Annotated in this window: 47 protein-coding genes, 5 pseudogenes and 1 other annotated feature; of the genes and pseudogenes, 25 read left to right on the top strand and 27 right to left on the bottom strand. The window is 52.6% G+C overall.

All coding sequences use genetic code 11. The features are described 5' to 3' along the window. Positions 1 to 212: 212 nt before the first annotated feature. The 4 genes from HA48_RS12460 to HA48_RS22055 form a co-directional block, all read right to left on the bottom strand. Positions 213 to 1,544 carry an MFS transporter gene (locus HA48_RS12460; RefSeq protein ID WP_128601595.1) on the bottom strand — a complete coding sequence of 444 codons (1,332 nt, stop codon included), beginning with the start codon at positions 1,542 to 1,544 and terminating at the stop codon, positions 213 to 215. Positions 1,545 to 2,494: 950 nt separating this feature from the next. After that, positions 2,495 to 3,151: a methionine ABC transporter permease gene (locus HA48_RS12455; protein WP_128601594.1), complete on the bottom strand. Its 657-nt coding sequence runs from the start codon at positions 3,149 to 3,151 to the stop codon at positions 2,495 to 2,497. Further along, complete coding sequence (locus HA48_RS12450) at positions 3,132 to 4,259, bottom strand: methionine ABC transporter ATP-binding protein (protein WP_128601593.1); 1,128 nt, start codon at positions 4,257 to 4,259, stop codon at positions 3,132 to 3,134. The genes HA48_RS12455 and HA48_RS12450 overlap by 20 nt, the downstream gene beginning before the upstream one ends. Positions 4,260 to 4,273: 14 nt before the next feature. Continuing rightward, on the bottom strand, positions 4,274 to 4,444 hold the full coding sequence (locus tag HA48_RS22055; RefSeq protein ID WP_158086967.1) for a hypothetical protein: 171 nt from the start codon (positions 4,442 to 4,444) through the stop codon (positions 4,274 to 4,276). Positions 4,445 to 4,655: 211 nt separating this feature from the next. Between HA48_RS22055 and HA48_RS12445 the strand changes: the two genes are divergently transcribed. The 3 genes from HA48_RS12445 to HA48_RS12435 all read left to right on the top strand — a co-directional run bounded on the left by HA48_RS12445 (position 4,656) and on the right by HA48_RS12435 (position 7,603). Then, positions 4,656 to 5,297, top strand: coding sequence for a TetR/AcrR family transcriptional regulator (locus HA48_RS12445; protein ID WP_128601592.1), 642 nt, complete (start codon positions 4,656 to 4,658; stop codon positions 5,295 to 5,297). A gap of 77 nt (positions 5,298 to 5,374) precedes the next feature. Beyond that, on the top strand, positions 5,375 to 6,757 hold the full coding sequence (locus HA48_RS12440) for a D-arabinono-1,4-lactone oxidase (protein WP_128601591.1): 1,383 nt from the start codon (positions 5,375 to 5,377) through the stop codon (positions 6,755 to 6,757). An 18-nt stretch (positions 6,758 to 6,775) separates the two neighbouring features. Then, positions 6,776 to 7,603 (top strand): glycosyltransferase family 8 protein, encoded by an 828-nt coding sequence (locus HA48_RS12435; RefSeq protein WP_128601590.1) that lies wholly within the window; start codon positions 6,776 to 6,778, stop codon positions 7,601 to 7,603. A 199-nt stretch (positions 7,604 to 7,802) separates the two neighbouring features. On the opposite strand, the gene HA48_RS12430 is transcribed toward HA48_RS12435, so the two are convergent. Continuing rightward, the gene (locus HA48_RS12430) at positions 7,803 to 8,825 is read right to left on the bottom strand and encodes an LLM class flavin-dependent oxidoreductase (RefSeq protein ID WP_128601589.1); all 1,023 of its coding nucleotides are present in this window, start codon (positions 8,823 to 8,825) and stop codon (positions 7,803 to 7,805) included. Positions 8,826 to 9,041: 216 nt separating this feature from the next. Here HA48_RS12430 and HA48_RS12425 point away from each other — a divergent pair, with 216 nt between their 5' ends. Both HA48_RS12425 and HA48_RS12420 read left to right on the top strand, forming a co-directional pair. Beyond that, complete coding sequence (locus HA48_RS12425; RefSeq protein ID WP_128601588.1) at positions 9,042 to 10,109, top strand: fatty acid desaturase; 1,068 nt, start codon at positions 9,042 to 9,044, stop codon at positions 10,107 to 10,109. Next, a complete protein-coding gene (locus tag HA48_RS12420; RefSeq protein WP_128601587.1) occupies positions 10,006 to 10,791 on the top strand; it encodes a phosphate/phosphite/phosphonate ABC transporter substrate-binding protein in 786 nt (261 codons plus the stop codon). Before HA48_RS12425 ends, HA48_RS12420 begins: the two co-directional genes overlap by 104 nt. Positions 10,792 to 10,850: 59 nt before the next feature. Here HA48_RS12420 and fusA read toward each other — a convergent pair. After that, positions 10,851 to 12,949, bottom strand: a pseudogene (fusA, locus tag HA48_RS12415) (elongation factor G). Positions 12,950 to 13,161: 212 nt separating this feature from the next. Here fusA and HA48_RS12410 point away from each other — a divergent pair. Next, a complete protein-coding gene (locus HA48_RS12410; RefSeq protein ID WP_128601586.1) occupies positions 13,162 to 14,073 on the top strand; it encodes a ketopantoate reductase family protein in 912 nt (303 codons plus the stop codon). 126 nt (positions 14,074 to 14,199) lie between these two features. On the opposite strand, the gene HA48_RS12405 is transcribed toward HA48_RS12410, so the two are convergent. Continuing rightward, positions 14,200 to 14,970, bottom strand: coding sequence for a YdcF family protein (locus tag HA48_RS12405; protein ID WP_128601585.1), 771 nt, complete (start codon positions 14,968 to 14,970; stop codon positions 14,200 to 14,202). A gap of 99 nt (positions 14,971 to 15,069) precedes the next feature. Between HA48_RS12405 and HA48_RS12400 the strand changes: the two are divergent. Continuing rightward, a pseudogene (locus tag HA48_RS12400) lies at positions 15,070 to 16,136 on the top strand (LacI family DNA-binding transcriptional regulator). A 112-nt stretch (positions 16,137 to 16,248) separates the two neighbouring features. On the opposite strand, the gene tmaR reads toward HA48_RS12400, so the two are convergent. The 3 genes and pseudogenes from tmaR to dacD form a co-directional block, all read right to left on the bottom strand. Continuing rightward, positions 16,249 to 16,569, bottom strand: a complete 321-nt coding sequence (tmaR, locus tag HA48_RS12395; RefSeq protein ID WP_128601584.1) for a PTS system regulator TmaR — start codon at positions 16,567 to 16,569, stop codon at positions 16,249 to 16,251. A 171-nt stretch (positions 16,570 to 16,740) separates the two neighbouring features. Then, positions 16,741 to 17,799, bottom strand: a complete 1,059-nt coding sequence (locus HA48_RS12390; protein ID WP_128601583.1) for an FUSC family protein — start codon at positions 17,797 to 17,799, stop codon at positions 16,741 to 16,743. A 172-nt stretch (positions 17,800 to 17,971) separates the two neighbouring features. Next, a pseudogene (dacD, locus tag HA48_RS12385) lies at positions 17,972 to 19,137 on the bottom strand (serine-type D-Ala-D-Ala carboxypeptidase DacD). A gap of 199 nt (positions 19,138 to 19,336) precedes the next feature. Between dacD and sbcB the strand changes: the two are divergent. Then, positions 19,337 to 20,758, top strand: coding sequence for an exodeoxyribonuclease I (sbcB, locus tag HA48_RS12380; protein ID WP_128601581.1), 1,422 nt, complete (start codon positions 19,337 to 19,339; stop codon positions 20,756 to 20,758). Between the two features lie 93 nt (positions 20,759 to 20,851). Here the strand turns inward: sbcB and HA48_RS12375 are convergent, their stop codons facing one another. Both HA48_RS12375 and HA48_RS12370 read right to left on the bottom strand, forming a co-directional pair. Next, positions 20,852 to 22,210: an APC family permease gene (locus tag HA48_RS12375; RefSeq protein WP_128601580.1), complete on the bottom strand. Its 1,359-nt coding sequence runs from the start codon at positions 22,208 to 22,210 to the stop codon at positions 20,852 to 20,854. Positions 22,211 to 22,575: 365 nt separating this feature from the next. Next, the gene (locus HA48_RS12370; RefSeq protein WP_128601579.1) at positions 22,576 to 23,991 is read right to left on the bottom strand and encodes a glutamine synthetase family protein; all 1,416 of its coding nucleotides are present in this window, start codon (positions 23,989 to 23,991) and stop codon (positions 22,576 to 22,578) included. 212 nt (positions 23,992 to 24,203) lie between these two features. Between HA48_RS12370 and puuD the strand changes: the two genes are divergently transcribed. The 3 genes from puuD to HA48_RS12355 are packed head-to-tail and all read left to right on the top strand — an operon-like array spanning position 24,204 to position 26,822. Beyond that, positions 24,204 to 24,971 (top strand): gamma-glutamyl-gamma-aminobutyrate hydrolase, encoded by a 768-nt coding sequence (gene puuD / locus HA48_RS12365; protein ID WP_128601578.1) that lies wholly within the window; start codon positions 24,204 to 24,206, stop codon positions 24,969 to 24,971. Beyond that, positions 24,964 to 25,521 carry an HTH-type transcriptional regulator PuuR gene (gene puuR, locus HA48_RS12360; RefSeq protein ID WP_128601577.1) on the top strand — a complete coding sequence of 186 codons (558 nt, stop codon included), beginning with the start codon at positions 24,964 to 24,966 and terminating at the stop codon, positions 25,519 to 25,521. Before puuD ends, puuR begins: the two co-directional genes overlap by 8 nt. Before the next feature lie 23 nt (positions 25,522 to 25,544). Continuing rightward, on the top strand, positions 25,545 to 26,822 hold the full coding sequence (locus HA48_RS12355; protein WP_128601576.1) for an NAD(P)/FAD-dependent oxidoreductase: 1,278 nt from the start codon (positions 25,545 to 25,547) through the stop codon (positions 26,820 to 26,822). Between the two features lie 92 nt (positions 26,823 to 26,914). On the opposite strand, the gene HA48_RS12350 is transcribed toward HA48_RS12355, so the two are convergent. Next, the gene (locus HA48_RS12350; RefSeq protein ID WP_128601575.1) at positions 26,915 to 27,742 is read right to left on the bottom strand and encodes an SDR family oxidoreductase; all 828 of its coding nucleotides are present in this window, start codon (positions 27,740 to 27,742) and stop codon (positions 26,915 to 26,917) included. A 180-nt stretch (positions 27,743 to 27,922) separates the two neighbouring features. On the opposite strand from HA48_RS12350, the gene hisL reads away from it, so the two are divergent. The 14 genes and pseudogenes from hisL (at position 27,923) to HA48_RS12280 (ending at position 39,468) form a co-directional block, all read left to right on the top strand. Beyond that, positions 27,923 to 27,970, top strand: a complete 48-nt coding sequence (hisL, locus tag HA48_RS12345; protein WP_100396937.1) for a his operon leader peptide — start codon at positions 27,923 to 27,925, stop codon at positions 27,968 to 27,970. Then, positions 27,946 to 28,067 (top strand) — a sequence feature (His leader region). (Overlaps the previous gene by 25 nt.) A 53-nt stretch (positions 28,068 to 28,120) precedes the next feature. Beyond that, complete coding sequence (gene hisG / locus HA48_RS12340; protein ID WP_128601574.1) at positions 28,121 to 29,020, top strand: ATP phosphoribosyltransferase; 900 nt, start codon at positions 28,121 to 28,123, stop codon at positions 29,018 to 29,020. Between the two features lie 4 nt (positions 29,021 to 29,024). Next, positions 29,025 to 30,332, top strand: a complete 1,308-nt coding sequence (hisD, locus tag HA48_RS12335) for a histidinol dehydrogenase (protein WP_128601573.1) — start codon at positions 29,025 to 29,027, stop codon at positions 30,330 to 30,332. Beyond that, entirely contained in the window at positions 30,329 to 31,399 is a 1,071-nt protein-coding gene (hisC, locus tag HA48_RS12330; protein ID WP_128601572.1) for a histidinol-phosphate transaminase, read from the top strand. Before hisD ends, hisC begins: the two co-directional genes overlap by 4 nt. After that, positions 31,396 to 32,463 carry a bifunctional histidinol-phosphatase/imidazoleglycerol-phosphate dehydratase HisB gene (gene hisB, locus HA48_RS12325; RefSeq protein ID WP_128601571.1) on the top strand — a complete coding sequence of 356 codons (1,068 nt, stop codon included), beginning with the start codon at positions 31,396 to 31,398 and terminating at the stop codon, positions 32,461 to 32,463. The genes hisC and hisB overlap by 4 nt, the downstream gene beginning before the upstream one ends. Beyond that, positions 32,463 to 33,052, top strand: a pseudogene (gene hisH / locus HA48_RS12320) (imidazole glycerol phosphate synthase subunit HisH). Before hisB ends, hisH begins: the two are co-directional and overlap by 1 nt. Then, on the top strand, positions 33,052 to 33,789 hold the full coding sequence (gene hisA, locus HA48_RS12315) for a 1-(5-phosphoribosyl)-5-[(5-phosphoribosylamino)methylideneamino]imidazole-4-carboxamide isomerase (protein ID WP_128601570.1): 738 nt from the start codon (positions 33,052 to 33,054) through the stop codon (positions 33,787 to 33,789). The pseudogene hisH and the gene hisA overlap by 1 nt, the downstream one beginning before the upstream one ends. Beyond that, a complete protein-coding gene (gene hisF, locus HA48_RS12310; RefSeq protein WP_128601569.1) occupies positions 33,771 to 34,547 on the top strand; it encodes an imidazole glycerol phosphate synthase subunit HisF in 777 nt (258 codons plus the stop codon). The genes hisA and hisF overlap by 19 nt, the downstream gene beginning before the upstream one ends. Then, on the top strand, positions 34,541 to 35,152 hold the full coding sequence (gene hisIE, locus HA48_RS12305) for a bifunctional phosphoribosyl-AMP cyclohydrolase/phosphoribosyl-ATP diphosphatase HisIE (RefSeq protein ID WP_128601568.1): 612 nt from the start codon (positions 34,541 to 34,543) through the stop codon (positions 35,150 to 35,152). The genes hisF and hisIE overlap by 7 nt, the downstream gene beginning before the upstream one ends. A gap of 118 nt (positions 35,153 to 35,270) precedes the next feature. Next, a complete protein-coding gene (locus HA48_RS12300; RefSeq protein ID WP_128601567.1) occupies positions 35,271 to 36,587 on the top strand; it encodes a type II toxin-antitoxin system HipA family toxin in 1,317 nt (438 codons plus the stop codon). After that, positions 36,584 to 36,919 carry a helix-turn-helix domain-containing protein gene (locus HA48_RS12295; protein WP_128601566.1) on the top strand — a complete coding sequence of 112 codons (336 nt, stop codon included), beginning with the start codon at positions 36,584 to 36,586 and terminating at the stop codon, positions 36,917 to 36,919. Before HA48_RS12300 ends, HA48_RS12295 begins: the two co-directional genes overlap by 4 nt. Further along, positions 36,906 to 37,382: a YbaK/prolyl-tRNA synthetase associated domain-containing protein gene (locus HA48_RS12290; protein ID WP_128601565.1), complete on the top strand. Its 477-nt coding sequence runs from the start codon at positions 36,906 to 36,908 to the stop codon at positions 37,380 to 37,382. The genes HA48_RS12295 and HA48_RS12290 overlap by 14 nt, the downstream gene beginning before the upstream one ends. Positions 37,383 to 37,446: 64 nt before the next feature. Beyond that, complete coding sequence (locus HA48_RS12285) at positions 37,447 to 38,244, top strand: ABC transporter substrate-binding protein (protein ID WP_128601564.1); 798 nt, start codon at positions 37,447 to 37,449, stop codon at positions 38,242 to 38,244. A gap of 108 nt (positions 38,245 to 38,352) precedes the next feature. Further along, positions 38,353 to 39,468: a succinylglutamate desuccinylase/aspartoacylase family protein gene (locus HA48_RS12280; protein WP_128601563.1), complete on the top strand. Its 1,116-nt coding sequence runs from the start codon at positions 38,353 to 38,355 to the stop codon at positions 39,466 to 39,468. Positions 39,469 to 39,510: 42 nt separating this feature from the next. On the opposite strand, the gene wzzB is transcribed toward HA48_RS12280, so the two are convergent. The 14 genes and pseudogenes from wzzB to galF all read right to left on the bottom strand — a co-directional run bounded on the left by wzzB (position 39,511) and on the right by galF (position 53,599). Next, positions 39,511 to 40,473, bottom strand: coding sequence for an LPS O-antigen chain length determinant protein WzzB (wzzB, locus tag HA48_RS12275; RefSeq protein ID WP_244182839.1), 963 nt, complete (start codon positions 40,471 to 40,473; stop codon positions 39,511 to 39,513). A 95-nt stretch (positions 40,474 to 40,568) separates the two neighbouring features. Next, on the bottom strand, positions 40,569 to 41,978 hold the full coding sequence (gndA, locus tag HA48_RS12270; protein ID WP_128601562.1) for an NADP-dependent phosphogluconate dehydrogenase: 1,410 nt from the start codon (positions 41,976 to 41,978) through the stop codon (positions 40,569 to 40,571). A gap of 129 nt (positions 41,979 to 42,107) precedes the next feature. Continuing rightward, positions 42,108 to 42,965: a glycosyltransferase family A protein gene (locus tag HA48_RS12265; RefSeq protein ID WP_128601561.1), complete on the bottom strand. Its 858-nt coding sequence runs from the start codon at positions 42,963 to 42,965 to the stop codon at positions 42,108 to 42,110. Next, positions 42,955 to 44,229: a DUF6337 family protein gene (locus HA48_RS12260; protein ID WP_128601560.1), complete on the bottom strand. Its 1,275-nt coding sequence runs from the start codon at positions 44,227 to 44,229 to the stop codon at positions 42,955 to 42,957. Before HA48_RS12260 ends, HA48_RS12265 begins: the two co-directional genes overlap by 11 nt. An 11-nt stretch (positions 44,230 to 44,240) precedes the next feature. Further along, on the bottom strand, positions 44,241 to 45,167 hold the full coding sequence (locus HA48_RS12255) for a glycosyltransferase (protein WP_244182838.1): 927 nt from the start codon (positions 45,165 to 45,167) through the stop codon (positions 44,241 to 44,243). Positions 45,168 to 45,180: 13 nt separating this feature from the next. After that, entirely contained in the window at positions 45,181 to 46,443 is a 1,263-nt protein-coding gene (locus tag HA48_RS12250; RefSeq protein ID WP_128601558.1) for an O-antigen translocase, read from the bottom strand. Continuing rightward, a pseudogene (locus tag HA48_RS12245) lies at positions 46,440 to 47,542 on the bottom strand (DegT/DnrJ/EryC1/StrS family aminotransferase). Before HA48_RS12245 ends, HA48_RS12250 begins: the two are co-directional and overlap by 4 nt. Next, a complete protein-coding gene (locus HA48_RS12240) occupies positions 47,539 to 48,075 on the bottom strand; it encodes a GNAT family N-acetyltransferase (RefSeq protein WP_128601557.1) in 537 nt (178 codons plus the stop codon). The pseudogene HA48_RS12245 and the gene HA48_RS12240 overlap by 4 nt, the downstream one beginning before the upstream one ends. Then, positions 48,066 to 48,473 (bottom strand): sugar 3,4-ketoisomerase, encoded by a 408-nt coding sequence (locus HA48_RS12235; protein ID WP_128601556.1) that lies wholly within the window; start codon positions 48,471 to 48,473, stop codon positions 48,066 to 48,068. Before HA48_RS12235 ends, HA48_RS12240 begins: the two co-directional genes overlap by 10 nt. Before the next feature lie 4 nt (positions 48,474 to 48,477). After that, the gene (locus HA48_RS12230; RefSeq protein WP_128601555.1) at positions 48,478 to 49,251 is read right to left on the bottom strand and encodes a glycosyltransferase family 2 protein; all 774 of its coding nucleotides are present in this window, start codon (positions 49,249 to 49,251) and stop codon (positions 48,478 to 48,480) included. Positions 49,252 to 49,270: 19 nt separating this feature from the next. After that, positions 49,271 to 50,143 (bottom strand): glucose-1-phosphate thymidylyltransferase RfbA, encoded by an 873-nt coding sequence (gene rfbA, locus HA48_RS12225; RefSeq protein ID WP_128601554.1) that lies wholly within the window; start codon positions 50,141 to 50,143, stop codon positions 49,271 to 49,273. Then, a complete protein-coding gene (gene rfbB / locus HA48_RS12220; RefSeq protein WP_128601553.1) occupies positions 50,140 to 51,216 on the bottom strand; it encodes a dTDP-glucose 4,6-dehydratase in 1,077 nt (358 codons plus the stop codon). The genes rfbA and rfbB overlap by 4 nt, the downstream gene beginning before the upstream one ends. 431 nt (positions 51,217 to 51,647) lie before the next feature. Then, the gene (gene galE / locus HA48_RS12215) at positions 51,648 to 52,661 is read right to left on the bottom strand and encodes a UDP-glucose 4-epimerase GalE (RefSeq protein WP_128601552.1); all 1,014 of its coding nucleotides are present in this window, start codon (positions 52,659 to 52,661) and stop codon (positions 51,648 to 51,650) included. Between the two features lie 44 nt (positions 52,662 to 52,705). Then, positions 52,706 to 53,599, bottom strand: coding sequence for a UTP--glucose-1-phosphate uridylyltransferase GalF (gene galF / locus HA48_RS12210; RefSeq protein WP_128601551.1), 894 nt, complete (start codon positions 53,597 to 53,599; stop codon positions 52,706 to 52,708). Between the last annotated feature and the right edge of the window lie 315 nt (positions 53,600 to 53,914).

Here is a 53,914-nt window from a genome sequence, read left to right as displayed (position 1 = left end):
TGTGCAGCGTAGGGCGTCGCGGTTGAGGGGTGTGGTGCACATGCATGCACGCTCTGTAGTGACGAATGTTGTGACGGATGTAGTGACGGGCGAATCGCGGGTATTCAGGTTCGCCATTCATGGCGCCCCTGGCAGACCAGATAACCGGCCCCGTCCCTGCTAAAAAAGCCCACCCGGTCTCCCGGGCAGGCTTGCCTGTATTGCTCAACCCTTTATCGCGCGAGTGAAGCGGCCTGGTTAAGGGTCATATTGCGCGTTTCCGGCGCCAGCCACACGGAGACCAGCAGACCAATAAAGGAGACGATCGCTGCGGCATACATGGTGTTAGCAATGCCCAGGCTCTGCAGGGAGATCGGTACCAGCCAGGTGCCGGCCGCAGAACCAATCCGCGACATTGATGAACCCATGCCGACCGCAAATGCGCGCACTTCCGTCGGGAACAACTCGTTCGGGTAGACCAGCTCCAGCACCTGCGCCCCGCCGATAAACACGGCATAGGCACCAAACAGCACCAGTACCAGCATCTCAGAACCGTGTGAGAACATACCCAGCGCCAGCAGGGCAAGACTTGACCACAGGAAGCTCTGAATAATCAGACGACGGCGCCCCATGGTATCAATCAAACGCGTTGCGAGAATGCAGCCCACCACAAACAGCAGCGTAATCGCGATGGACCCCAGTGATGCCCACTCTCCGTCCAGGTTCAGCGCTTTCAGAACGATGGGGGCAAATGAGTAAACCGCAAACATCGGTACCACTGCCGCGCTCCAGAACACGGAAACAAACAGCATGCGTTTACCGTAACCGGAGCGCAGCAGGTCTTTCAGCGACACTTTAGCCTCAGCGGTCTCTTCGGGCACATTTTTCAGAGAGAATTCCGGACCATACACTTTTCGGATAATCTGCTCCGCTTCCGTGAGGCGGCCTTTGCTGATTAACCAGCGCGGTGATTCAGGCGTACCGAGACGCAGTACAAACAGCAACACACCCAGTACCGCCGGACTTGCCAGCACCAGACGCCATGCAGCATCGCCGCCTGATGCAAGGATCAGGTTACCAACGATATACGCCAGCGCCGCGCCGGCAAACCAGAGGATAGTTAACGCAGCCAGACGCTTACCGCGATGTTTCTGCGGCAAGAACTCTGTCAGCAGCGAACCGGCAACCGGGTACTCCAGGCCTACGCCGACGCCCACTAAAAAGCGCAAAACAAATAGCGCCATTGCCGATTCTGCCCAGAATGTCCCTACAGAACCGAGGATGAACAGGATTGGTCCGACAAAGAACAGACGGCGGCGGCCAACGATATCGGTAAGCCAGCCACCGAGGAAACCACTGCAAAAGGTGCCCAGCATCGCCGATGCCGCGACCATGCCTTGCCAGAAAGTATCTAACTGCAGGTGTTGAAAAAATTGTACGATGGCGACGCCGATAATGCTCAGCACATAGCCATCGAGAATCCAGCCCCCACCGGCACGTATCGACATTAACTGGTGAAAACCATTTAACGGTACGTCTTCGATGGAGATATTGTTGTTATTCATGGCAGGTGTTCTCCGTTAATATTTAGGTATTGCAGGTACAACCATTTGTCTGAATAAGCTGACGTATTCAGTGAGCGAAAATAATAGTTTCGTCGTAAACAGGCGCAGTATTAATCGCCACGCGATACAGGCGCGTGGGAACATGCGTTAATGTCTTCCGTGAGGGTTCGTCAGCCAGCTGTTATATTCTTCCGCTCACTGCCGGAATATTTTTATCTGCTGAACCGGGCCCGATGGCCATTAATACGTTCGGTCAGCACTCATCATCTTTGGCTAATTTCAGTATTTCTGGGCTGGTGTCCTTACCTTGCTGCTTCCTGACCGGTTGGTGCGTTTTATCACGCCGCGTCCTGTTACAGTCAGGTTAAATCTGTGTTCAAAATTATGCCGTTTTCTCCATGCTGTAAATATGCCTCACACGCCATTTACGCGAGAATGTGATCGCTATCTGAAATAATTTATAAGATAAAAACGCACTATGTAAAAACTTAATTAATTAATATTTAAGTAAAAAATAAAAATTAACTGCATTTTTCTCCTATAATTTTGTATTTCCTTTGTATTTTTTATGTATGCAAAAAAATCGTTCCGTCACGATTGTGAGGGCTTCGAACAGTGGGTTTAAGCGCGGCGTGATGAGATTTCCGGTAAAGGGAGGCGTGAAGCGCTGCTTAGCATGATCACCGCTATACCCGGGCTGGCACCATACCGATACGGTGAGCGACGACTTTACCGGGCCTGTGTGTTTACGTATCGTGCAAGTTATTTCGCTTTAGCGGGCAGGCGAAGATTATTTAAAATAAGAGGCACAGCGAATTCCGGCGAAAACGCTATTATTTTTGGCAGGCAAGATGAGAGTGTAAAAGGGTGATTTCCGGGTAACGCGTGTGGCGCGCGTTAATTGCCATCCGTGGCAAAAAAGCTATCAGACATAATATATGCTCATACACTCAGTGGCGTTTATCGATATGCTGCACCAGACGGTCACCGATCCACTGAATTCCGCACACCAGTACAATGAGCACGATAATAACCGCTATCATCACCGATGTTTCAAAACGCTGGTAACCGTAGCGAATGGCCAGATCGCCCAGGCCACCCGCGCCGATGGCGCCTGCCATGGCCGATGCGCCAATCAGGGCGACCAACGTGACAATAAAGCCGGAAAGAATGCCGGGTAACGCTTCCGGAATCAGGACATCCCACACAATACGCAGCTTGCTGGCCCCCATCGCACGGACGGCGTCAATCAGACCGCGATCCACATCGCGCAGCGACACTTCAGCCACGCGGGCAAAATAGGGAGTGGCAGTGATCGATAAAGGAACAATCGCCGCCCAGGTGCCGAGTGAGGTGCCTACCAGCAGGCGGGTAAACGGAATGAGTGCCACCAGTAAAATAATAAACGGTAGCGAACGGAAGCCATTAATGATCAGCCCCAGTACGCGATGAATACCGCGATGTTCCGCAATGCCACCCGGGCTGGTCATCACTAAGATCAGGCCGAGCGGCAACCCCGCTACCAGCGAAAACAGCCCGGAGATCGCGGTCATCAGTACCGTTTCACCCAGTGCATTCAGGAGTAGATCAAGCATCGCTGGCGACATAACCCATTAACTCCACCTGTGCCTGCTGCGCCTGCAGCCAGCGGATAGCCCGTTGCTCATCCGCGATATGATCCGCCGGAATCGCAATAAAAAAATGCACCACAGCGTAGTGCCCGATGTGATCAATGCCGCCTTGCAGCAGGCGGAAAGTGTCCGGGAACGCACAGGCGAAGCGTGTTAACAGATCGCCCTGCGCATCTTCCCCGGCAAAATGTACGCTGTAGATCGCCTCACCCTGCTTCTGCGCACAAATACGTGCGGCAATATTCTCAGGCAACTGCGGGAGCAATCCGCGGAGCAGCGTGCGCGTTAGCCCGGCCTGCGGATGGGCAAAGACCTGCCACACTGGCCCCTGCTCAATGATCTCACCGGCATCAATGACCGCCACGCGATGCGCTACTGATTTGATCACCTCCATCTCATGCGTGATCAATAAAATGGTGATCCCCAGTTTTTGATTCAGGGATTTAAGCAGCGTCAGAATCGAACGCGTGGTTTCCGGATCGAGCGCTGACGTTGCTTCATCACACAGCAGCAGCGCCGGGCTGGCCGCCAGCGCACGGGCAATACCTACGCGCTGCTTTTGTCCGCCTGATAACGCCGCCGGATAGTGGTGCGCTTTATCCGCCAGCCCGACCAGCGCCAGCAGATCCGCGACCCGCTGCTGACGCTGTGCTTTCGCCATACCGGCGATTTTGAGCGGCAGCGCCACATTTTGCGCCACGGTTTTAGCTGACAATAAATTGAAGTGCTGAAACACCATGCCGACGCGGCTACGTACGGTTTGCAGCTGTTTTTCTGATAAACCGGTAATGTCACGGCCTTCGATTTCAATCACGCCTTCATCAGGCTGCTCCAGCCCATTAAGACAGCGAATCAGGGTGGATTTTCCCGCGCCACTGCGGCCAATCAGGCCGAGAATTTCGCCCTTTTGCACCGTCAGCGAAACATTGCGCAGCGCCTGAGTCTGTCCGAAACGGCGCGAAACATGTTGCAGACGCACGACACCACCCGTTGTACGCACTGCACAATCCTGAGCCGTTGCATTACCCGATACATCACGTGTAGCGGCGGTAAAGGGCGCTTCAGCATCTGAAAATAGCGTCATACTGTTTGTCCTAATCAGGCCGTTTCACCAGTGCCGTTGAAATGCTTATCCAATACTTTTTTCACTGCGTCACTTTTACCCGCCGACTGATTCAGCGACACAGGTGTAAGCGCAGCGCTGGAGAGCAGTAACATTCGGACAGCTAACATAAATTTATTTTTATTGATGACAAAGCGCGTGTGCATAAATTGTTTCCAGAGTGTTATTATTACGCGAGTCAAAATAAGCTGCAGTGACGGGCAGATGTGGCCAGTTTACGCAGTTTCTTATTCCTGCATTATGCTTTATCCAGGAATGTTATTTCTGAAATGAATAAAGAGGGCAGCCGCCCGCCTCGCCACATGCGGGAAAACGGCTGTGATACCATGCCTGTTTGATTGATCAGTACAGAGTGCTATGTCGGATACCACACCTAAACGTAAAAATGACCCTGAAGGGCTGAAGAGGCGCATTCTGGCCGGTGCGCTGCAAACCTTTGCCGAATACGGTATGCAAGGCGCACGCATGGAGCAGATCGCTGAGCTGGCTAACACCACCAAACGCATGGTGGTTTATCACTTTGTTAATAAAGAGAAGCTGTACATTGAGGTGCTGGAACAGGTTTATCAGGCGATTCGCCAGCATGAAACCGGCCTTAACCTGAGCGCGCTGGATCCGGAAGAGGCGATGGTCAAACTGGTTGAAGCCAGCTTCGATTATCATGTGTCACATCCGGATTTTATGCGCCTGGTCTGTACTGAAAACTTGCTGCGTGGCCGCTATATCGTGCAGTCACAGCGCATCAAGGAGATGAATAAAAGCACGCTGGATCTGCTTGATGACATTCTGATTCGCGGTCAGCAACAGGGGGTTTTCATTGATGGCCTGAACACCGTGGATGTGCACCGCCTGTTAAGCAGTATTTGCGTGCACCATGTCTCGAACCGCTACACCTTTCATACTCTGTTCACACCCCACGATAGCGAAGAGGACAGCATCCGCCGTAATCGCCAGCTGGCGGTGACGGCAACGCTGCGTTACGTGCGGAGAGCCCCGTAATCTGCGGGTTCGCTGTGATGGTCTACGCTTGATTTATTAACCGGGACCGTCACAGACCACAGATAAGGAATGCCGTAGTGAACAGAGACTCCCTGCTCTATCCCTTACGTAACCCCAGTGACACCACTGCCGATCCGGCGTTGTGGAACTGGGCGCAGAATACCGTTGTCGGGCAGCGGCAACAGCTGCACCAGCCACAAAGCGAAGCGGCGTTACAGCAGCTGCTCCGCACCACCCAGGGGAAAGTGCGCGTAGTGGGCAGCCGCCTTTCACCGGGCCGGATGCTGTGCGTCCAGCCTGATGACGTGCTGGTGGATCTCAGCGCGCTACGGGGCGTACTGGCGCAGGATGAGGAGAGCGTGACCTTCGCTGCCGGCACACCGATGCAGCAGATTTATGACACGCTGACCGAGATGGATCGCATGCTGGCCTCCTCGCCCGGCGTGATTGCCGTGCAGACGCTGGCAGGCGCCATGGCAAGCGGTACGCATGGTCAGGGGCTTAATCAGAGCTCGCTGGCGGATGAAGCGCTGCGTATCCGTATGGTGCTGGCAGATGGCAGCGTGCGCGAGTGGGTACGTGGCGAAGCGGATTTTCCGGCAGCGCAGACCTCGCTGGGCGCGCTGGGGATCGTCACTGCCGTTACGCTACGCACTCAGCCGTCTCGCCTGTTTACCTGCCATAAATTTGCGGTCAGCGCCGATACGCTTGAGCAGGATTTACCGGCGTGGAACACGCAGTTTGAAATGAGCAAAGCCTGGTGGTTTGTTGATGACAATCTGATGCACGTATGGAATGCGGCCGAGGCCAGCCATGACGATGCGCAGGCCTGGTATGCGAACCAGCGCGAAGTGATTGAACACGGCGACGATACCGACAGCAGCCTGAACGAAACCATCGATCAAACGCTGGCGCAGATGCATCGCGATACGCAGATACACGGGAAAGGCGGCAAGCAGTTTCGCACCGTTACGCGCTTCCGCGATTTCACGGATGTCAGCGGCGATATCTATCAGCTGTTTTGCCGTGGCATTGCGGTGCCGCAGATTAACGTTGAGATCGGCGTGCCGCTGGCGCAAACCCCGCAGATTATCAGCAAAATTAAAGCCTGGTATGCGGAGAGTAAGCCGCATATGCACTATCCGATTATTCTGCGCTGTACCGGCGCGTCTGAGGCCTGGCTCAGTCCGGCGTACCAGCACCCCACCTGCTTCTTCGGCTTTGTGGTCTATTACGCTGACGACGGTTCGCTTTCGCAGGAGGGGCTGCATTTTCTGAGTGAGGTCGAGAAGCTGCTGGCGGCAGAGGGCGGCCGGCCACACTGGGGCAAATACTACGATCCGCAGCGCTATCAGTGGCGCGATATCTATCCGCAGTGGGATGCGTTTCGTGCGGTACGCGATCGGCTCGACCCGACCCACCGCTTTAGCAATGACTACGTGACAGCTTTGTTTGATTAATTTTTACAGGGAGAGAGTATGTTCGCCTGGGTAACGCTGCTGACGCAGCCAGACTATGTTATCGGTGTGCAGGCGCTGCACCGTTCGTTGCAGCGCAGTGAGACGCGCTGGCCGCTGATTGTGATGGTGACCGATGCTATCGATAGCGAAACACGCGCAGCATTGCAGCAGTCGGGCTGCGTGATCCATCCTGTTGAACCGTTAATGCCGGATACGCAGCTGGAGCAACACTATGCGTCGGCCCAGTTCGGCGAAGTGTGGAGCAAATTACGCGCCTGGGCGTTAACGGACTATGAGCGCGTGGTGTTCCTTGACGCGGATATGCTGGTGCTGCGCAATATGGATGAGCTGTTTACGCTGGATCTCGGGAAGCATGCGCTGGCCGCCTGCCACGCCTGCCGCTGTAACCCGAACCAGATTGCCAGCTACCCTGCCAGCTGGATGCCGGAGAATTGCCATTATACCTGGCAGGAGCGCGGTGAAGCCGCACCGCCGCAGCTTGATCGCTACCTTAACGGCGGTTTTCTGGTGTTGAAACCGGATCAGGCGGTGTTCAACTGGCTACAGCAGAAGGTGATGGAGATTGAGGATCTGCGGCGTTACCCCTTCTCCGAGCAGGATTTGCTGAATGAAGTGTTTGCCGGCCGCTGGCTGCCGCTGCCCTATATTTACAATGCATTAAAAACTCTGCCGTTCCAGCACAGTGCCATGTGGCGTCAGGAGGAGGTAAAGAACCTGCATTACATTCTGGCGAAGCCGTGGAAGCGCGATCTTAACCAGCCGGAAGCCGAGCGCGATCGCTATTACGCGCTGGATAAGCTGTGGTGGGAAGCCGGCACCGAATAGATGCCGGGTGCAACGTTCGACAATGGCGGCCCTGTCGGGTCGCCACTCCGCATAGCCTGCCCGGGTAGATGGCAAGCTTGCGCATCCCTGCCGCGTGACGTCCGGGCTTACCTCAATACCCCCTCTTCCTTCGCGCATTCGTGGCGCTATTGCACATTCAGACTCCGGAGTGGCGGCCCGCAGGGCCGCCAGAGGCGCCTTAGCGCCAGCCCAGTTCTGGTGCGACGTGCGTCAGAATGCTCTCAATCACATGCGCACAGTAATCCACGCCTAACTGGTTCGGAATCGTCAACAGCAGCGTATCGGCTTCGGCAATCCCCTCATCCTGCGCCAGCTGTTTGATCAGCTGATCAGGCTCGGCGGCATAGCTGCGGCCAAAGATGGCGCGGGTTTTCTCGTCGAGGAAACCAACCGAATCCTGCTCTTGCCCACCGCGACCGAAATAGGCGCGGTCGGTGTCGTTCACCAGCGCAAAAATGCTGCGGCTTACCGATACGCGCGGCGTGCGCTGATGTCCGGCGGCGGCCCATGCCTCACGATACGCACGAATTTGCTTCGCCTGCTGGACGTGGAACGGTTCGCCGGTCTCGTCATCCTTCAGCGTTGAACTCTGCAGGTTCATCCCCTGCTGCGCCGCCCAGATTGAGGTCGCGTTGGAACCGGAGCCCCACCAGATACGCTCACGCAGCCCTTCCGAGAATGGCTCCAGGCGCAGCAGGCCCGGCGGGTTCGGGAACATCGGCTGTGGATTCGGTTTAGCAAAGCCTTCACCACGCAGAACTTCCAGCAGCTCTTCGGTATGGCGGCGGCCCATATCTGCATCGGTCTCACCGTCTCGCGGATCAAAACCAAAGTAGCGGTAACCCTCAACCACCTGCTCCGGCGAGCCACGGCTCAGGCCAAGCTGTAAACGCCCATTTGAGATCAGGTCCGCTGCGCCAGCGTCTTCTGCCATATAGAGCGGATTTTCGTAGCGCATATCAATCACGCCGGTACCAATTTCAATGCGATTGGTCTTTGCGCCCACCGCGGCCAGCAGCGGGAACGGCGAGCTCAGCTGGCGGGCAAAGTGGTGCACGCGGAAGTAAGCACCGTCTGCGCCTAACTCCTCCGCCGCGACGGCCAGGTCGATGGACTGCAGCAGAACATCCTGCGCGGAACGGGTTGCTGAGTGCTGCGATGGGGTCCAGTGACCGAACGATAAAAAGCCAATTTTTTTCATGTTATTTGCTCCTCGCGGGCCACGCAGGCCCTGATATGAGAACTCAGGATTCGATGAGCACAGGTTACGTCAGAGCTGACGTCACTGATAGCCAATAGTTTTCGCGCGCTTCTTCAACTTTTTTGCATAAGAAAGCAGTTATCCTTCTTTGTGTTCATCACCGGGATCAATCATCGTAGCGGCACCCTCTCCTGCCTGACCGATACCCGGAATCCCATGTCAAAAAAGTCATCCGCGTATATTGATGCGCAGCAGCGCGTTGTAGTGCACCAGCTGGCCAAAAGCTGGCTGTGGCGCAGCGAACTGCCTACCTGGCTGTTGATGATTACCCTCTACGGCGGCTGGTTTAGCTGCGTTCTGTTCTGGCAAACCCTGGGGCTCATGGCGTCAACGCTGCTGCTGATCGTCTTGACCACCTGGTATTTGTCGCTACAGCATGAGTTGATTCACGGCCATCCGACGCGCTTCCCGCGCCTGAATCAGCTGTTCGGTACGCTGCCGCTGGCAGTGTGGTACCCCTATGGTTTTTACCGTGATTCGCACCTGGCGCATCATCGTAACCACACGCTCACCGAGCCAGAAGAGGATCCGGAAACCTACTATGTGTCACCGCAACGCTGGGCGCAGCTTCGGCCGTGGCAGCAAAATATCATCCACCTGCGTAATACCTTCCCCGGCCGTATATTGCTTGGTCCGCTGCTGGATATCGCCGCGACGCTGCGCGCCCTGCTGCGCAGTGTGATGACCGGGGATAAGCCCGCCATCGCAATGTGGCTGATACACATCGGGCTTCTGGCAGCGCTCTCCTGCTGGCTCAATCACCTGGGCTTTTCGCCGCTGTGGTGGGTGCTGGCCGTTAGCTATCCGGCACTGGCGCTGACCAAAGTACGATCGTTTTATGAGCACCGCGCGGCTGATGCGCCGCTGGCGCGCTCGGTAAATAACGAAGCTGCGTGGCCCTGGCGCTTATTATTCCTCAATCTCAACTATCATTCTGTACATCATGATCTGCCCGGTTTACCCTGGTACGGCCTGCGTACACTCTATCTGCTGTATCGCGAAGGTTATCACCAGCGTAATCACGGTTTCCGCGTTGCCGGTTATGGCGCATGGATGCTGCGCTTCTGGCGCAAACCGGTCGGGGTAAACGTCCATCCGGGACATCATAAGGACGCACAGAATGCACATCATATCGTTACCGATGTACGACATCGATCATCAGAGCACGCAAGGCCTGACCTCAGCGCTAACGACGCTGCTGGCGCAACGCGACGTGCGGGCTGAGGTTGAGTGGCACGACGATCTGCTTCCGCACTGGCGCGACGACAATCTTCTGCTGAGCCAGACCTGCGGCTATCCGCTGGTTGCACTGCTGCCGGATGTGCAGCTGGTCGGCACGTTCCATTCGGTTGCGCCGGGCTGTAAAGATCTGCGCTACCGCAGCTGGCTGGTGGCGCGCAAGGTTGATGAGAATCTTACCCTCAGCGATTTTTACGATCGCCGCGCCGTCTGTAACAGCAGTGATTCGCACTCCGGCTACAACGCCTTACGCTTTATGGTCGCCCCCATGGCGCAGCAGGGGCGATTTTTCCGTGAAACGCTGTTCAGCGGCAGCCATCGCCACTCCCTGGCAGCACTGCGGACGGAACAGGCCGATATCGCCGCTATCGACTGCATTACCTGGGCGCTGCTGCGCAGATACTCTCCGGAGGAGTTAACCGGGCTGGAGATTATCGGCGAAACGCCGCTGTGTGCAGCCCTGCCGCTCATTACATCGCGCAAAACCGACGCACTGCTGATGGAGAAACTGCGCAGCGTTCTGTTTGAGCTGACGATGGATAAGGCCTACCGCGATCTGCTGGACGCTAATCTGATTGGTGGGTTCGCCGTGCCGCAGCGCAGCTATTTTGATGAAGTTAAAACGTGGGAAAACCGGGCAGCGGCCTGGGGCGTTACGGCACTGTAATCCGCGCCGATAGCGCAGGAAAAGGCCGTGATGATGCGGCATCCCTGCCGCACAGGTGATCACTCCGCACGCGCGGCAATGATGGCCTCCGCCACATTGCGCGGTGCTTCAGCATAATGCGCAAACTCCATGCTATACGTGGCGCGGCCCTGTGACATGGAGCGCAGCGTGGTGGCATAACCGAACATCTCCGCCAGCGGCACTTCCGCGCGAATGATACGCGCGCCAAAGCGCTCATCCATGCCCTGCAGCGTCCCGCGCCGCGATGAGAGATCGCCCATGACGCTGCCGGCGTACTCTTCCGGCGTTTCCACTTCAACCTGCATTACCGGTTCCAGAATGGCCGGATCGGCCTGCTTCGCAGCGGCTTTGAAGCCAAAAATGGCCGCCATGCGGAACGCCATCTCTGACGAGTCCACATCGTGATACGAGCCAAACGTTAGCGTAGCTTTGATATCCACCACCGGATAACCGGCCAGCACGCCGCTGTTCAGCGCTTCGCGAATCCCCTTCTCCACAGACGGAATGAACTCGCGTGGTACAACGCCCCCTTTGGTGGCATCCTCAAAGGCGAAGCCCGCGCCCGCCGCCTGCGGTGCCAGCGTTAAAACCACATGACCATACTGCCCTTTACCACCGGACTGGCGCACAAATTTGCCCTCAACGTCACGCACCGTTTTGCGGATGGTTTCACGGTAGGTCACCTGCGGACGGCCAATATTGCTTCGACGCCAAACTCACGCTTCAGCCGATCAACGATAATCTCGAGGTGCAGCTCACCCATGCCAGAGATGATCGTCTGGCCGGATTCATCATCGGTGTGCAGACGGAACGACGGATCTTCTGCGGCCAGCCGCTGCAGCGCCAGGCCCATCTTCTCCTGATCGCCTTTGGTTTTGGGCTCAATGGAGAGCGAGATCACCGGATCGGGAAACTCCATGCGCTCCAGTGTGATAACTGCGTTGGGATCGCACAGGGTTTCACCGGTGGTGACCTCTTTCAGCCCCGCACAGGCGGCAATATCACCGGCGCGAATCTCGTCGATCTCGATACGGTCATTCGCCTGCATCTGCACAATACGCCCGATGCGCTCTTTGCGCCCTTTTACCGCATTCCACACGCTGTCTCCTTTACGCAACACGCCCGAATAGACGCGGACAAAGGTCAGCTGGCCGACAAACGGATCGCTCATCAGTTTGAACGCCAGCGCTGAGAACGGCTCGCTGTCATCCGCATGGCGCTCATCGTGTTCACCCTGCTCGTTCACGCCCGCAACCGGCGGCACATCCAGCGGCGACGGCATCAGCTCAATGACGGCATCCAGCATGCGCTGCACACCTTTGTTTTTAAACGCGCTGCCGCACAGCATCGGCTGGATTTCACCGGCTAAGGTGCGCTGGCGCAGACCGGCCGTCACCTCTGCTTCGCTGAGATCGCCCTGCTCCAGATAGCGATCCATCAGCGCTTCGCTGGCTTCTGCAGCAGCCGCCACCATATTTTCCCGCCATTCGGCGGCCAGCGCCTGTAACGCTTCCGGAATCGGTGCGTAACTAAAGGTCATGCCCTGGCTGGCTTCATCCCAGTAAATGGCACGCATCTTATTGAGATCGATAACGCCGCTGAACTGCTCCTCCGCACCGACTGGAATCACAACCGGCACCGGATTGGCCTGCAGACGATCTTTCATCATCTGCACCACGCGGAAGAAATCCGCGCCCTGACGGTCCATTTTGTTAACGAAAGCGATACGCGGTACGTGATATTTGTTCGCCTGGCGCCACACGGTTTCTGACTGCGGCTGCACGCCGCCGACCGCGTCATAGACCATGACTGCACCATCCAGTACGCGCATGGAGCGCTCTACCTCGATGGTGAAATCGACGTGGCCGGGGGTATCGATGATGTTAATGCGGTGCGGCGTAAAGCTGCCATCCATTCCCGGCCAGAAGCAGCTTACTGCCGCCGAGGTGATAGTAATACCGCGCTCCTGCTCCTGCGCCATCCAGTCGGTGGTTGCCGCGCCATCGTGCACTTCACCCAGCTTATGGCTCATCCCGGTGTAGAACAGGATGCGCTCGGTGGTGGTGGTTTTACCGGCATCAATGTGCGCGGAGATGCCGATGTTGCGATAACGTTCGAGTGGTAGTGGTCGGGGCATGATGCGTCCTTAGTCTGAATGACAGGTTGCGCGGCGGACACCGTTGCCCGCCGTCGTGTCACAGCGTAGACCTATTGTACGAGCAAATACGAACAGTTTGAGCCTTTTTTAAACATCGCCGAAACCTTGCAGCGCTTTCCGCATTTCCGGTGTGGCGCAGCCGCGCGCACCGCTTTAAGGTAAAAGGCCCCTTCTCTCAACGGAAACATGACATGCGCATTCTGGTAGTGGGTGCCGGCGCGACCGGCGGCTATTTTGGTGCACGTCTGGCGCAGACGGGCCGTGATGTGACTTTTCTGGTGCGTGAGCGCCGTTTTCAGCAGCTGCAGCAAAACGGGCTGGCGCTGAATACGCCGGAAGGCCGCACGGTGCTGACGCCACAACTGGCACAGGCCAGCACCCTGAGCGGTCACTTTGACCTGATCATTATCACGGTGAAAAGTTTTGCGCTGGAACAGGCGATGAACGATATCGCCCCGGCTGTCGGGCCTGAAACGCTGCTGCTGCCGGTGCTCAACGGCATGCGCCATATCGATACCCTGCAGGCGCGGTTTGGCGATAAGGTGATCGGAGGCCTGTGTAAAATCCACGCCACGCTGAATGAAAACGGTGAAGTGATGCAGATGTCACCGCTGCATACGCTCAATTACGGCGCGCTGGACGGCAACAACGATGCGCGTTTGCAGCGGGTCGATGCTGCACTGCGCGGGGCGCAGTTTGATGCGGTATTGAGCGGGAACATCATCAGTGAGCTGTGGGAGAAGTGGCTGCTGCTGAGCACGCTTGGCGCGGTTTGCTGCCTGACGCGGGGCGATACCCGGCAGGTGCTGACCTCGGACGGCGGCGAGGCGCTGTTGCAGGGCATCTTCGCGGAGGTGCTGGCGGTGATCGCTGCCGATGGCTACCCGCAGCGTCCGGCCGTGACGGCGAAGATTTTTGAGACGCTGAACAACCCTGATGCGGCGATGACCTCCTCCATGTACCGCGATCTCCTGCAGGGCTACGCTATCGAAGCCGATCAGATCATCGGTGATTTGCTGGCGCGCGGCGCGCGCCATGCGGTGGCGACGCCGCTGCTGAACGCGGTGTATGTGAATTTGCAGATGTATTTGCAGACGCGGTGACGACCTGGTGCACGGGAATAACCTGGTGCGCATGAATGCGCACCCTACAGTGATGGAGGGTCGCCATTCATGGCGACCGTTAACATCCCGAAATATCAGGTTTCATCCCCATCATGGTGTACGGCGTTAACCCAGGCGCGACTGCACGCCTGGCAACTGCATCAGACGTTGCCAGGCTGCTTCGACCGCCTCTGGTATATCAACGTGACCAAAAAACCCTTTGCCGTTCGGGCCGTAGCCGCTGGCGTCGTCACGCAGGCGCTGCACTTCGCCCATCAGCAGTGACAGAAATCGCTCCATTGACCACAACCCCTGCGGCGGCGCACCGACAATGCGCAGCATGCCGGCATCCATCGCTACCTGCGGGACAAATACCGGCCAGCTGATAAACGCCGGCGCATCGGCACGATCGCGCCACTGCCAGCGGAACGTCTCCCAGGTGCGGCGCTGCATCAGCGGGTCCTGCACCAGCAGCACGCGCTGCGGCTGCCAGCCCTGCGCATCCAGCAGGCGCTGGCTGAATGCCGCATTCTCACCACAGTTGCCTGAAGCCGTTTCCAGCAGTAGCTGCTCCTCCGGCAGCGCAGCGAACAGGCGCGCCATATCACCCAGCAGTTCCGCCTCGCTCTTGCCGGCACGTTCAATCTGACGATAGAGCGGATGCACGGCCATCATCTCCTTCAGCAGCGCCGTTGAGTGCCCTACACCGCCGCTGATAAGCAGCGGCAGCTGATATCGCTTCGCCAGCGCCATCACCGCTTCGACATTTGGCAGCACGGCATGGCCGGCCAGAATGGCTAAATCGATATCCAGCGTGCCGTCAGCCGGCATATGATCAAGCGCCAGCCAGGCGGCCAGAGCGTTAATATCCTGAATCTGTTGTTGATTGAGCTGCATTGCACTCTCCTTACGTTAACTCAGGCAGTGTAGCGGCTTAATAACGTGCCGGCAGGGAAAAATTTGTTACACTCGCCGCAACTTATTCAGGAGAGATCAATGACAGCGCGATCCGTAACCCTCGACGATGTTGCCCGGCTGGCAGGCGTTTCTTATCAAACGGTTTCACGGGTACTGAACCACTCGGCGCAGGTTTCCGCCGCCACCCGCGCCAGAGTTGAAGCGGCGATGCAGCAGCTGAATTACATCCCTAATCGCGTGGCACAACAGCTGGCCGGTAAAGCCACGCGCACGCTGGGGCTGGCGACCAGCGACCTGGCGCTGATGGCGCCCGCGCAGATTGCGTCAGCGATTCAGCAGCGCGCGGCGGCGCAGGCGTACCATCTGGTGATTGCCATGCGAATGCCGGCTCTGACGCGCAGGATACCGTGAATGAACTGCTGGCCCAGCGCGTGGATGCCCTGCTGATTAATCTGCCGCTGAGTGCGCAACAGGCCGCGCAGATTCAGCTGCAGTGCGGCAATAAACCGGCGCTGTTTCTGGATGTGGAGGGCAGTGCCGGTGTGGCGCAGTGTCAGTATCAGAGCGCCAGCGGCGCACGGCAGGCGGTTGATCACCTGGTGGCGCTGGGGCATCGCCAGATTGGCGTGCTCAACGGCCCGGAACGTTCAGCCTCTGCGCGCGCGCGCTTTGCCGCCTGGCAGCAGGCGCTGGCGGCGCATCAGCTGGCACCGGTATGCGTCCTGAGCGGCGACTGGAGCGCCGCCGCCGGTTATCAGGCAGTGATGACACTCCTCCCTGACCGCTTACCGCAGGCGCTGCTGGTGGCTAACGACCAGATGGCGCTGGGCGCCATGCGCGCGCTGCACCAGCACGGCGTGAAGATTCCGGCAGAGATATCCCTGATCGGTTATGACGATACGGCGGAGAGCGCGTGGTATCAGCCGCCGCTCACCACGGTCCGTCAGGATTTACAGCAGCTGGGAACAGTGAGCGTGGATCGTCTGCTGGCGCAGCTGGCCGGGGAGACGCCGCCCGTTGAGCCGCTGGAAACTGAGCTGGTGCTGCGTGAGACGACAGCTGCGCCGCTGCAGCAGACGCCGGATGTGGCGGAGATTGCCCGGCAGTTGCAGGCATTAGCGCGAACGTTAAAAAGGTCATCATAAAGCGGGATACGGTGTGAAGGGTTAACCGCCGCTGTAATCAGGTCTGAAGGGCCTGCCGCCATAAACAGACAGGGCCGCGTATACGCGGCCCTGGAGCAGACAAACGGGTGGCTTACTGTGCCTTTGGCTCGCCCATCGATTTCAGCTTTTTCGACAGTTCACGACGCTCTTTAGAGAGATCCGCATTTTTAATGATGTACTCATCAACGCGATCTTCGTAATCCACGCGCATTGAGGCGATGATCTCCTGAATCGCTTCGATGCTCATGCCAGGTTTGATGTATTCGCTCAGGTTGTCCAGCAGCAACACACGTTTCTGGTTGTCACGGATCTTCTTCTCGTTATCCGTAATTTCGCGCTGCAGTTTGTTCTTACGACGAAACATACGCACAAATTCCAGTACGTCCTGAAATGATTGCTTGGCATTTTCCATGATGGCACCTTTCTTGAGGCCTGCCGCGGCAGGCGTAATAGTCATAAACCGGAAAGAGTTGTAGCTTAGCGGCTGATTAGCCGGGTTCGCAATTCTCACAGCTAAATTCGGACTGGCGCTTATCTTAGCGCAAAGAAAGGGCAATTCGCACTAAGTCATTGCCTGAGAAAACTATTTGCGTAGCGCCAGGCGCACCAGGTCCGTCATACGCTCCAGCTGGCGCGCCTGCTCCAGGCTCAGCCAGACATAACCGTAAATCGCCGTGGTCTCTAACCGCTCGCTGCCGCCGGCAATCAGCGACTCCAGCTCCTGCATGATCTCCTCCAGCTCGTGGCTGTTGGCGGCCAGCTGCTCTGTCTCCCCTTTCACCATCAGCGCCGCCAGGGCGTTCAGGGTATTTTCCGTCATCTGCTGGGTACGGCGTAACGTCGGGGCATTGAGCAGAATCAGATGACTCTCACGGGATGACCACCAGGCTTCAATCTGCATCTGCATGGTGTTAACCATATTACGATTGATAGTCTGGATGGCTTCAAACACCGATTTTGGAATACGCGTCTCTTTGCTGGCCGGCTCCAGCAGCGCGCGCATCTTGATAACGCTGCTAAGCAGCTTCTGAAAACGTGGGTTGAGACGTGGCTTTTCAACCAGATTAGGCGAGAAACCGGCGTGGTGAATTTTAGCCATGCTGATAAACGCATCCGATAGCTGAATGCGCCAGTGGGTATAAGCACGCTGTGCCCAGATAGCGCTGAACAGCAGCGCCATCAGCGAGCCCAAAATTACATCGCCGCCGCGCCACAGGGCTACGGTGAAGTCACCGGCAGGCGCCCCCACGACCACGCCAAGCGTAATGCCGATCAGCAAGGCCATATAAGGATGTTTACCCAGCGTCAGATAGCCGCAGACAATCATCACGATAAAGCACCATCCCAGCATCAGCGGCAGCGAAAACAGCTCCAGCTTGAGGGCGATCAATCCTGAGAGTAAGCCCGCGAAGGTACCGCTGATGCGCTGCACCACGCGCGGCAGCACATTGCCCCAGGTGGAGATGGGCCCCATAACCACCACCAGCGTGATCAGCGGCCAGGTGCCTTCCGGGATATCGGTGAGGCGCACAAACAGAAAACAGAGGACAAAAGCGATAGCGATACGTACGCCGTGAACGGCGCGATAGTGGCGATAGAACCAGAACTCAATCGGTGAGATAGGCTTGTCAGCGCGTAACATGGTTATCCGGGTGCGATACAATTTTGCGCGCTATGTTACCCTGGCGCAGGCACACTCTTCAGCCTTCGCTGGCGTTTTTTCCGCTCTTTTTACGCGCTTACCGCCTTTTGCAACAGGTGCGTTACAAGTCGCTTCCTTAAAGAAAACAATCAGGTAACGCACCGCCGCATATTTACAGTTTCTGTTTCACATAGTCGCTGATGCGCGTGATGATACCCGCCTCGTCGACCGACTGGAGCGCATACAGCGGATAAGTTGCCAGCGTCCGGTCTTTATCCAGCACCTGAATTTCACCGATCTGCTCACCGGCTTTCAGCGGCGCTTCCAGGTCTTTACGGTTGATAACGTATTTGGCCATCACATTGGCGACTTCAGTTCGCGGCAAGGAGAGATAGACGTCCTGCGTGGTGCCTACATCAACCTTGTGCGGATTGCCGTACCAGACATTTTCACTGCCGATCTTCTTGCCTGCGTGGAACAGCTGCACGGTGTCGAAGTTGTTCTGGCCCCAGACCAGCAGCTTACGCGCCTGCTCTTCACGCCCTTTCGAACTCTTGCCTCCCATGATCACCGCGATCAGGCGATGACGGCCCACAACGTTCGACGCCACGATATTGAAGCCTGCGCTCTCGGTGTGGCCGGTTTTCATGCCATCCACGTGCAGATTCTGGTCCCACAGCAGGCCGTTACGGTTGTTCTGCGTGATGCCGTTATAGCTGAGGGTTTTCTCGCTATACATGGCATAGAAATCCTGCTCGCCGTTGATGATGGCACGCGACAGCACTGCCAGATCGCGAGCGGTAGTATGCTGACCTGGCGCATCCAGGCCGTGAACGGTTTCAAAATGGGTGTGCGTCAGCCCGAGCTTCTGAACGTAGCTGTTCATCATGTTGACGAAGCTCTCCTGACTGCCGGCGACATAGTCGGCGAGCGCCACGCAGGCATCGTTACCGGAATCGATGATGACGCCACGCATCAGATCGCGCACTGTCACTTTATCGCCCGGCTTCAGGAACATCAGTGAGGAGCCTTTAAACACCGGGTTGCCGGCCGCCCAGGCATCTTTGCCTACGGTCACCACATCATCACGGGTGATTTTTTTCTGATCGACAGCGCGATCTACCACGTAGCCGGTCATCAGTTTGGTCAGGCTGGCCGGATTGCGCTCGGCATCCGGATTGCCGGCGGTGAGGATTTGGCCGGTTGTGGCGTCCATCAGCACCCATGATGCGGCATCAATCGCCGGCGCGTCATGGGAAACGGCATGCTGTCGTCAGCCTGCGCCAGCGATGCCCAAACAATCATTCCAGATACAGTAACCAGCAGACGCCTTTTCAACACTTCTTCCTCAAATCAAAAAATGAATTTACCGCCGCACGTTTTACGGCAAATAGCGCTTTCATATCTGAATAAATTGAAAAAAAGTATGAACTGCGGATAAATGCTGCGCGCCCGCTCCCGGCTCGCGTGATGAAGGTTGTGCTGTCTCCGATGCACGACTATTCTGTGCGTTGATTTCCATAGCCAGGATAACGCCGTGCCCGCCTCTGAGTTCACCTTTCTGTTTCACGATTATGAGACCTTCGGCAAGAGCCCTTCGCTGGACCGCCCTGCGCAGTTCGCGGGTTTGCGTACGGATAAAGATTTCAACCCGGTAGGTGAACCGCAGGTGTTTTACTGTCAGCCCGCCGACGACTACCTGCCGCAGCCGGAAGCGGTGATGATTACCGGCATCACGCCGCAAACCGCGAAAGCGCGCGGCGTTAACGAAGCGGCGTTTGCCGAACGCATCCACGGCCTGTTTAGCGAGCCGCAGACCTGCATCATTGGCTACAACAACGTGCGCTTTGATGACGAAGTGACACGCAATATTTTCTACCGCAACTTCTACGATCCCTACGGCTGGAGCTGGCAGAACGGTAACTCACGCTGGGATCTGCTTGATGTCATGCGCGCCTGCTATGCACTGCGCCCTGAAGGGATTGTCTGGCCGGAGAACGATGACGGCTTCCCCAGCTTTAAGCTGGAGCACCTGACTAAAGCCAACGGCGTGGCGCATGAGCAGGCGCACGATGCGATGTCCGATGTCTATGCCACGCTGGCGATGGCAAAACTGGTGAAAGAGAAGCAGCCAAAGCTGTTTGAGTTTCTCTTCAGCCATCGCAATAAACAGAAACTGATGACGCTGATCGATATCCCGCAGATGAAACCGCTGGTGCATGTCTCCGGTATGTTCGGCGCGGCGCGCGGTAACACCAGCTGGATTGTGCCGCTGGCCTGGCATCCGGATAACAAAAATGCGCTGATTGTCGTCGATCTGGCCGGTGATATGGCGCCGCTGCTGGAGCTGGACGCCGATGCGCTGCGCGAGCGGCTGTATACGCGCCACAGCGAGCTGAACGGCCTGCCGCCGGTACCGGTTAAGCTGGTGCACATCAATAAGTGTCCGGTGCTGGCACCGGCCAATACGTTGCGTCCGGAGGATGCCGAACGGCTGAATATCGATCGTCAGCACTGCCTGGCCAATCTGGCACTGCTGCGCCAGCACACCGGGGTGCGCGAGAGCGTGGTGGCGCTGTTTGCCGACGCGGAGCCGTTTACCCCCTCGGATGATGTGGATGCGCAGCTCTATGATGGCTTCTTCAGCGACGCCGATCGCGCCGGGATGAATATCCTTCGCCAGACCCCGCCGCAGAACCTGCCGGCGCTGGATCTGACCTTTGAGGATAAGCGTATCGCGAAACTGCTGTTCCGCTACCGCGCGCGTAACTTCCCTGGCACGCTCGACGATCGTGAGCAGCAGCGCTGGTTGCAGCATCGTCGTGAAGCGCTGAATGCAGAGCGTGTGCAGGCGTTTTTACTGGAGCTGGAGTCGCTGGCGGGATTACATGAAGGGGATGCGGAGAAGCTGGCTCAGCTGAAAGCGCTCTATCTCTATGCGCAGGAGCTGGTCTCGTAAACGGGTAACGGCGCTTAATGCCCTCATACGGCCCGCTTAACGCACCGCATGAGGGTTCGATATCGTGGCCGCCCATCGGACGGCCAGCTGATATCACACTTCTTCGCTGAACTGCGGCACCGGATTACGGAAGGTGCGGGTCACAAACGCCAGGTAGACAATACCAATCGCTGCCCACACCAGGCCGAGCACCATTGAGGTCTCTTCCAGGTTGATCCACAGCGCACCCACTGTCAGCGCGCCCATGACCGGCAGCACCAGATAGTTCAGGTGATCTTTCAGCGTCTTGTTACGCTTCTCACGAATCCAGAACTGCGCAATCACGGAGAGGTTCACAAAGGTGAACGCCACCAGCGCACCGAAGTTAATCAGCGCGGTTGCCGTAACCAGATCGAAGTTGATCGCCAGCAGCGCGACGGCGCCCACCAGCAGTACGTTCAGCGACGGCGTGCGGTATTTCGGATGCACGAAGCCAAAGAAGCGCTGCGGGAACACACCATCACGGCCCATCACGTACATCAGGCGGGAAACACCTGCGTGCGCGGCCATACCGGATGCCAGCACGGTCACCACGGAGAAGATCAGAATACCGATCTGCAGCGCTTTACCGGCGACAAACAGCATGATTTCAGGCTGTGACGAGTCCGGATTCTGGAAACGCGAGATATCCGGGAAGTAGAGCTGCAGGAAGTAAGAGACAGCCACAAAGATCACACCACCGATCAGCGCGGTGAGGAAAATCGCGCGCGGGATGGTGCGCTCTGCGTCTTTGGTCTCTTCCGACAGCGAACTGATGCCATCAAAGCCAAGGAACGAGAAGCACAGAATGGTTGCACCAGTAATCATCGGCACCACATGTGCATCTTCAGACCAGAACGGTTTCGTACTGGTCAGCGTGCCGGAGCCAACACCGTTTGCCACACCGTAAATCACCATACCGGTGATCGCGACCATAACAACAACCTGTAGCACCACGATGACGCTGTTGAAGTTCGCCACGGTTTTGATGCCACGCAGGTTGGAGATGGTCATAAAGGCCACCAGCAGCACCACGAAAATCCACGACGGAATGCCCGGCACCAGCGACTCAAAGTAGCTTTTCGCCAGCAGGATGTTGATCATCGGCATGAACAGATAGTCCAGCAGCGATGACCAGCCCACCATAAAGCCGACGTGCGGACTGATCGCCTTCTGAGCATAGGTGTAAGCGGAGCCCGCAGATGGGAAGCGGCGTACCAGCTTGCCGTAGCTCACGGCAGTAAACAGTATCGCGATCAGCGCGAAAGCATAAGCGGTGGCGACGTGGCCGTCGGTTAATCCGGACACGATGCCGAAGGTATCAAACAGGGTCATTGGCTGCATATACGCCAGGCCCATCATGACGACCGGGATCAGAGTCAGAGATTTTTTCAGATGTGCACGCTGAGGTGCGGCAGAGGTGTTAAGCGACATTATTCAGACCCCCTACAGCAGCAACTGATTTCAGTTGTACCACAGGGATACTGCGCAATGTGCTGCAGTGAGACGTGATATTAGTGTTTGCGATTGTCGCCGCGCCGTAATCATCACGAAAGCGAGAACCAGCCAGCGCTGGTGCAATTGTAAACAGTCCCATCTTTGTTCCTCAAATCTCACGCCCAGGCGTGTTTCAGTGTCTATCTATCCGGATGCGTGTCCGGCCTCGTAATGTAGTGAAAGCACCATGCAAAAAAATAACCGACGTATAAGGCGTCGGTTATGTTTTGTCTTTTGCAGGGCGCGTATTTTGCCCCAACTAATGCCATCGACACAAGATGTTAGATCAATTCTTCTGTCGATCAGGCATTCTTCAACATCCAGTCGATCTCCGTGGCGGTGATCAGCCGTTCGAACTCGCGCAGTTCATACTGTTTGCAGCAGTGCCATACGCGGCAGAAGCGCTCACCCAGCAGCTTCTGCAGCGGATAGCTGTTCTCAAACTCGTACAGCGCATCGCTCTGACGGATCGGCAACGCCAGCCCTTCGGCCTCGTGACCATTTCCCTTCACCGCATGCGGTAAGGGTAGCTGATTATCCAGACCATGCAAAATACCGGCAAGAATTGTTGACACTACCAGATAAGGATTGGCGTCTGCGCCCGCTACGCGGTACTCCACGCGGTGGTTCTCCATCTCGCCACACGGAATGCGTAAGGCAACCGTGCGGTTGTTGTGGCCCCAGGAGGCATGTAGTGGCACAAAGGCTTCCGGCAGGAAGCGGCGGTAGGCGTTAACGTTAGGTGCCAGCAGCGCCATTGAGGCGGGCATCAGATCAATCATGCCGGCCAGCGCCCGCTTCAGCAGCGGCGAATCGCTGCCGTCATCCAGCGCGAAGGCGTTGTGATCGGCGGCATCCAGCATGCTGATATGCACGTGCATGCCGCTGCCGGCGTACTCTTCATACGGCTTCGCCATAAAGGTGGCCGTCATGCCGTGATTTTCCGCGACCTGGCGCACCAGCCGCTTCAGCAGAATCGCATCATCGCAGGCTTTCAGAATGTCGCGCGTGTGGTGCAGATTGATCTCGAACTGGCCCGGCGACGCTTCCGCCAGTGCGCCGTCAGCAGGAATATTCTGCTGCTTTGCCAACGCATCGATATCACGCAGCACATCCGCAAAGTGGACCAGATTATCCACCGAGTAGACCTGGCTCTGCATATTACGCTCATCGCTGCCTGGCGCGCACGGCGGCTGAATATAGCCCTCTGCATCGCGCTTCTTATCGACCAGATAGAACTCCAGCTCTACCGCTACCACCGGGAACAGGCCGCGATTGCGCAGCTGTTGCCACAGCCGGTTCAGCACGTTTCGGGGTTCAACGTCAAAGGGAGTGCCATCTTGGTCACACATGGTCAGCAGCAGCTGTGCAATGCGTTGCGGATCGGATGCGGAGGGAATTAATGTGCCGTGAACCGGCAGACAGAGGTTGTCAGGTTCGCCTAAGGCTTGTCCCAGGCCAGCTTCTTCGACGGTATTACCGAGGATACCCATAGCGAAGACCGAAGCCGGGAAATAACACCCTTTTTCCAGCTTCGCCAGCGCAGAGACCGGAATGCGCTTACCGCGAAAAACACCGTTGAGATCGTTAAGAAGGATATCGACATACTGCGTTTCAGGATGGCGTTCCAGCCAGGTTTTCACCTCCAGCTGGAACGCGCTGGTTCGTTTTTCTTCACTGTGTCGCGTGAAGTCTTCTACTTCCACGAGGTTCGTCATGTTCCCACCCGCCCTATACCGTTTAATGAGGTGTGCGCAATGCTCAAAATAACAGCCACAGTTCTAACATAGCTCTAACGCAAATAGTGTGCAAATGTAACAATTCCGTTTGAAGATGCCGCATCGCGTTGCTAGATTGACAATATATTGCACATTTATCCGGCAAACCGGGCTTATCCGGCGAAAATATTGAACAGCGGCGTGGAGACGTTATGGGCACTATTTTTGACAAACCGTTGATCGGCGTAGTGATGTGCCAGAATGCCCTTGGCGATCATCCCGCTCAGACGGTGCACAATAAGTATCTTGACGCCATCGTGCTGGCCGGTGGCGTGCCACTTCCTCTGCCCCACCAGCTGATGGATGCGCCGCTGCTATTAGAAAACAGTATGACGCTGCTGGATGGCATTCTGCTGACCGGCAGTCCAAGTAATATTGAGCCCTGGCACTATGGCGCAGAGGGCAAAGAGACGCATGCCGATCCGTCGCGTGACCGTCTGGCCTTTGCCCTGATCACGCATGCCGCGGGCAAAAAGATACCGATATTTGGCATCTGCCGCGGCCTGCAGGAGCTGGTGGTGGCAAACGGCGGCGCGCTGCATCGTCAATTATCTGAAACGCCAGCGTTTCAGGAGCACCGCGAAGATGAGGCGCTACCGCTTGCAGAGCGCTACGCGCCGGTACATAACGTGCAGCCGGAACCGGAAGGCCTGCTCTGTCAGCTGCTGGGCAGCGCTGCGGCTTTTGCCGTGAACTCTCTGCACGCGCAGGGCATTCGCGAGCCTGGCCCGCAACTGCGTATTGAGGCACGGGCCCCGGATGGCCTGATTGAAGCCGTCAGCCTGCGTCAGCATCCTTTCGCGCTGGCGGTACAGTGGCATCCGGAGTGGCAGTCCGGGGAGGACCCGGTATCTCGCCGCCTGTTTACCGCATTTATTCACGCCGCTGCCGCTTACCACAAGGAAAAGAGCCATGAGTGATGCCTCGCTGGCTCCCGGACGCCGACTCTCACAGATTCGCCAGGAGCTGGGCATGTCTCAGCGTCGTGTTGCTGAGCTATCGGGTATCACGCACAGCGCCATCAGCACTATTGAGCAGGATAAAGTCAGCCCGGCGCTCAGTACCCTGCAGAAGCTGCTAAAGGTTTACGGACTCTCCCTCTGCGAATTTTTCGCTGAGCCGAAACCGGATGCAACGCCACGCGTTGTTGTACGCCCGCAGGAGTGCGTAGAGATGGGCAGTTCCGGGGTCTCCCTGCGGCTGGTTGACAACGGCGCGGCGACACGCGCGTTGGCGATGCTGCTGGAGCGCTACGAACCTGGCGCCAGCACCGGTGAAAAGCTGCGCCATCCCGGCGAAGAGACCGGCACGGTGCTCGAAGGCGAGATCACACTGGTGGTGAACGGGCAGAGTTATCACCTCAACTGCGGGGAGAGCTACGTGATTGATACCGGTCTGCCCCACAGTTTTACCAATACATCCGATCGGCCGTGCCGCATTGTCAGCGCACACACGCCCGCCACTTTCTGAGGTTCGCCCTTAAGGAGACTGTGATGCAACATGTGGAGAGTTACTATGCGGCGACCGCCAACGCCCATGATCCGTGGCCGATGCTACAGGACGCCATTCAGTGTGACGTCTGTATTATCGGCGGGGGGTTTACCGGGCTCTCGTCGGCGCTGTTCCTGATGGAGGCCGGATACGATGTGGTGCTGCTGGAGGCCGCGCGGATTGGCTACGGCGCCAGCGGTCGTAACGGCGGTCAGGTGGTGAATTCGTACAGCCGGGATGTGGATGTGATTGAGCAGCGCTACGGCAAAGAGACCGCGCAGATGCTGGGCAGCATGATGTTTGAAGGCGCGGATATTATTCGCGATCGCATCGATCGCTATGCCATCGCCTGCGATTACCGGCCCGGCGGCATTTTTGCCGCGCTGAATCAGCGACAAATGGGCCATCTGCGCAGTCAGAAAGCCAGCTGGCAGCGCTATGGCAACCACGATCTGGAGCTGCTGGACGAGCGCGGCATCCGGCGTGAAGTGGCGACCGATCGTTACGTCGGTGGCCTGCTGGACAAACGCGGCGGCCATCTGCACCCGCTGAACCTGGCGCTGGGTGAAGCTGAGGCGATTCGCCGTCACGGCGGGCGCATCTATGAGCAGTCGGCAGCGCTGAAGGTAAAGTACGGTGCGCCGCATCGGGTGACAACCGCGAACGGTGAAGTGAGCGCGCAGTTTGTGATTTTTGCCGGCAACGCCTATTTGCCGTCACAGCTGGAGCCGCGCCTGAGCCGCAAGAGTATGCCGTGCGGATCGCAGATCGTGACCACCGAGCCGTTGAGCCGCGATCAGGCTTTGGGGCTATTGCCGAACAACTACTGTGTAGAGGATTGCAACTACCTGCTCGATTACTTCCGCCTTACCGCTGATAACCGACTGCTGTACGGCGGTGGCGTGGTGTACGGTGCGCGTGAACCGGAAGATATTGATGCGCTGATTCGGCCTAAGTTATTGCGTACCTTCCCGCAATTGCGCAACGTGAAGTTCAGCCAGCGCTGGAGCGGCAATTTCCTGCTGACGCTGTCGCGCATGCCGCAGTTTGGTCAGCTGGAGAAGAATGCTTATTTTATGCAGGGTGATAGCGGGCACGGCGTGACCTGCACCCATCTGGCCGGCAAGCTGATTGCGGAAGTGCTGCGCGGCCAGGCGGAGCGGTTCGACGCCTTTGCGAAGTTGCCGCACCTGCCGTTTCCGGGTGGGCGCCGGTTTAAGGTGCCGTTAACGGCGATGGGTGCAGCGTGGTATGCGCTGCGCGATCGGTTGGGGGTATAAGGGATTTGCAGGGTGAGATGGGATGCCGTGCGTGCAAGGTCGCCATTCATGGCGACCTTACAGTGTAGGGTGCGCATTGATGCGCACCTGGCTTAATTCAACGGCATGGTCATGGGATCGTTATAACTGTACTCAAACCCCAGCTCATTGCAGATCTTCGCGCCATCAATCACTTTGCCTGTTGAGTGCACGGCTTCGGCGGCGAAGGTTGGCGGTTGCAGACCCAGATTTTTGGTGACAAACGGATAGAACTCGCCGCGCGTCGGGTGTTTGGGTGCGCACAGGTTGTAAACCCGCCCGCCTTTGGGCGTCTGCAGCAGCAGCACGATCGCCTCCACCACATCATCCAGATGCACCAGATTCACCACGTGGCTGCCGTTATCCAGATCGGTTTTGCCCGCCAGGAAGCGCCCCGGATGGCGGTTCGGCCCCACCAGCCCGGCCAGACGCACAATATCGACGCTGGTGCCCGGCAGATCGTGCAGCCAGTGCTCAAGCTCCACCAGCGTTTTGCCCGCCACTGTCTCCGGTTCCAGCGCGCTCTGCTCTTTCATAACGCCCGCGCCAGCACCATACACCGAGGTTGAGCTGGTAAACAGAATGCGCGGCACTTTATACGCCAGCGCGGTATCCACCACATTCTGTACGGCCTGCATATAATCGTTACCGCCCTGCACGGTACGGCTGGCGGGCAGCGTCACCACCAGCGCATCCACTGCCATCAGCGCGTCCAGATCTTCCGCTTCACACGCCAGCTCCGGCGTCAGCACCAGCTGAAACGCCTCAATGCCGCAGCGGCGCGCGGCATCCACGCCGTCCGGTGAGGTTTTGCTGCCGGTCACCTGCCAGCCGCGTGCCGTTAGCGCCATCGCCAGCGGCATGCCCAGCCATCCCAGACCTACAATCGCGACTCTTTTCATATCGACTCCTGCTCTCGCGCATTCAGACACCTCATCTTAGTGCTGTCGCTATCCTCAGACCAGCGCAAACTGTTGCGAAAGGTTCCGGAAACTGACGTTAAAAAAGGGTTGCCAAGCGTCGTTATCTTCGTTAGGTTAATGAGCACGCAAATGAATACTCATTCAGCAACGGAATTTACTATGACACGCGTTCAGTTCAACCATCATCACCACCATCATCCTGACTAGTCTTTCAGGCGATGAGTGCTGGAAGACGTTTAGGATCTTCCAGTGGTGCGAGCGCAAAGAGAGCCCCCGGAAGATCATCTTCCGGGGGTTTTTTATGGGCTGACGTAACCTAAAACGTTTCAGACAGGATTGAATAAGAGGACAGGAACCATGTTAGATAACACCCGTTTACGCATAGCTATGCAGAAATCCGGCCGTTTAAGTGATGAATCACGCGAATTGCTGGCGCGCTGTGGCATCAAAATCAACCTTCAGCAGCAGCGTCTGATTGCGTTTGCGGAGAACATGCCTATCGACATCCTGCGCGTGCGCGATGACGATATTCCTGGCCTGGTGATGGACGGCGTGGTGGATCTTGGCATCGTGGGTGAAAACGTGCTGGAAGAGGAGCTGCTGACGCGCCGCGCTCAGGGCGAAGATCCGCGTTACTTCACCCTGCGCCGACTGGATTTTGGCGGTTGCCGCCTGTCACTGGCGATGCCGGTTGACGAGGAGTACACCGGCCCGCAGTGCCTGGACAGTGCCCGCATCGCCACCTCTTACCCGCACCTGCTGAAAAAATACCTTGATAAGCAAGGCGTTGCTTTTAAATCCTGCCTGCTGAACGGTTCCGTTGAAGTTGCCCCGCGCGCCGGCCTGGCCGATGCGATTTGTGACCTGGTCTCCACTGGCGCCACGCTGGAAGCCAACGGCCTGCGTGAAGTAGAGGTGATCTACCGCTCTAAAGCCGTGCTGATCCAGCGTGATGGTGAACTCTCCGCCGCCAAGCAGGAGCTGGTGGACAAAATGATGATGCGTATTCAGGGCGTGATTAAAGCGCGTGAGTCCAAATACATCATGCTGCACGCGCCGAGCGAGCGCCTGGAAGAGGTGATTGCGCTGCTGCCGGGCGCCGAGCGCCCCACCGTGCTGCCGCTGGCGGGCGACGTGAGCCGCGTGGCGATGCACATGGTGAGCAGCGAAACGCTGTTCTGGGAGACCATGGAAAAACTGAAAGCGCTGGGCGCCAGCTCAATTCTGGTTCTGCCAATCGAAAAAATGCTGGAGTGATCAGATGAGCGCAATCATGCAACCTATCGACTGGCAGCAGTGTGATGCCGCACAGCAGCAAGCGCTGTTACAGCGCCCGGCGATCGCCGAGTCTGCCCGCATCAGCGAAACCGTGCAGGACGTACTGATTAAGGTGAAAGATCAGGGCGATGCCGCGCTGCGTGAATTCAGTGCGCGCTTCGATAAAGCGCAGCCAGAGACGCTGCGCGTGTCCGCTGAAGCCATGCAGGCGGCAGGCGAGCGCCTGAGTGAGGAGCTAAAGCAGGCGATGGCCGTCGCCGTGGCCAATATCGAAACCTTCCACAACGCGCAGATCTTGAGTGCGGTGGATGTTGAGACGCAGCCCGGCGTGCGCTGCCAGCAGATCACCCGCCCGGTGCAATCGGTGGGGTTATATATCCCCGGCGGCTCTGCCCCGCTGTTCTCGACCGTACTGATGCTGGCGACCCCGGCGCGCATCGCCGGCTGCGGCCGCATCGTGCTGTGCTCACCGCCGCCGGTGGCCGATGAGATTCTCTATGCTGCGCAGCTGTGCGGCGTAAAAGAGGTGTTTCAGGTGGGCGGCGCGCAGGCGATTGCCGCCCTCGCCTTTGGCACCGAAACCGTGCCGAAAGTGGATAAGATCTTTGGCCCCGGCAATGCTTATGTCACCGAAGCCAAGCGCCAGGTTAGCCAGCGCCTGGATGGCGCAGCGATTGATATGCCTGCCGGCCCCTCGGAAGTACTGGTGATTGCGGATGAAGGCGCCACGCCAGCGTTCGTGGCTTCCGACCTGCTGTCGCAGGCCGAGCACGGCCCGGATTCGCAGGTGATTCTGTTAACCCCTTCGCTGCAGCTGGCGCAGGCGGTTGCGCAGGCGGTGGAGACGCAGCTGGCGCAGCTGTCGCGAGCTGAGACCGCACGCCAGGCGCTGGCGAGCAGCCGCCTGATTGTGGCGCGCGATCTGGCGCAGTGCGTGGCGATCTCTAATCAGTACGGCCCGGAGCACCTGATCATCCAGACGCGCCAGCCGCGCGCCCTGGTGGATGACATCACCAGCGCCGGTTCGGTGTTCCTGGGCGACTGGTCGCCGGAATCGGCGGGCGATTACGCCTCCGGCACCAATCACGTGCTGCCGACCTACGGTTACACCGCCACCTGCTCCAGCCTGGGCCTGGCCGATTTCCAGAAACGCATGACGGTGCAGGAGCTGACGCCGCAGGGCTTCCTCAACCTCGCCGCCACGATTGAGACTCTGGCCGCTGCCGAACAGCTGGATGCGCACAAAAATGCCGTCACCCTGCGCGTGGCCGCCCTGAAGGAGCAAGCATGAGCATTGAAGATTTAGCCCGCGCCAACGTGCGTGCGCTGACGCCCTATCAATCTGCGCGCCGGCTGGGCGGCAACGGTGATGTGTGGCTAAACGCCAACGAGTTCCCGCTGCCGGTACCGTTTGAGCTCTCGCAGCAGACGCTGAACCGCTACCCGGAGTGCCAGCCAAAGCAGGTGATTGAACGCTATGCGGCTTACGCTGGCGTGACGCCGGAGCAGGTGCTGGTGAGTCGAGGGGCCGATGAGGGCATTGAGCTGCTGATGCGCGCCTTCTGTGAGCCGGGTAAAGACGCGATTCTGTTCTGCCCGCCAACGTACGGCATGTACAGCGTCAGTGCCGAGACCATCGGCATTGAGTATCGCACCGTACCGGCGCTGGAGAACTGGCAGCTCAACCTGCCGGCTATCGCAGAGCAGCTCGACGGCGTAAAAGTGGTTTACCTGTGCAGCCCGAACAATCCGACCGGCAACCTGATCAATCAGGATGACATCCGCCAGCTGCTGGCGATGACGGCCGGCAAAGCGCTGGTGGTCGCCGACGAAGCCTATATCGAGTTCTGCCCCGACGCGACGCTGGCCGGCTGGCTGCAGGCGTTCCCGCACCTGGTGATCCTGCGCACGCTGTCGAAAGCCTTTGCGCTGGCCGGTCTGCGCTGTGGCTTTACGCTCGCCAACAAGCCGGTGATCGATCTGCTGATGAAAGTGATTGCGCCCTATCCGCTGGCCACGCCGGTGGCCGATGTGGCAGGCCAGGCGCTGAGCGAGCAAGGCATAGCGCTGATGCGCCAGCACGTGGCGGAACTCAACGCCAACCGCGCCTGGCTATGTGAGCAGCTACCGCCGCTAGGCGTGGTGCAGCAGGTGTTCCCGAGCGAGACCAACTATATCCTTGCGCGCTTCAGCGATTCGCCAAAAGTGTTTAAAACGCTGTGGGATCAAGGCATTATTCTGCGCGACCAAAATAAAAACCCCGGCCTTGCGGGATGCCTGCGCATCTCCATCGGCACCCGTAAAGAGTGCGAGCGCCTGATCGCCGCGCTGCAAGCCTTATCTCTGGAGCAAGCATGAGTCAGAAGACCCTTTTTATCGACCGCGACGGCACGATCATCTCTGAACCGCCAAGCGATTTTCAGGTGGATCGCATGGAGAAGCTGGCGTTTGAGAAAAACGCTATCCCGGCGCTGCTGGCGTTGCAGGCTGCGGGTTACCAGCTGGTGATGATCACCAATCAGGATGGCCTGGGCACTGACAGCTTCCCACAGGCCGATTTTGACGGCCCGCATAACCTGATGATGCAGATTCTGACTTCGCAGGGCGTAAACTTCAGCGACATCCTGATCTGCCCGCATAAGCCGGAAGACCACTGCGACTGCCGCAAGCCGAAAACCAAAATGGTCGAAGCCTGGCTGGCAGAGGGCGCGCTGGATACCGCTAACAGCTACGTGATTGGCGATCGCCTCACTGATATCCAGCTGGCGGAGAACATGGGCATCCAGGGTCTGCGCTATGGTGCCGAAGGGCTGGAGTGGGACGCGATTCAGGCGCAGTTGACCAAACGCGATCGCTATGCGCTGGTGAACCGCAACACCAAAGAGACGCAGATCAAAGTGGAAGTGTGGCTGGATCGCGAAGGCAGCAGCAAAATCAACACCGGCGTTGGCTTCTTTGACCACATGCTGGATCAGATTGCGGTGCACGGCGGCTTCCGCATGAACATCGACGTGAAAGGCGATCTCTATATTGACGATCACCACACCGTGGAAGATACCGGTCTTGCGCTGGGCGAGGCGTTGCTCAAGGCGCTGGGCGACAAGCGCGGCATCGGCCGTTTTGGTTTTGTGCTGCCGATGGATGAGTGCCTGGCGCGCTGCGCGCTGGATATCTCCGGCCGCCCGCACCTGGAGTACAAAGCGGAGTTCAGCTATCAGCGCGTGGGCGACCTCAGCACTGAGATGGTCGAGCACTTCTTCCGCTCCCTCTCCTACGCCATGATGAGTACGCTGCACCTGAAAACCAAAGGCCGTAACGATCACCACCGCGTGGAGAGCCTGTTTAAAGCCTTTGGCCGCACGCTGCGCCAGGCGATTCGCGTTGAGGGCAACACCCTGCCGAGCTCGAAAGGAGTGCTGTGATGAACGTGGTGATCCTTGATACCGGCTGCGCCAACCTCTCTTCGGTCCGTTGGGCGATTGAGCGCCTTGCTATACGCCAGAAGTAAGCCGCGACCCGGATGTGGTGCTGCGCGCCGATAAGCTCCTGCTGCCAGGCGTGGGCACGGCGCAGGCGGCAATGAACCAGTTGCAGGAGCGCGAGCTGATTGAGCTGGTTAAAGCCTGCACCCAGCCGGTGCTGGGCATCTGCCTGGGCATGCAGTTGCTGGGACGCGGCAGCGATGAGAACGGCGGCGTCAGCACGCTGGGCATCGTGGATGTGCCGGTCACGCTGATGGATACGCAAGGGCTACCGCTGCCACACATGGGCTGGAACCAGATCACCGCCAAAGCGGGCCACCATCTGTTCCGCGATATTCCGGACGGCAGCTACTTCTACTTTGTGCACAGCTACGCCATGCCGGTGAATGCCGCCACCATCGCGCAGTGCGATTACGGCCTGCCCTTCACCGCGGCCCTGCAGAGAGATAACTTCTTCGGCGTGCAGTTCCACCCGGAGCGCTCAGGCAAAGCCGGTGCGCAGCTGCTGAAAAACTTCCTGGAGATGTGATGATTATCCCCGCATTAGATTTGATCGACGGCAAAGTGGTGCGCCTGCATCAGGGCGACTACGGCCAGCAGCGCGACTACGGTAGCGATCCGCTGCCGCGCCTGCAGGACTATGAACGCCAGGGCGCCGAAGTGCTGCACCTGGTGGATTTAACCGGAGCGAAAGATCCGGCTCAGCGCCAGATCCCTCTGCTCACTACCCTGCTGCGCGGCGTTAGCGTGCCGGTACAGGTTGGCGGCGGTATCCGCAACCGTGATGACGTCGCCGCGTTGCTGGCAGCCGGTGCCACGCGCGTGGTGGTGGGCTCCACTGCAGTTAAGCAGCCGGAAGAGGTGAAAAGCTGGTTCAGCGAGTTTGGGGCCGATGCCATCGTGCTGGCGCTGGATGTGCGCATTGATGCCGCGAACCGCAAAGAGGTGGCGATCAGCGGCTGGCAGGAAGCGGCCGGCGTAACGCTGGAAGAGGTGATTGGCTGGTATCAGCCGGTCGGCCTGAAACACGTGCTGTGCACCGATATTTCACGTGACGGCACGCTGAGCGGCTCCAACGTGGCGCTGTATCAGGAAGTGTCAGCGGCCTTCCCGGATATCGCGTTTCAGAGTTCTGGCGGTATCGGCTCGCTGGATGATATCGCCGCGCTACGCGGCAGCGGTGCGCAGGGCGTGATTGTTGGTCGTGCCCTGCTGGAAGATAAATTCACGGTTGCGGAGGCAATTGCATGCTGGCAAAACGGATAATTCCCTGTCTTGATGTGCGTGACGGCCAGGTCGTCAAAGGCGTGCAGTTCCGCAATCACGAGATCATCGGCGACATCGTCCCACTGGCGCAGCGCTATGCGCAGGAGGGCGCAGATGAGCTGGTGTTCTACGATATCACCGCCTCTTCGGATGGTCGCGTAGTGGACAAAAGCTGGGTTTCACGCGTGGCGGAGGTGATCGACATCCCCTTCTGCGTAGCGGGCGGCATCAAAAGCGAAGAGGATGCGGCGCGCATTCTGCAGTTTGGCGCTGACAAGATCTCCATCAACTCCCCTGCGCTGGCTGACCCGACGCTGATCACCCGTCTGGCCGATCGCTTTGGCGTGCAGTGTATTGTGGTGGGCATTGATACCTGGTTCGATGAAGCCAGCGGCAAATATCACGTTAATCAGTACACCGGCGACGAAGCGCGCACCCGTGTTACGCAGTGGGAAACCCTCGACTGGGTGCAGGAAGTGCAGAAGCTGGGTGCCGGCGAAATCGTACTGAATATGATGAACCAGGATGGCGTGCGTAACGGCTATGATCTGGTGCAGCTGAAAAAAGTGCGTGACGTATGTAACGTGCCCCTTATCGCTTCCGGCGGTGCCGGCACCATGCCGCACTTCCTGGAGGCTTTCGAACAGGCCAACGTTGATGGCGCGCTGGCGGCATCGGTGTTTCACAAACAAATTATCAATATCGGCGAGTTGAAAAACTTCCTGATCGACAACGGTGTGGAGATTCGCGCGTGTTAACTGCAGAACAACTGGCCAAACTGGATTGGGCTAAAACCGCGGGCATGATGCCTGTGATTGTCCAGCATAACGTCTCCGGCGAAGTGCTGATGCACGGCTATATGAACGAGGAGGCGCTGCAAAAAACCCTCGCTGAAGGTAACGTCACCTTCTTCTCGCGCACCAAAAACCGCCTGTGGACCAAAGGTGAAACCTCCGGCCACTTCCTGCAGGTCGCCAGCATTACGCCGGACTGTGATAACGATACGCTGCTGGTGCTGGCCAATCCGATTGGCCCAACCTGCCACCTTGGCACGTCAAGCTGCTTCTCACCGACGGCGCCGGACTGGACCTTCCTCTACCAGCTGGAGCAGCTGCTGGCATCGCGTAAGAGTGCCGATCCGGAGAGCTCCTATACCGCGAAGCTGTACGCCAGCGGCACGAAGCGCATTGCACAGAAGGTGGGCGAAGAGGGTGTCGAAACCGCGTTGGCCGCGACGGTGAACGATCGCCATGAGCTGACCAATGAGGCATCGGATCTGCTGTATCACCTGATGGTACTGCTGCAGGATCAGGATCTTGATTTGAGTACGATTATTAACAACCTGCGTGCACGTCATAAGTAACTGCTTGTGCAATATGCTGCTCAAAATGAGTGATTAAGAACGATTTTGAGCAGCATCCTTCTCAAAATAAGCAAATCCAGCTAATATTGAGCAATATACTGCTCAATGAGGCCTGGCCGTGCTGACCTTACAACTCTACCTTGATGGAACCTGGCATGATGCCGCCCTGCTCGACGTTAAAGTTCCCCAGCGTGGCCGTGACAGTGAAGCACTGCTGGCTTATGACTTTACCTATGCAGTAGAACACCTCGACCGCAATGATATTGCCAGTTGTAGCCTGAACTATCCTGTCATGCTGATTGGTAGCCATTTTGCGCAGCCCTGGTTTGGGTTTCTGGATGACATCATTCCGGCCGGTGCCAGCCGTCGTTATTGGATCAGCCAACTGGGCCTGCAGGGTAAATCCGCAGGTGAGCAGGATTACGCGCTATTGAAAGCAGGTACCATCGCCCCCGTGGGGAATCTGCGTATTAAAGAGTCCTTGCCACAGCTTCCTGCGAATAGCACGCTGCCAACCCGACGTTTTTCGGCAGAATGGGCCATTGAGCGCGACAGTGATTTTCTTGAATACGCACAGCAGATGGGCGCGGCCAGCGGTGGTGCAACCGGTGCAGGTGGGAAAGCGCCAAAACTATTGTTACGCCGGAATGCACAGCAGGAAGTGTGGATAGATACCTGGCAGGACGATCCAATGAATCAGGATACGCCTTATCTGGTTAAATATCCGCGTGGTGCTCGCAGTCCGATTGATTGCGATATCCTGCGCGCCGAGTATCACTTCTATCATGAACTTCAGGCGTTGGGCATTGACACTATTGATACCCGGCAAATGCTGTTGTGCGAAGGCACTCGTTACCCCTCGCTATGGTTACCACGATTTGATATTGCGTTCGTTGAAAACAGAAAAGTGCTGTATGGACTGGAATCCGTCTACTCGCTGATGCAAAAAGCACCGGGAAGCTATCTCAACCATTACGACATCATTCACTGCCTGACAGAGAAGTTGAATTTGCCCGAGGCTGAACGCGAAGCATTGATCATTGAATGGGTTAAACGCGACATGCTGAACATTGCCTTTGGCAACTCTGATAACCATGGGCGTAACAGCGCTATTCTGAAAAAAACCAGCGGCATGTGGCTTGCCCCCGTGTACGACTTTGCGCCCATGAAAGCCGATCCTGAAGGTGTGGTTCGCACCACACAATGGGGCTCACCGTATGAGGAAGGCGGTCATTACAACTGGCATCTGATTGCACAACACCTGAGCCATCTGGTCTCTGAAAAAAAATTACTGGATGAACTGCGTACGCTAACGCAAAAGCTAATCGGCCTTAAGGCGCGCCTGGCGCAACGCGGTGTTCCCACGTCAATCCTCGAAATGCCTGGCATCGGCTTCAATTTTCTGGATGAGCGCATCATGGGGTGGAAATTATGATGAAAAGCATGACGCCGTTTGAACGTGAAGCGTTATTACTGGCGTTGTTACGTCAGTCGATTGAAGAAAAAGCCGGCCACGGCCAGTTACTCATGCAACTCCGCAAGCAGGTGCTGGGGTTTTCACAGGATCGCTATGCAGCGCTGGCTGGCATCAGCCGACGTACCCTATCAGATATCGAACAGGATAAAGAGAGCGTGACTCTGAGTATGCTGAATCGCGCTTTCAGGCCGCTGGGGCTGGAAATTGGTTTGTTGCCACAACAGTCTCACATGCGACAAATGCTGCTTGCGCAGCTGGCTCAACAGGACGCATCCCATGACCACCCATGAAAAACTTATCGCCCTGCTCGACGAGCACGGCGCGCGTTATCGCCTGCTGGAGCATGAAGCGACCGGGAAGTGTGAAGCGGTGGCGGCACTGCGCGGTACCGAGGTGGGCCAGGGTGCGAAAGCGCTGGTGTGCCATGTGAAAGGCAACGGTATAAAACAACATGTACTGGCAGTGCTGCCGGCCGATCGACAGGCGGACCTGAGTAAAGTGGCGGCTGCCGTGGGTGGACGTCGTGCCTCGCTGGCCTCGCCGGCGGAAGTGGACGCGCTGACCGGCTGCGTATTTGGCGCGATCCCCCCGTTTAGCTTTCATGAAGATTTACGGCTGGTGATCGATCCGCTGCTGTTTGAACGCTATGACGAAATTGCGTTTAATGCCGGCCTGCTGGAGCGATCCGTGGTGCTGAATATTCACGATTACCAGCGGCTGCATAATGGTAACGTCATGAAAATAATCCTCTAATTGCCTTGGGCAGCCCTGAGCGGTAATCTCGGTCACTCCACATCACGAAAAGAAGACCGATATTATGGCAAGTTCCCGTTTCACTGCCCGCCTGCGCCAGACGCTGGCATTCGCCGTGCTGGCAGGCTGCGCTTTTGGCGTTCAGGCAAAAATTGACCAGGTGCGTTTTGCCGTTGATCCCACCTATCCTCCTTTCGAATCCAAAACGCCACAGGGCAAGCTGGTGGGTTTTGATATCGACCTGGGCAACGCGCTGTGCGCGCAGATGCAGGCCAAATGCGTCTGGGTGGAGAGCCAGTTCGACGGCATGATCCCGGCGCTGAAAGCGCGTAAGTTTGACGCCATCCTGTCGGATATGGGCATTACCGAAGAGCGCCTGAAGCAGATCGAATTCACCGTGCCACTGTATGACACCCATACTCAGCTGATTGCGCGTAAAGGCTCTGGCCTGCTGCCGACCGCTGAATCGCTGAAGGGCAAAACCGTTGGCGTGGAACAGGGTACCGTGCAGGAGCGTTATGCGCTGGCGAAGTGGCAGCCGCACGGTGTGCAGGTAGTGCCGTATGGCGACCAGGCGCAGGTTGAGAGCGACCTGATCTCCGGCCGTCTGGATGTGGTGTTTACCGATGCTGCGCAGGCTGCGAACGGTTTCCTGAAGCATCCGCAGGGGAAAGATTTTGAGCTGGCCGGCCCGATTGTGCAGGACCCGATTATCGGTCCGGGTACCGCCATCGGCCTGCGTAAAGGCGATGCCGAGCTGAAAACCGCGCTGGATAACGCCTTCGCGGAGATTAAGAAGAACGGCACCTTCGACACGTTACAGAAAAAGTACTTCGCCACCGATATCTCTATTCAGCAGTAAGCCAGGGGGCGGCAAAATTGTCGCCCTTATTCAACGACAACTATAATTCCTTCATCATTTCCAGGCGCGACGATGAGCGTGCCGTAGCTACAGGACATCGACAGCGTTATGCAACAACAACATCATCCTCTGCTTAGCGCAACGCTGGGCACCCAACGCGAAATTGTCAGTTTTCACTTCGGCACCGATGCGCAGCAGCGCGTCTATATCCAGGCGGCACTGCACGGCGATGAGCTGCCGGGCATGGCCGTAGCCTGGTATCTGAAGCAGAAGCTGCTGGCGCTGGAGTCAGCCGGACAGCTGAGATCCAAGATCATCCTGGTACCGGTCGCGAATCCGTTAGCGCTTGGCCAGCACTGGCACGGTACGCACCTCGGGCGTTTTCATACTCTCTCTGGACAGGATTTTAACCGCCGCTTCCCGGCGCTGGGTGAAACGCTGGCCGCAGAGCTGAGCGGGTCACTGACGCAGAGTGAATATGAAAACAAGCGCCTGATACGTGATGCCATCGATCGCTACTATCGCGACAGCATTGCCAAAACCGAGCTGGAAGCGCAGCGCTTCACGCTGATGCGTATGGCAAGCCAGGCGGACCTGATGATTGACCTGCACTGCGACTGGGATGCGCTGCCGCACCTCTACACCACGCCGCACGCCTGGCCGGATATCGAACCGCTGGCCCGTTGGCTGGGCAGCCACGTACAGCTGCTGGCGCAGATCTCCGGTGGTGAACCTTTCGATGAAGCCTGCTGCGAGCCGTGGCTGACGCTGGCAGAACGTTACGGCAAAGAGTTTCCGATGCCGCGCGGCCTGCTGCCGGTAACGCTGGAGCTGCGCGGTGTGTCCGATGTTTCGCCTGAACAGGCGGAGAAGGATGCGGATGCGATTATCAATGCGCTGATTGAAGGCGGGTATATTGCCGGAGATATTGGCCACTCCCCTGCCCTGATTCATCCGCCAACGCAGCTTGCAGGCTGCGAATACATCCATGCACCGCACTCCGGACTGCTGCTGAACCGTCGTAAGTTGGGTGAGTGGATCAAGGCGGGCGAAGTAGTCGCGGAGATCGTTGACCCGATTAACGACTACGTCACGCCGCTGGTCGCCGAGTTTGGTGGGGTGCTCTATGCCAGGAACCTGACGAAGTTTGTGACGGCGGGAATGCTGGTGGTGAGGCTGGCGGGGGAAAATGCGGGGAGACGCGGGGAGTTGTTGGTGGTGTAAACTTTTTGGCTGCCACGTAAATTAGTGGCAGCTTTCATTATTTTAATATTGTTTTTTTATTGAAAAGCCTTTTAACAAGACAATCACGCACCCAACTATAAATCCTAGAATAATGGACAAAATCACAACGAGTGATTTCTGGGGGCTAATTCTTTTCAAAGGAAGATCAGGATTACTTATGAACCTAAATGTTTTAACGTTATCCATATTTATTTTCAAATGAGTAACTCCTAATAGAGCTCTTTTAGCATTGTAATAGCTATCATCATAAGCTAATGGTTTAGTCGTCTCATTCGCGATCATTGATCGTAAAGCATCACTCCCCAAAAGATAAAGCGTATCATCAGATAAATATTCAGCTTGATTTAAAGGCGACTTATTTTGACCAGTAGCATTAGCGATTTTGAGTGCTTGATTTATAACATCTAAACGCAAGTTCTTTTTGTCGATAGCGATTTGTTCGTTTAAAGCCACTGTATTTTTTAAGGAATTGGTTTTAACGCCCACATTATAGGTGATATCATCGCCAATTTCTTTAATGACTTCATTATTAACCTTATTTAAATATTTCAATAATTCTTCTTGCGACTTTTTAGCAGATGAACTTATGAAAGATACACTTAGAAAATCATCACTCCCTTTATTAATTGCATCGACCCGCAATGTCAAAGGTTCTTCCAAAGCTGCTAGCGAAGATGATAACGCATTAAGAGAAGAAGAAAATCTATTGAACACTTGATGTTGCAAATCATTTATTGAAGGTTTATCTGAAAAATCATCAGCATATACAATGCTTAATATAGCATTATAGTTAGCTATTTGCCCAGATGATGGATATGTAATAGTAGCTTTAGAGACCCATCGTTCATTAGCAAAAATAAGATACCCCCCTCCAATAACTAAAAATAAAAAAACAGTGGAAATGATAACATTTTTACCGCGCCATAACATTGAAATTATTAGCGATGGACTTGGTTGATTGTGGGATGAAATAATTTTAGCCAAAGCAATACACTCCAAACGCTTTAACAATTTGTAATGGTAAAATTTAAACGATGAAATCTATTTAGGCCTCTGCTAACCAGAGGCCAATTAAAAAGTTAATCAAGCCACTCAGTGTGGAATACACCATCTTTATCAATACGCTTATAAGTATGCGCACCGAAGTAGTCACGCTGCGCCTGAATCAGGTTAGCAGGCAGGACTTCTGAGCGGTAGCTGTCATAGTAAGCGATAGCCGCAGAGAAAGTAGGTGTTGGGATACCGTTCTGAATGGCGTAAGACACCACATCACGCAGTGCCTGCTGATATTCATCGGCAATGTTCTTGAAGTAGGGATCCAGCAGCAGGTTAGCAATGTTTGCGTCTGTTGCGTACGCATCCGTGATCTTCTGCAGGAACTGCGCACGAATGATGCAGCCTGCGCGGAAGATCTTCGCGATCTCACCGTAGTGCAGATCCCAGTTATTCTCTTCTGATGCTGCGCGCAGCTGAGAGAAGCCTTGCGCGTATGAGACGATTTTGCCCAGATACAGTGCACGACGCACTTTCTCAATGAACTCAGCCTTATTACCGCTGAAGGCCTGCGCTTGAGGGCCGCTCAATACTTTAGATGCTGCAACACGCTGTGACTTCAGGGAAGAGAGATAACGTGCAAACACAGACTCAGTAATCAGAGACAGCGGTTCACCCAGATCCAAAGAGCTCTGGCTGGTCCACTTACCGGTACCTTTGTTGGCGGCTTCGTCCAGGATCACATCTACCAGATAGTTACCCTCTTCATCTTTCTTAGTGAAGATATCTTTGGTGATGTCAATCAGGTAGCTGCTCAGCTCGCCGTTGTTCCACTCGGTAAAGGTTTCCGCCAGCTCTTCATTGTTCAGACCCAGTGCGCCTTTAAGCAGTGCATACGCTTCCGCAATCAGCTGCATGTCGCCGTACTCAATACCGTTGTGCACCATCTTCACATAGTGTCCAGCACCGTTTGGACCAATGTAGGCAACACAGGCTTCGCCATCTTCTGCACGTGCAGCAATTTTATCCAGAATTGGCGCAACCAGCTCATACGCCTCTTTCTGGCCGCCAGGCATGATAGATGGACCTTTCAGTGCACCCTCTTCACCACCTGATACACCGGTGCCGATAAAGTTGAAGCCTTGATCTGAGAGCTCTTTATTACGGCGGATCGTATCTTTGTAGAATGTGTTTCCGCCATCGATGAGGATGTCACCTTTATCAAGGTGGGGCGTAAGGGATGCGATGGTTTTGTCTGTCGCTTCACCTGCCTGGACCATTAGCAGAATACGGCGTGGCTTTTCCAGTGACTCAACGAACTCTTCAACGGTGTAAAAAGGGGCGAGTTTCTTGCCCGTGTTCTCAGCAATAACTTCATCAGTCTTTTCACGTGAGCGGTTGAAAATAGAAACAGTATAACCGCGACTCTCAATATTCAGAGCCAAATTACGGCCCATGACCGCCATACCTACAACACCAATCTGCTGTTTAGACATTACATACTCCTTTTGAAGATATTCACTCTGGATAACTAAATGAAGAGGTCATGTGATAATAACCTAGCCTAAGAGATAATACACCACAATTGCGCAAGCTATTTTAGCAGTTCGAGCAATTAAGAATTATTACATAAAATCTTGCTTGTTTACGTTAAAATGCACCATCGATTCAACAAATTGCTTTGTGTTAAAATCCGACTGTACATTGATTTTTTCAAGGCCTTTTCCAAAACCTGTGATTATAGGAGTAAAATGTATGCTCTCAGCATCAACTAACTCAGAATAAAAATTATTAGTAAGGGTAATCATTTTATACCAAATATCATCTCCATAAGGGCATATCGAACTAATAGATTTGAAATCTTTTACTCTTTCATCCAGAGCTCGAACTGGGTAACATACACCCGACACACCAGTTGGCAATAAAAAATTATTAGTTAGATTTTTTTTATTCGCTAAACGCCATGAATTGTATGAAGTCACATTATCTTTACTATCAAAATTTATAATGCGACCTCTATAACAATAAATAGCATTCGGATTTTTTTTTGTGCAATCAAAAAATCCCTTCAACCATTTAATGGGATAAATGATATCATCATCAACTGTAACAACATATTCATGCGAACCTTCAATATCTTGAAAATAAGAGAGTTTTTTGTAAGATTTATAATCATCATCTAAATATACAATTTTCAAACCTCTATTTACTTGTCTTTTAAGAAGGAAATGAGCGATTCCATATGGCTTATCGCGCTTATATAGCCACAGTACAATTTTTTCAGGCTTTATATCTTTTTGATGAAGCAAGCTTTCGATAGTTAAACAAACATATTTAACTCGGCGGCCATAGCTTGTTAGTGATATAACAAACCCGCTATTAGATTGCATAATATTTTTATTAGACAAAAATGCCAAGCAAAGGTATTTGGATGAGAGGAATATCGATGATAAAATCATAACTACCTTTTTTCTAAATAACACTTTTACCCTCCGGAGCCCTAAATACTATGGCATTAAAAAATTTCACCTCGAAAATAATATATAGCATACATATAAAAACGGCCACTTCAAATGGCATCAACAGGTAATAATAGTAATCGAACCAGCTAAAAAAGAGGAAGGAAGATAAAAACGTATAATTTATTAATGCAAGCTTAGAATAGTCGGAGCACCATTGCAGAAAGTACATAAATAGCATAATAAAGAAATAAATGACAAACCCTATATAACCGCCAGCAATTAACATCGTTCCCCATAAGGTAGGAACATTTCCTACGGTAGACGTTCCTGGATTTAAGGTAACAAAAGGCCTTGTTATATTTAAAGACAATAAGTCATTAGACGTGAGCACATTGATTACATTTAAGGGACCTGAAAACAATCCCCAAACATCATTTATCTTTAGAGATGAAAACATTCCCTGTTCAATATAAGAAGAAAATGTTAACACTCCAGAAAAAAGATAACCGAAAAAATGAATGGTTATATCATAAACCAATCTTGAATAATCAACATCACTACCTTGAGAACTCAGTACAACCTTCATGAAATAAACCAAAAAAAACAAAACAAACAAAGTTAAAGCCACAAAAATGCACAAAAAAATCGTCTTGAAAATGTTAACTTTAAAAAAACCTGTACGTATCGAATACCATATCATCCAAACCAAAGGTATCATGACCCAATATTTAACTTGCTTCATAAATAATAAAAAATATACCAGCAATACCAAGAGCAAAACTAAAATATTTTTATTTTTCCTGAACGCTTTAAAGAGGAAAGGTAATGTGGCAACCAATAATGCAAATGAATGACCTGCTATGCCATAAGTCAGCAGGCCTTCAAACTCCTCACTTACTAAAGATCCTAATGTTAACCATGACTTGGCAACATAAAAAATGCATACGCAAGCGATAAGAAAACCAAATAAAACTACAACTCTATTCTCTTTGTCATTATAAAATGTATCTTTACCATTATTACTATTTTCTTTGAATTGCAAACGTGGATAAAGAATATAACTTACTACGCTAGAAATAATACTTATAACAATGAATGAAACTAAATAAAGATAAACAGATTCATCAATATTTATAAACCCCAGTACTGGACCAAGGAACCAGTGCGATAATATGATTAAGAAAACTCCTGAATAAGTGATTATTGTGGGAGTAAATGTTCTCCATAACTTTAGATCTATATAGAAAGCGAGCAGGCATGTCGAAATAAATAATAAAAACATCATCGCTTACCTTCCTATTTTTTAATAAACAAAGATTTTTTATTTACATAAATTCTGCGTAACTTCCAAAAAAAATAAAAAGGTCTTAGTATAAAATGAATAATGTCAAGAATTTTTGATAACCAGCTTACTCGATTCCGCGTAATTTTAGTTATAATTTTTTTTCCATACAATAAGATTAATGTATCAATTTTGAAAAGTTTAAGCTTGATAGATGGTAATTTTGACAATTTAAATGCAGAATCAATAATTATTAATTCTTGTAAAAAAGCAGTATTAATATATCTTGTGGAATGTTTAGATGTAGAATTTTGAACCCTATATTTTACAGTTACTTCTGGTAGAAAATATAATTTGTATCCTAATGAAGTGAACTTTAGCCATAATGGCAAATCTTCAATGAGCCTAAAATCCTCATCAGCATAACCTACAGATTCAAGAATATGACGTTTAATAAATGAAGTAGGCGCTATATTAAAACTCCTGAACATAAGGTATTGATATTGTTTTTGTGCAGATAAATCAAAGAAAGGCATATTAAATGGTTCAGGTGTTATTTTATTAATCCGTCCAAACCATTGCATTTTTGAGAAAACTATACTGCATTCTTGATCGTTTTTCACATAGTTTAAGAACTTTTGAAGGCAGTCTTTCTCCAACAAATCGTCACCACCTATACTTTTTATCCATTCTCCAGAACAAGCTTTCCAACCCGAATTACAATTAGCACTAACACCACAATTTTTATCCTTTGTCAAAAGCTTGTAAGAATAAAATTTTTTGCCATTCATCCGAAGCCAGCTGTTAGTGACTTCAAATGTGAAATCTTGTGAGCAGTCATCTGATATGACTAAATCAATCCTTCCTGGTCCTATGGATTGCTTTAAAATGCTATCAAGTGTATCTAGAATAGTGTTCTCAGAGTTAAAAGTGACCACCATAACTGATATTATATCATTCATTTTTCAGACCAATGATTCTATCTAAGTTTAAAAAAACAAATAAAAAGTATGCACAGTAATTAATAAGGTATGCCCAATTTGCGCCCTGAACATTGAAATAGTATACCAACCAAAAACTTAACAACACAAATGAGAGAGAAAAAAGTATTTCAGAAGAAACGAACCACTTCATAGCTCCTTTTGCTAACATAGGAAATGCATATAGCCATGCAGTTATTTTTATAACATCACCTACTAATTGCACGGCAAAAAGATCTCTTGCTTGAGTAAAATCATCAGTAAATAAAAGCCTTAAAATAACATCTCGCATAAAATAAACACATAAGGCAAGTATTATTACAGTTGGTAAAATCACTTTAGTGGCATTATTAATTTCTTTCCTTATTTCCTCTGCCGTTTTAAGTTTGGATAATTGTGGTAAATAATAGGTACTTAATGCTAATGTTACTATTGACAAATAAACTTCTGAAACTTTCCATACTGCTTGCCATTGCCCGGCAATACCCCAGCCAGTATGAGCCACTAAAATCTTCCGAACAAATATTAAGGCTAACGGTGGAGCAATAGCAGATGTTATGGCCATTAAGATATACTTAATTATATCTTTAAAATATGACCACTCTGTAACTCCTAGCCAATACTTTATCCTAAACCATCTCTCTTTACATGAAATTATTAAAACGACAAGACCAGAAATTGATGTATTTATCACGGCAGCAATCAAGGCTCCCGTTAACTGGAATTTATAAACCAAATATAAAACAAACAACGTTGAAAAAGTAATTGATATAAATCCAATTGCTATATATTTTCTATATTGCTGTTGCCCATTGATTACGGAAATGAACGCCGTGTTAATTATCGACAAAGGCAATAAAGAGCAACATAGTAAAATAAGCCAATCATAACTTTCCTCTTGAAAAAGAAATCCTGAAATTTCATTTTTGAAAAACAAGGTAAGTGGTAACAAGAACATAAAAAAAACCAATGAACAAGAAATTGCCGCGCGCCACCAGTTTGAGCACTTATTAATGTCAGATCCTAGATTTTCAGATGTGTACCTAACAATACCATTACCGACTGGAGATATTGCAATACCATTTAAAGAAATAAAGAAACTTTGAATCTGACCAAGCATCGCAATTCCAGCAGGCCCTGTGTAAACAGCAACAGCTTTTGCAATAATAAAACTACTTAAAATGCGATAAAAGGTTAGCACAGCGGTTGAAATAGTGACGCGCAGCATTTTCTTCATAGGTGAAACTCATTAACTAACTTTATAATCTTATCAATGTCGTTTTTTGTTAGATTAGGATCCATTGGTAGTGATAATACTTCCTGATGAATTTTTTCAGTTATAGGCATGCTAAGATGATTATATTTAAGATATGCTTTTTGCTTATGTGGAGGAATTGGGTAGTGAACAAGGGTTTGAACCCCGTTTTTTAATAAAAAATCTTTTAATTCAGTTCTTTTATCTGTCCTTATTACAAATAAATGCCAAACATGCTCATTTTCATCATTATACTTCGGTAGTTTTATCAGAGGATTTTCAATTTTTAAAATAAATTCTTTTGCTATCTCTCTTCTAATATTTATTTCTTCATTCAAAAATGGCAGTTTAACACAAAGCATCGCTGCTTGAATTTCATCAAGCCGACTATTATAACCAGCGTAGGAATTTTCGTATTTTACAGCTGAGCCATAATTCCTCAAAACTTTTAAAATTGTATATAGCTGCTCATCATTGGTAGTAATAGCACCTGCATCGCCTAAAGCACCCAAGTTTTTTCCAGGGTAAAAGCTAAAACCTGAAGCGTGCCCCCAAGCTCCGGCTTTAATGCCATTGATACTGGCGCCATGAGCCTGTGCAGAATCTTCAAGGACAAGTAGATCATTGTCATGAGCAAACTCCATTATTTCATCCATAGGGCAATTTTCCCATACAAATGAACTGCCAAGATAGCCTTAACATCTCTATCAAACGATTTAATTATGTTTTCAATTGATATGTTATAACTATCTTCATCCGGCTCAACGAACACAGGAATTAAATTATTTTGTGTAATCGCAATTACCGAAGCGATATAAGTGTTTGCTGGCACAAGAACTTTATCATTATCCTTAAGTTTACCTTGTTCTTTCCATGCTCTTAGAACTAATGATAATGCGTCCAGGCCATTTGCAACACCAATGGCGTATTTGACTCCACAAAAAGAAGCAAATTCTCTTTCAAATTTTTCAAGCTCACTTCCTTGTATATACCAACCTGAACTAATAACTCTATTACAAGCTTCACTAAGTTCACTCTCATATCTTTTATTTAATCTTTTCAAATCTAAGAACTCGATCATTTTACCTCCAAAAATTTACTGTAGCTTGCATATATTCTTTGATAAGTATTTTTACTAAAAGTAAAATATGTATTTAACTCATTTTTTGATACTTCTTGCGCACCAAGTTTTTTATGGAAATCAATTACCTTGTGATTATCATTTCTTACGTCGAAATGCGATTGCTCGAACCCCTTACAATCAAAAGCAAATTGATAAATCAAAAGGGCACTTTCAATCGCTGAAGAGATCGTTTTCTTTTCATTCAAGATCCAACTTCCCCAACAAAAAGATAAAGGACTTTCTTTAAAATCATAAAGCCTTACTGTGCCGATTTTTTCGTTATCAGCACCTCTAAATATTATAAAATAATATTCTTCATTCAAAGATTCTCTTATTTTATAATTTTTCAACCAGTTAATTTGTTCAGTTAGACAACCTTCTGTCTTTGAAAGATATTTATTATATTTTTCACTTTTGCGAAGATTCAATATAAATTCTGCATCCCCTACATCTGCTAATTTTAAAAATATGGACTTACTTTTTAGTTGCATATATTTCTCACTTCTTTCAAAAAGCTGGAGTAATCTCTGATATAATCTTCTTCATTATAATTGTGATTTGCAAGAACTAGAAGAATGCAATCATCAGAAAAAAGCTTCATTTCTCGCCAAATCATAGAGCATATCAATAGTCCTTTGGTCGGATCATCAAGTATAACCTCATTGCGACTCAATCCATCATCAAGAACAAATGTGCATGATCCGCTAAGAGCAATTGCAACTTGTTTAAGATCACGGTGCGCATGATAGCCCCGAGTCACTTCAGATTTTGTTTTATAGATATAGTAAACTCTTTCAATTTCGAACGGAATGTTCTTCATTGACTCTAATGAAATTAAACAACCACGATCATCACCAAACTCATTGAAGTTGAGAATTCTAGTTTCCATATTTTTACCTAAATGTAGCCTTAAACGCGTAGTGCATAAAATAATAACAGGAAGAAAATATATTAATTTTTTCAACGCGTCTGTATATTTGCCATTGCCTTAATGCTTTTTTGAACTTATTTCTTGATATTGAATTACTTACAATTCTATATTTAGTTAGTACTTCCGGGAGTAAATATGCTTTAGTTCCTGTTTTCAATATTAAAAGCCATGTAGCATAATCCTGACCGGTACGTAGTAAGGGCATTTGTAAATTTGGAAAAGTGCTTCTCCTAATCATTACTGTAGAACAACCTAATGTAGCCTTTTTTTTCAACATATCATTATAATTAAGAGGCCTTAATTCTTTTTTATCAATGTAATGATTCTTTGGCTCTAAATTTTCATTCATAATTTCGAAAGCAGTAAATGAAAAATCAATATTATTACCCATGAAATTGATCTGTCGCTCAAGCTTACTTTCATGCCAAAGATCATCACTGTCAATAAATGCTAAGAACTCCCCATTAGCATATTGTAGGCTTTTATTCCTGCTTATTGCCGCCCCAGAATTAACACTATTGTAAAAAACTTTAACTCTATTATCCTTAAGCTTAATTTGTTCGATGATATTTTTCGTTGAATCAGTCGAACAATCATCAGTTATAATCCACTCCCATTGAGTCAATGTCTGCTGAAGAAGACTATTATATGTTTGCTCAATAAAATTTTCTGAATTATATGTGGCGGTTATGATTGAAACTTTTTTTCTGTGATTATTTTTATTTGCATCATCCATAATTTTATCCATTTATTAATTAAAAGGTAGCATTAACAATTTTCATCAAATATTCACCATAGCTTGTTTTTTTCAAATTATGTGCTATTACCATTAAATCTTTACTAGATAGCCACTTATTATTCCATGCAATCTCTTCCAAACAAGCAACCATCATCCCTTGTCTTTTTTGCACCGTTTCAACAAAAGTACCAGCTTCAATTAGGCTATCGTGAGTACCTGTATCTAACCAGGCAAACCCTCTGCCAAGTTGCTCAACCTGTAGCTTTCCTCTTTTCAAATACTCTTCATTAATAGAAGTGATTTCTAATTCTCCACGCGGAGAAGGTTTTATAGATTTAGCTATTTCAACCACATCGTTATCGTAAAAATACAGGCCAGTTATTGCCCAGTGAGATTTTGGTTTAACTGGTTTTTCTTCTATTGAAATCACTTTACTCTGTTCATTGAATTCAACCACTCCAAAGCGTTCTGGATCAATTACCTGATATCCAAATACAGTTGCTCCAGAGTTATTTTCTGCTACGCTTTTTAATTTTGGGCTAAACCCTTGCCCAAAAAATATATTATCGCCAAGCACTAAGCAAACCGAATCCTTGCCAATAAATTTCTCACCAATTATAAATGCCTGGGCAAGTCCATCCGGGCTGGGTTGTACTTCATATGTCAACTTGACGCCAAATTGTTCCCCATCCCCTAGTAAGCGTATAAAGCTTTGCTTATCTTCTGGCGTAGTAATTATTAGAATATCTCTTATTCCCGCCAACATCAGAACTGATAACGGATAGTAAATCATCGGCTTATCGTAAATAGGAAGTAATTGTTTGGAAATACCTAGAGTTATTGGGTAGAGCCGCGAACCGGAACCACCTGCGAGAATTATTCCCTTCATTTGTTTAGCCCTAATCTTTCTCGTTTATAGCTGCCATCTTGTACTCGTTGGCACCACTCAATGTTTTTTAAATACCACTTCACCGTTGCCGTAATACCGCTTTCAAATGTTTCCTTTGGTTTCCATTGCAGTTCATTTCTAATTTTACTGGCATTGATAGCATAACGACGATCATGTCCGGGTCTATCTGCAACATAAGTAATTTGATTCTTATAAGAATTCTCTTTAGGTACAAACTGATCCAACAACTCACAAATTTTCTGTACTACATCGATATTTTTCATCTCGTTATACCCGCCGATATTGTAGGTCTCACCAACTTTACCAGCGGTAACCACTGTATACAGCGCGCGAGCATGATCTTCTACATAGAGCCAGTCACGGATCTGATCGCCCTTCCCGTATACGGGCAGCGCTTTGCCTTCCAGCGCATTAAGTATTACTAGCGGGATAAGCTTTTCCGGAAAATGGTAAGGACCATAGTTGTTTGAGCAGTTAGTCAGCAGTACTGGCAGACCATAAGTGCGTTGCCACGCACGTACCAGATGATCACTGGATGCCTTAGAAGCAGAGTAAGGGCTGCTTGGCGCATAAGGCGTGGTTTCAGTGAATAGCGGCAGCGGAGCACTCTGTTTCCATTCGTCCGGATGCGGCAGGTCACCATATACTTCATCTGTCGAAATGTGATGAAATCGAAAAGCTGCTTTACGATCTGCGCTTAGCGCGTTCCAGTAATGACGTGAAGCTTCCAGTAATGTGTATGTGCCGACTATATTGGTCTCAATAAACGCTGCCGGCCCGGTGATTGAGCGATCCACATGACTCTCTGCCGCCAGATGCATCACTGCGTCCGGCTGATGTCTGGCAAATATTGCTGCTATGGCCTGCGCATCGCAGATGTCAGCCTGCTCAAATGCGTAACGCTCTGAATCTGCGACTGAAACCAGTGACTCCAGATTACCCGCATAGGTCAGTTTATCGACATTGACTACAGAGTCCTGCGTAGCAGTAATGATATGACGCACTACTGCAGAACCGATAAAACCCGCACCGCCCGTAACCAGTATTTTCACGCTTATTCGTCTCTTATGGCAGATTCTAAAAAAGACCACGCTACCGCCCCTGGCTTACAGCTACCAGAATACTCTTAGGCTTTTGCGATTAACAAAGCAGGCAAAAGGCACAGAAGATATTTAACAAATTCCCTTTGTTAAGGTGCAGCATAAAAAAGTGATAATGATTCTCGTACGTTGAATCACGAGTTACAAGCGCTAAAGAGTTAGAATGATTGGTGGCTGATTAAAAACTGGCTCAGATTGTTTTAAGCGATTATTTATTAAACAGCTTTCAACTCATTATAGGGCGTTACTCTGCTTCGGACTCTGCTACTAAAGGTGTTTAAATACCTTAAACGCAAAATGGGACAACCGCAGAGTTAGTCCTAACTCTTAGTTGCCCCATTCATTAGTTCGAATAACTATTCAGACCTACCCGGTCCATTTAGTTATCTGAACCCCTTCGGGTTCTTGCTCTGCCAGTTCCACGTGTCGCGCATCATCGCGTCAATTCCACGCGTCACCCGCCAGTCCAGCTCTTCGTTCGCCAGGCTTGCATCTGCCCAGAACGCTGGCAGATCGCCATCGCGGCGCGGCTTGAACTCAAACGGAATCGGCTTACCGGACGCCTTCTCAAACGCCTTGATCATCTCCAGTACCGAGAACCCTACCCCGCCGCCGAGGTTGTAGGCTTTGTACCCTTCAACCTTCGCCAGGTGATCCAGTGCCTTCAGGTGCCCTTCCGCCAGGTCAACCACATGGATGTAGTCGCGCTGTGCAGTGCCGTCTGGTGTATCGTAATCGTCGCCAAACACGCCCAGCTTCTCCAGGCGGCCAATCGCAACTTGCGCGATGTAGGGCAGCAGGTTATTTGGGATACCGGTAGGGTCTTCGCCAATCTCGCCAGACTCATGTGCACCAACCGGGTTGAAGTAGCGCAGCGCAATGGCTTTGAAGTTGGGTTCAGCTTTGGCGAAGTCGCGCATGACGAACTCCGTCATCAGCTTGGACGTGCCGTACGGGCTGGTCGTGCCGCCAATGGGCGTGGTTTCCACATAAGGAACCGGCGCATCAGCACCGTATACGGTGGCGGAGGAGCTGAAGATAAAGTTCCAGACGCCCGCGTCACGCATCTCTTCCAGCAGCACGACGGTGCCGGCCACGTTGTTTTCGTAGTACTCCAGCGGCTTGCGCGTGGATTCACCCACGGCTTTCAGCGCGGCGAAGTGGATCACCGCAGTGATATCGTTGCTGGCGAACAGGTCACGCAGGCAGGCGCGATCGCGGATGTCACCTTCAACAAACACCGCTTTTTTACCCGCCAGTTTTTCCACGCGATTGATGGATTCGCGTGATGCATTGCAAAGGTTATCCAGGACTACAACGTCGTCGCCGCGCGCTAACAACGCCAGCACCGTATGGGAGCCAATGTACCCTGCTCCGCCCGTTACCAAAATAGCCATGTGTACTCCTTTAAACCGCGCAATCGGCGCGGCATGAGAATGGATTATTTCGCCAGGATTTTCTGAATAGCTTCGCGGAAATCACGACCCTGCGCGTTGTTACGCAGACCGTAAGAGACGAATGCCTGCATGTAGCCCATTTTTTTACCACAGTCGAAGCTGGTACCGGTCAGCAATTGTGCATCAACCGGTTTCTTTTTGCTGAGCGAAGCAATGGCATCGGTCAGCTGGATACGGCCCCAGGCGCCCGGCTCGGTGTTTTCCAGCTCTTGCCAGATATCCGCAGACAGCACATAACGACCTACCGCAGTCAGGTCTGAATCCAGCTGGCCCGCTTCAGGTTTTTCAACAATGTTGGTGATGGCACTGATGTCGCCCGGGTTATCGAGCGCCTGTTCGGTGGTCATCACACCGTATTCAGTCAGGTCTTCGCCCGGCATGTGTTTTGCCAGCACCTGTGAACGACCAGTCTCTTCAAAACGCGCTACCATCGCGGCAAGGTTGTAACGCAGATGGTCCGCAGTAGAGTCATCCAGCAGCACATCCGGCAGTACCACTACAAATGGGTTATCGCCAATCATCGGACGTGCACACAGAACGGAGTGACCCAGGCCGAGCGGGTTAGCCTGGCGAACGTTCATGATGGTCACGCCTGGCGGGCAGATTGACTGCACTTCGCTCAGCAGCTGGCGTTTTACGCGCGCTTCAAGCAGCGCTTCCAGCTCGTAGGTGGTGTCGAAGTGGTTCTCCACTGCATTTTTGGAAGCATGGGTGACCAGCACAATCTCCTTGATACCCGCTGCCACGCACTCATCCACGATGTACTGGATCATCGGCTTATCGACAATCGGCAGCATCTCCTTTGGAATGGCTTTAGTCGCAGGGAGCATATGCATACCGAGACCCGCAACCGGGATTACTGCTTTAAGCTTGGTCATATTTATTCCATTTCATGAAGTGAATACATGGGGTCGATTATGCAGGATCGGCCGGTTCGGCAAGTATAATCTTTATCTGAAAAACCGGCACTAACTCTCTGTCATAACATCAAAAATCGTCAAAAAGTCCATCTGCCGCCAGGCAATAAATCGGGAATTAGCCAGGGCTAACTGGCTGAAAAACAGCAGAAGGAAGCGGTAAGCGTAGCGGAGGTTTAGGCCAGCCAATGTTGAGCCGTAAAACAGGAATTCGGAGCCATTGTGGCGGGCAGGCTATACAGGATTTTGTGCCGGCTTTTGCACGGTCGCCATGAA

Origin of the sequence: Pantoea wallisii, assembly GCF_002095485.1 — a bacterium.
GTDB classification, from domain to species: Bacteria; Pseudomonadota; Gammaproteobacteria; order Enterobacterales; family Enterobacteriaceae; genus Pantoea; species Pantoea wallisii.
Note: the sequence above shows the minus strand (reverse complement) of the source record. Positions and strands in the feature narration are given on the sequence as shown.

What these genes read in the sequence shown, in the direction of transcription:
- HA48_RS12435 (WP_128601590.1), top strand. Translation starts at nt 6,776, where the DNA reads ATGTTCGCCTGGGTAACGCTGCTGACGCAGCCAGACTATGTTATCGGT.
- HA48_RS12420 (WP_128601587.1), top strand. Translation starts at nt 10,006, where the DNA reads ATGCACATCATATCGTTACCGATGTACGACATCGATCATCAGAGCACG.
- HA48_RS12410 (WP_128601586.1), top strand. Translation starts at nt 13,162, where the DNA reads ATGCGCATTCTGGTAGTGGGTGCCGGCGCGACCGGCGGCTATTTTGGT.
- HA48_RS12450 (WP_128601593.1), bottom strand. Translation starts at nt 4,259, where the DNA reads ATGACGCTATTTTCAGATGCTGAAGCGCCCTTTACCGCCGCTACACGT.
- HA48_RS12390 (WP_128601583.1), bottom strand. Translation starts at nt 17,799, where the DNA reads ATGTTACGCGCTGACAAGCCTATCTCACCGATTGAGTTCTGGTTCTAT.
- puuR (WP_128601577.1), top strand. Translation starts at nt 24,964, where the DNA reads ATGAGTGATGCCTCGCTGGCTCCCGGACGCCGACTCTCACAGATTCGC.
- galF (WP_128601551.1), bottom strand. Translation starts at nt 53,599, where the DNA reads ATGACCAAGCTTAAAGCAGTAATCCCGGTTGCGGGTCTCGGTATGCAT.
- HA48_RS12280 (WP_128601563.1), top strand. Translation starts at nt 38,353, where the DNA reads ATGCAACAACAACATCATCCTCTGCTTAGCGCAACGCTGGGCACCCAA.
- HA48_RS12405 (WP_128601585.1), bottom strand. Translation starts at nt 14,970, where the DNA reads ATGCAGCTCAATCAACAACAGATTCAGGATATTAACGCTCTGGCCGCC.
- HA48_RS12430 (WP_128601589.1), bottom strand. Translation starts at nt 8,825, where the DNA reads ATGAAAAAAATTGGCTTTTTATCGTTCGGTCACTGGACCCCATCGCAG.
- HA48_RS12255 (WP_244182838.1), bottom strand. Translation starts at nt 45,167, where the DNA reads ATGGTGGTCACTTTTAACTCTGAGAACACTATTCTAGATACACTTGAT.
- HA48_RS12425 (WP_128601588.1), top strand. Translation starts at nt 9,042, where the DNA reads ATGTCAAAAAAGTCATCCGCGTATATTGATGCGCAGCAGCGCGTTGTA.
- rfbA (WP_128601554.1), bottom strand. Translation starts at nt 50,143, where the DNA reads ATGAAGGGAATAATTCTCGCAGGTGGTTCCGGTTCGCGGCTCTACCCA.
- HA48_RS12445 (WP_128601592.1), top strand. Translation starts at nt 4,656, where the DNA reads ATGTCGGATACCACACCTAAACGTAAAAATGACCCTGAAGGGCTGAAG.
- HA48_RS12370 (WP_128601579.1), bottom strand. Translation starts at nt 23,991, where the DNA reads ATGACGAACCTCGTGGAAGTAGAAGACTTCACGCGACACAGTGAAGAA.
- HA48_RS12285 (WP_128601564.1), top strand. Translation starts at nt 37,447, where the DNA reads ATGGCAAGTTCCCGTTTCACTGCCCGCCTGCGCCAGACGCTGGCATTC.
- hisA (WP_128601570.1), top strand. Translation starts at nt 33,052, where the DNA reads ATGATTATCCCCGCATTAGATTTGATCGACGGCAAAGTGGTGCGCCTG.
- puuD (WP_128601578.1), top strand. Translation starts at nt 24,204, where the DNA reads ATGGGCACTATTTTTGACAAACCGTTGATCGGCGTAGTGATGTGCCAG.
- HA48_RS12235 (WP_128601556.1), bottom strand. Translation starts at nt 48,473, where the DNA reads ATGGAAACTAGAATTCTCAACTTCAATGAGTTTGGTGATGATCGTGGT.
- HA48_RS12460 (WP_128601595.1), bottom strand. Translation starts at nt 1,544, where the DNA reads ATGAATAACAACAATATCTCCATCGAAGACGTACCGTTAAATGGTTTT.
- HA48_RS12355 (WP_128601576.1), top strand. Translation starts at nt 25,545, where the DNA reads ATGCAACATGTGGAGAGTTACTATGCGGCGACCGCCAACGCCCATGAT.
- HA48_RS12250 (WP_128601558.1), bottom strand. Translation starts at nt 46,443, where the DNA reads ATGAAGAAAATGCTGCGCGTCACTATTTCAACCGCTGTGCTAACCTTT.
- HA48_RS12290 (WP_128601565.1), top strand. Translation starts at nt 36,906, where the DNA reads ATGACCACCCATGAAAAACTTATCGCCCTGCTCGACGAGCACGGCGCG.
- hisC (WP_128601572.1), top strand. Translation starts at nt 30,329, where the DNA reads ATGAGCATTGAAGATTTAGCCCGCGCCAACGTGCGTGCGCTGACGCCC.
- hisF (WP_128601569.1), top strand. Translation starts at nt 33,771, where the DNA reads ATGCTGGCAAAACGGATAATTCCCTGTCTTGATGTGCGTGACGGCCAG.
- hisG (WP_128601574.1), top strand. Translation starts at nt 28,121, where the DNA reads ATGTTAGATAACACCCGTTTACGCATAGCTATGCAGAAATCCGGCCGT.
- galE (WP_128601552.1), bottom strand. Translation starts at nt 52,661, where the DNA reads ATGGCTATTTTGGTAACGGGCGGAGCAGGGTACATTGGCTCCCATACG.
- hisB (WP_128601571.1), top strand. Translation starts at nt 31,396, where the DNA reads ATGAGTCAGAAGACCCTTTTTATCGACCGCGACGGCACGATCATCTCT.
- HA48_RS12455 (WP_128601594.1), bottom strand. Translation starts at nt 3,151, where the DNA reads ATGTCGCCAGCGATGCTTGATCTACTCCTGAATGCACTGGGTGAAACG.
- gndA (WP_128601562.1), bottom strand. Translation starts at nt 41,978, where the DNA reads ATGTCTAAACAGCAGATTGGTGTTGTAGGTATGGCGGTCATGGGCCGT.
- HA48_RS22055 (WP_158086967.1), bottom strand. Translation starts at nt 4,444, where the DNA reads ATGCACACGCGCTTTGTCATCAATAAAAATAAATTTATGTTAGCTGTC.
- HA48_RS12240 (WP_128601557.1), bottom strand. Translation starts at nt 48,075, where the DNA reads ATGCAACTAAAAAGTAAGTCCATATTTTTAAAATTAGCAGATGTAGGG.
- HA48_RS12375 (WP_128601580.1), bottom strand. Translation starts at nt 22,210, where the DNA reads ATGTCGCTTAACACCTCTGCCGCACCTCAGCGTGCACATCTGAAAAAA.
- hisD (WP_128601573.1), top strand. Translation starts at nt 29,025, where the DNA reads ATGAGCGCAATCATGCAACCTATCGACTGGCAGCAGTGTGATGCCGCA.
- HA48_RS12295 (WP_128601566.1), top strand. Translation starts at nt 36,584, where the DNA reads ATGATGAAAAGCATGACGCCGTTTGAACGTGAAGCGTTATTACTGGCG.
- HA48_RS12260 (WP_128601560.1), bottom strand. Translation starts at nt 44,229, where the DNA reads ATGATGTTTTTATTATTTATTTCGACATGCCTGCTCGCTTTCTATATA.
- tmaR (WP_128601584.1), bottom strand. Translation starts at nt 16,569, where the DNA reads ATGGAAAATGCCAAGCAATCATTTCAGGACGTACTGGAATTTGTGCGT.
- HA48_RS12230 (WP_128601555.1), bottom strand. Translation starts at nt 49,251, where the DNA reads ATGGATGATGCAAATAAAAATAATCACAGAAAAAAAGTTTCAATCATA.
- HA48_RS12350 (WP_128601575.1), bottom strand. Translation starts at nt 27,742, where the DNA reads ATGAAAAGAGTCGCGATTGTAGGTCTGGGATGGCTGGGCATGCCGCTG.